Origin of the sequence: Paracoccus sp. PAR01, assembly GCF_014851995.1 — a bacterium.
In the GTDB taxonomy this organism is placed as follows: domain Bacteria; phylum Pseudomonadota; class Alphaproteobacteria; order Rhodobacterales; family Rhodobacteraceae; genus Paracoccus; species Paracoccus litorisediminis.
This window is the reverse complement of record NZ_JACVAW010000005.1, coordinates 228,907-284,862: the sequence shown is the minus strand read 5'-3', so window position 1 is coordinate 284,862 and position 55,956 is coordinate 228,907. Positions and strand designations below refer to the sequence as shown.

General features: G+C 64.4%; 45 protein-coding genes (1 of these 45 only partly in view). 18 read left to right on the top strand and 27 right to left on the bottom strand.

Features of this window, described 5'->3' with window-relative positions:
- Window positions 1-111: transposase domain-containing protein (locus IB235_RS11555; RefSeq protein WP_192336841.1), on the top strand; the 111-nt coding region annotated here is incomplete at its 5' end.
- 18 nt (window positions 112-129) lie between these two features.
- Here IB235_RS11555 and IB235_RS11550 read toward each other — a convergent pair.
- The 8 genes from IB235_RS11550 to IB235_RS11515 all read right to left on the bottom strand — a co-directional run bounded on the left by IB235_RS11550 (window position 130) and on the right by IB235_RS11515 (window position 9,073).
- Window positions 130-1,380 (bottom strand): BatD family protein, encoded by a 1,251-nt coding sequence (locus tag IB235_RS11550; protein WP_192336840.1) that lies wholly within the window; start codon window positions 1,378-1,380, stop codon window positions 130-132.
- Window positions 1,377-2,888, bottom strand: a complete 1,512-nt coding sequence (locus IB235_RS11545) for a VWA domain-containing protein (protein WP_192336839.1) — start codon at window positions 2,886-2,888, stop codon at window positions 1,377-1,379. Before IB235_RS11545 ends, IB235_RS11550 begins: the two co-directional genes overlap by 4 nt.
- Window positions 2,885-3,871 (bottom strand): VWA domain-containing protein, encoded by a 987-nt coding sequence (locus IB235_RS11540; protein WP_192336838.1) that lies wholly within the window; start codon window positions 3,869-3,871, stop codon window positions 2,885-2,887. The genes IB235_RS11545 and IB235_RS11540 overlap by 4 nt, the downstream gene beginning before the upstream one ends.
- Window positions 3,868-4,353, bottom strand: coding sequence for a DUF4381 domain-containing protein (locus IB235_RS11535; protein WP_192336837.1), 486 nt, complete (start codon window positions 4,351-4,353; stop codon window positions 3,868-3,870). The genes IB235_RS11540 and IB235_RS11535 overlap by 4 nt, the downstream gene beginning before the upstream one ends.
- Window positions 4,353-5,339: a DUF58 domain-containing protein gene (locus tag IB235_RS11530; RefSeq protein WP_192336836.1), complete on the bottom strand. Its 987-nt coding sequence runs from the start codon at window positions 5,337-5,339 to the stop codon at window positions 4,353-4,355. The genes IB235_RS11535 and IB235_RS11530 overlap by 1 nt, the downstream gene beginning before the upstream one ends.
- Window positions 5,340-5,345: 6 nt before the next feature.
- Window positions 5,346-6,335, bottom strand: coding sequence for an AAA family ATPase (locus IB235_RS11525; protein WP_370576879.1), 990 nt, complete (start codon window positions 6,333-6,335; stop codon window positions 5,346-5,348).
- Window positions 6,336-6,405: 70 nt separating this feature from the next.
- Window positions 6,406-7,395, bottom strand: a complete 990-nt coding sequence (locus IB235_RS11520) for an HAD family phosphatase (RefSeq protein WP_192336834.1) — start codon at window positions 7,393-7,395, stop codon at window positions 6,406-6,408.
- Window positions 7,396-7,486: 91 nt separating this feature from the next.
- The gene (locus tag IB235_RS11515) at window positions 7,487-9,073 is read right to left on the bottom strand and encodes an arylsulfatase (protein WP_192336833.1); all 1,587 of its coding nucleotides are present in this window, start codon (window positions 9,071-9,073) and stop codon (window positions 7,487-7,489) included.
- 367 nt (window positions 9,074-9,440) lie between these two features.
- Between IB235_RS11515 and IB235_RS11510 the strand changes: the two genes are divergently transcribed.
- On the top strand, window positions 9,441-9,923 hold the full coding sequence (locus tag IB235_RS11510) for a CYTH domain-containing protein (RefSeq protein WP_192336832.1): 483 nt from the start codon (window positions 9,441-9,443) through the stop codon (window positions 9,921-9,923).
- On the opposite strand, the gene IB235_RS11505 is transcribed toward IB235_RS11510, so the two are convergent.
- Window positions 9,920-10,681 carry an IclR family transcriptional regulator gene (locus IB235_RS11505; protein WP_192336831.1) on the bottom strand — a complete coding sequence of 254 codons (762 nt, stop codon included), beginning with the start codon at window positions 10,679-10,681 and terminating at the stop codon, window positions 9,920-9,922. The genes IB235_RS11510 and IB235_RS11505 overlap by 4 nt on opposite strands.
- A gap of 124 nt (window positions 10,682-10,805) precedes the next feature.
- Between IB235_RS11505 and IB235_RS11500 the strand changes: the two genes are divergently transcribed.
- The 5 genes from IB235_RS11500 to IB235_RS11480 all read left to right on the top strand — a co-directional run bounded on the left by IB235_RS11500 (window position 10,806) and on the right by IB235_RS11480 (window position 16,005).
- On the top strand, window positions 10,806-11,540 hold the full coding sequence (locus tag IB235_RS11500) for a 3-oxoacid CoA-transferase subunit A (RefSeq protein ID WP_192336830.1): 735 nt from the start codon (window positions 10,806-10,808) through the stop codon (window positions 11,538-11,540).
- Window positions 11,537-12,205, top strand: coding sequence for a 3-oxoacid CoA-transferase subunit B (locus tag IB235_RS11495; RefSeq protein WP_192336829.1), 669 nt, complete (start codon window positions 11,537-11,539; stop codon window positions 12,203-12,205). The genes IB235_RS11500 and IB235_RS11495 overlap by 4 nt, the downstream gene beginning before the upstream one ends.
- A 1-nt stretch (window position 12,206) precedes the next feature.
- Window positions 12,207-13,406: a 3-oxoadipyl-CoA thiolase gene (gene pcaF, locus IB235_RS11490; RefSeq protein WP_192336828.1), complete on the top strand. Its 1,200-nt coding sequence runs from the start codon at window positions 12,207-12,209 to the stop codon at window positions 13,404-13,406.
- Window positions 13,407-13,621: 215 nt separating this feature from the next.
- Window positions 13,622-15,085 (top strand): amino acid permease, encoded by a 1,464-nt coding sequence (locus tag IB235_RS11485; protein WP_155040105.1) that lies wholly within the window; start codon window positions 13,622-13,624, stop codon window positions 15,083-15,085.
- Complete coding sequence (locus IB235_RS11480; RefSeq protein ID WP_192336827.1) at window positions 15,082-16,005, top strand: asparaginase; 924 nt, start codon at window positions 15,082-15,084, stop codon at window positions 16,003-16,005. The genes IB235_RS11485 and IB235_RS11480 overlap by 4 nt, the downstream gene beginning before the upstream one ends.
- A gap of 113 nt (window positions 16,006-16,118) precedes the next feature.
- Here IB235_RS11480 and IB235_RS11475 read toward each other — a convergent pair whose 3' ends face one another.
- From IB235_RS11475 to IB235_RS11455, 5 genes are all read right to left on the bottom strand, one after another.
- Window positions 16,119-16,760 carry an RraA family protein gene (locus IB235_RS11475; protein ID WP_370576877.1) on the bottom strand — a complete coding sequence of 214 codons (642 nt, stop codon included), beginning with the start codon at window positions 16,758-16,760 and terminating at the stop codon, window positions 16,119-16,121.
- Between the two features lie 97 nt (window positions 16,761-16,857).
- On the bottom strand, window positions 16,858-22,599 hold the full coding sequence (locus IB235_RS11470) for a DUF3320 domain-containing protein (protein ID WP_192336825.1): 5,742 nt from the start codon (window positions 22,597-22,599) through the stop codon (window positions 16,858-16,860).
- Window positions 22,600-22,713: 114 nt separating this feature from the next.
- Window positions 22,714-23,901 carry an acetyl-CoA C-acyltransferase gene (locus tag IB235_RS11465; protein WP_192336824.1) on the bottom strand — a complete coding sequence of 396 codons (1,188 nt, stop codon included), beginning with the start codon at window positions 23,899-23,901 and terminating at the stop codon, window positions 22,714-22,716.
- Between the two features lie 28 nt (window positions 23,902-23,929).
- Window positions 23,930-24,697, bottom strand: coding sequence for a 3-hydroxyacyl-CoA dehydrogenase (locus tag IB235_RS11460; protein WP_192336823.1), 768 nt, complete (start codon window positions 24,695-24,697; stop codon window positions 23,930-23,932).
- A gap of 75 nt (window positions 24,698-24,772) precedes the next feature.
- On the bottom strand, window positions 24,773-25,942 hold the full coding sequence (locus IB235_RS11455) for an HPP family protein (protein ID WP_225612231.1): 1,170 nt from the start codon (window positions 25,940-25,942) through the stop codon (window positions 24,773-24,775).
- Between the two features lie 214 nt (window positions 25,943-26,156).
- Here IB235_RS11455 and mprF point away from each other — a divergent pair, with 214 nt between their 5' ends.
- Window positions 26,157-28,790, top strand: coding sequence for a bifunctional lysylphosphatidylglycerol flippase/synthetase MprF (gene mprF / locus IB235_RS11450; protein WP_192336822.1), 2,634 nt, complete (start codon window positions 26,157-26,159; stop codon window positions 28,788-28,790).
- A gap of 48 nt (window positions 28,791-28,838) precedes the next feature.
- Here the strand turns inward: mprF and efp are convergent, their stop codons facing one another.
- Window positions 28,839-29,405 carry an elongation factor P gene (efp, locus tag IB235_RS11445; protein ID WP_155040110.1) on the bottom strand — a complete coding sequence of 189 codons (567 nt, stop codon included), beginning with the start codon at window positions 29,403-29,405 and terminating at the stop codon, window positions 28,839-28,841.
- Window positions 29,406-29,543: 138 nt separating this feature from the next.
- Between efp and epmA the strand changes: the two genes are divergently transcribed.
- The gene (gene epmA, locus IB235_RS11440; RefSeq protein ID WP_192336821.1) at window positions 29,544-30,587 is read left to right on the top strand and encodes an EF-P lysine aminoacylase EpmA; all 1,044 of its coding nucleotides are present in this window, start codon (window positions 29,544-29,546) and stop codon (window positions 30,585-30,587) included.
- Between the two features lies 1 nt (window position 30,588).
- Here the strand turns inward: epmA and IB235_RS11435 are convergent, their stop codons facing one another.
- Window positions 30,589-31,788, bottom strand: coding sequence for a glycosyltransferase family 87 protein (locus IB235_RS11435; RefSeq protein ID WP_192336820.1), 1,200 nt, complete (start codon window positions 31,786-31,788; stop codon window positions 30,589-30,591).
- A 291-nt stretch (window positions 31,789-32,079) separates the two neighbouring features.
- Here IB235_RS11435 and IB235_RS11430 point away from each other — a divergent pair, with 291 nt between their 5' ends.
- The 3 genes from IB235_RS11430 (at window position 32,080) to IB235_RS11420 (ending at window position 36,310) form a co-directional block, all read left to right on the top strand.
- On the top strand, window positions 32,080-33,708 hold the full coding sequence (locus IB235_RS11430) for a Na/Pi cotransporter family protein (protein ID WP_192336819.1): 1,629 nt from the start codon (window positions 32,080-32,082) through the stop codon (window positions 33,706-33,708).
- A gap of 127 nt (window positions 33,709-33,835) precedes the next feature.
- Complete coding sequence (locus tag IB235_RS11425; RefSeq protein ID WP_155040114.1) at window positions 33,836-34,795, top strand: transporter; 960 nt, start codon at window positions 33,836-33,838, stop codon at window positions 34,793-34,795.
- Between the two features lie 282 nt (window positions 34,796-35,077).
- A complete protein-coding gene (locus tag IB235_RS11420) occupies window positions 35,078-36,310 on the top strand; it encodes a Hint domain-containing protein (protein ID WP_225612229.1) in 1,233 nt (410 codons plus the stop codon).
- A gap of 54 nt (window positions 36,311-36,364) precedes the next feature.
- Here the strand turns inward: IB235_RS11420 and speB are convergent, their stop codons facing one another.
- Complete coding sequence (gene speB / locus IB235_RS11415; protein WP_192336818.1) at window positions 36,365-37,315, bottom strand: agmatinase; 951 nt, start codon at window positions 37,313-37,315, stop codon at window positions 36,365-36,367.
- Between the two features lie 227 nt (window positions 37,316-37,542).
- Between speB and IB235_RS11410 the strand changes: the two genes are divergently transcribed.
- Complete coding sequence (locus IB235_RS11410) at window positions 37,543-39,003, top strand: aldehyde dehydrogenase family protein (RefSeq protein ID WP_225612227.1); 1,461 nt, start codon at window positions 37,543-37,545, stop codon at window positions 39,001-39,003.
- A gap of 69 nt (window positions 39,004-39,072) precedes the next feature.
- Entirely contained in the window at window positions 39,073-40,050 is a 978-nt protein-coding gene (locus IB235_RS11405; protein ID WP_192336817.1) for a LysR family transcriptional regulator, read from the top strand.
- A 20-nt stretch (window positions 40,051-40,070) separates the two neighbouring features.
- On the opposite strand, the gene IB235_RS11400 is transcribed toward IB235_RS11405, so the two are convergent.
- The 4 genes from IB235_RS11400 to menC all read right to left on the bottom strand — a co-directional run bounded on the left by IB235_RS11400 (window position 40,071) and on the right by menC (window position 45,566).
- A complete protein-coding gene (locus tag IB235_RS11400; protein ID WP_155040117.1) occupies window positions 40,071-42,041 on the bottom strand; it encodes a DEAD/DEAH box helicase in 1,971 nt (656 codons plus the stop codon).
- Between the two features lie 170 nt (window positions 42,042-42,211).
- Window positions 42,212-43,669: an APC family permease gene (locus IB235_RS11395; protein ID WP_192336816.1), complete on the bottom strand. Its 1,458-nt coding sequence runs from the start codon at window positions 43,667-43,669 to the stop codon at window positions 42,212-42,214.
- Between the two features lie 44 nt (window positions 43,670-43,713).
- Complete coding sequence (locus IB235_RS11390) at window positions 43,714-44,442, bottom strand: GNAT family N-acetyltransferase (RefSeq protein WP_192336815.1); 729 nt, start codon at window positions 44,440-44,442, stop codon at window positions 43,714-43,716.
- Window positions 44,439-45,566, bottom strand: a complete 1,128-nt coding sequence (menC, locus tag IB235_RS11385) for an o-succinylbenzoate synthase (protein WP_192336814.1) — start codon at window positions 45,564-45,566, stop codon at window positions 44,439-44,441. The genes IB235_RS11390 and menC overlap by 4 nt, the downstream gene beginning before the upstream one ends.
- A 137-nt stretch (window positions 45,567-45,703) precedes the next feature.
- Between menC and IB235_RS11380 the strand changes: the two genes are divergently transcribed.
- Window positions 45,704-45,940: a hypothetical protein gene (locus IB235_RS11380; protein WP_225612225.1), complete on the top strand. Its 237-nt coding sequence runs from the start codon at window positions 45,704-45,706 to the stop codon at window positions 45,938-45,940.
- Here IB235_RS11380 and ada read toward each other — a convergent pair.
- Window positions 45,937-47,004 (bottom strand): bifunctional DNA-binding transcriptional regulator/O6-methylguanine-DNA methyltransferase Ada, encoded by a 1,068-nt coding sequence (ada, locus tag IB235_RS11375; RefSeq protein ID WP_225612223.1) that lies wholly within the window; start codon window positions 47,002-47,004, stop codon window positions 45,937-45,939. The two genes, IB235_RS11380 and ada, sit on opposite strands and share 4 nt — an antisense overlap.
- Window positions 47,005-47,228: 224 nt before the next feature.
- Between ada and otsB the strand changes: the two genes are divergently transcribed.
- Genes otsB through IB235_RS11360 form a run of 3 tightly spaced genes read left to right on the top strand, consistent with a single transcriptional unit; the run spans window position 47,229 to window position 51,141 of the window.
- Entirely contained in the window at window positions 47,229-47,969 is a 741-nt protein-coding gene (gene otsB / locus IB235_RS11370; protein WP_192336813.1) for a trehalose-phosphatase, read from the top strand.
- An 8-nt stretch (window positions 47,970-47,977) separates the two neighbouring features.
- Window positions 47,978-49,762 carry a glycoside hydrolase family 15 protein gene (locus tag IB235_RS11365; RefSeq protein ID WP_192336812.1) on the top strand — a complete coding sequence of 595 codons (1,785 nt, stop codon included), beginning with the start codon at window positions 47,978-47,980 and terminating at the stop codon, window positions 49,760-49,762.
- Window positions 49,759-51,141: a trehalose-6-phosphate synthase gene (locus IB235_RS11360; RefSeq protein WP_192336811.1), complete on the top strand. Its 1,383-nt coding sequence runs from the start codon at window positions 49,759-49,761 to the stop codon at window positions 51,139-51,141. The genes IB235_RS11365 and IB235_RS11360 overlap by 4 nt, the downstream gene beginning before the upstream one ends.
- Here IB235_RS11360 and IB235_RS11355 read toward each other — a convergent pair.
- The 5 genes in view from IB235_RS11355 to cyoA are tightly spaced (at most 41 nt apart) and all read right to left on the bottom strand, a layout consistent with a single transcriptional unit that may run on beyond the window.
- The gene (locus IB235_RS11355) at window positions 51,116-51,814 is read right to left on the bottom strand and encodes an SURF1 family protein (RefSeq protein WP_192336810.1); all 699 of its coding nucleotides are present in this window, start codon (window positions 51,812-51,814) and stop codon (window positions 51,116-51,118) included. The two genes, IB235_RS11360 and IB235_RS11355, sit on opposite strands and share 26 nt — an antisense overlap.
- Before the next feature lie 41 nt (window positions 51,815-51,855).
- Window positions 51,856-52,230: a cytochrome o ubiquinol oxidase subunit IV gene (cyoD, locus tag IB235_RS11350; protein WP_192336809.1), complete on the bottom strand. Its 375-nt coding sequence runs from the start codon at window positions 52,228-52,230 to the stop codon at window positions 51,856-51,858.
- A complete protein-coding gene (gene cyoC / locus IB235_RS11345; RefSeq protein WP_155040125.1) occupies window positions 52,230-52,850 on the bottom strand; it encodes a cytochrome o ubiquinol oxidase subunit III in 621 nt (206 codons plus the stop codon). Before cyoC ends, cyoD begins: the two co-directional genes overlap by 1 nt.
- A gap of 4 nt (window positions 52,851-52,854) precedes the next feature.
- A complete protein-coding gene (gene cyoB / locus IB235_RS11340) occupies window positions 52,855-54,864 on the bottom strand; it encodes a cytochrome o ubiquinol oxidase subunit I (RefSeq protein WP_155040126.1) in 2,010 nt (669 codons plus the stop codon).
- 13 nt (window positions 54,865-54,877) lie between these two features.
- Window positions 54,878-55,956: the 3' portion of a ubiquinol oxidase subunit II gene (cyoA, locus tag IB235_RS11335; protein ID WP_246195184.1), read on the bottom strand. 61 nt of this gene lie beyond the right edge of the window; the window shows 1,079 of its 1,140 coding nt (coding positions 62-1,140); the start codon falls outside the window, past its right edge; it ends in the stop codon at window positions 54,878-54,880.

The following is a 55,956-nucleotide window of genomic DNA, read 5'->3' as shown; positions in this document are numbered from 1 at the left end:
GGCGTCAATCCCCACGCATGGCTGACAGCCACGCTCACCGCCATCGTCAAAGGCCACAGACAGAGCAAGATCCAAGACCTGCTCCCGTGGAATTACGCAGTCACCGTGTGATCGGGACACCGCTTACCCCTAACGGGCCTGCGACCCCGGATTGAGCTCAGGCAGGATCTGCCGATTACTGCGGCCCCAGACCGAGGGCGTGGCCCGAACGGCGTGGGCCAATGCCTCCCATGGTGAGGCGGGTGAGGCAGGCTGCGCGGCATAAAGCGTCGCACCGACCGCCGCGAAAAGCTCGGACAGGTCCTGCATCGGGACGCCCGCAGGCAGGCGCGCGCGCCAATCCTCCAGCCAGCGCGAAGTTTGCGGATAATCCCGGCGCGAAATGGCTGTCAGAAGCTGACTTCGCGCATAGGCTTCGCTGGCCAGACGCGCCTGACGATGGGTTTGCGCAGCGTCGCGGGCGCGTGGCCAAAGCCCGCGCAGCATCGCCGCAACCCCCAGCACGAGTGCCAGTGTCGTCAGGATCAGCCGCCAATCGCGCTGCTGCGCGGTCTGGGCGCTTTTCGGCGGCGGGCCGGCGACCGAGATGTCAAAGCCCGGCACGCTTGCGGTTTCGACCTTGCCGGTCCCAAGGTTGAACCAGTCAAGGCTGATCGGCGGCGCGCTACCCTGCCCCCCGCCCAAGGCCATCAGCGTCTCGCTTTCGACCCGCGTACCGGACAGCTCCTCGGCGCCGTCATCCTCGGTCACTTGCGGCGAGGCGGGATAGGCCCGGATCGCGGGCAGATCGAATTGCGGCATCAGGGTCGGCAGGACGATGGGCGATGTGCCCTCGATCTTGGCGGTGACGGTGCGGATGACGCTGGCCCCCGGTGTCAGCCCGGTCGAGGGGCCGGACAGGTCCTGCGTCAGGACCAGCGACTTGGCGGCGATGAAGGGATCAAGCCCCTCGGCGCCCTTGGGCACGGTGCCGGTCAGCGTCACCGGCTCGGTCTGCACCGTGGCGGTCAGCGGCGCCGGCCCGCCGGGATCGGCCCAGGTCAGTTCGATCTTCTGCGGCGGCAGGACGAATTGGCCGGGGACCATCGGGGTCAGCAGGTAGCGGTGCGAGATCCCGGACCAGTTCTGCCCATCGACCTGACGGCTGATCGCAGTCGAGCCACGCGGCGGCACGCGCACGCGCAGGTTCGGGGACTCGAATGTCGGCAATTCGGGCGGGTTCGGCATCCATGTCGGGACAAGGATATTCAGCCGCAGCGTTACCGACTGGCCGGGCACGGTCTGGGACTGGTCAAGCACCGTCTCGACAATCGGGGTCGGAGGGGCTTGTGCAAGCGCCGGACCGGCAAGCAGCAGCAGAGCAAGAAGCAGCCGCCTCATTTCTGGGCCGCCTCGATGGCGAAGCGCTGACGCAGGAAATCGGCGGTATTGGTGTCCACCGTATTCATCCATTGATCGGCGGTCAGCAGTTTGGCGCCCTGCTCGCCGCCCCTGATCTGTGTATCGGCACCGCGCGCATCCTTGTTGTCCAGCACCACGCCATCGGCCCCCTCGCCGGTCTTTTCGCCGGTATCGGACTGCACGCGCGCGGTTTCGACGAAATCCAGCATCTTCTTTGCCAACTCCAGATTCTGCGCCGCGCCGGGGAAATTCGGGTCGCGGTCCAGCGTGGTCTGGAAATCCGCGATGGCCTCGCGATAACCGCGGCTTTTGATATGGGCCATGGCGGACAGGAACGCGGCATCCGGCGTTTCGATCCCGGCAAGAGTTTCGACCACGGCGTCGTATTTCCCGTCACGATAAAGGGCATGGGCCTTGTGCATCGGCTCAAGGAACAGTGCGCCCGCCCGGTCGAAATGATGCTTGTCATAGGCAATCTGACCCTGCTGGTCCGGGGTCAGGAACCAGTCCGTGACCCCTTCGGCCCGGCCCGTTCCGGGTTGCAGGACCAGCGCCGCCAAGGCCGCCGCGCCCCAGCGCATGGTCCAGCCGCGCCGGAACCAGAACAACCCCAGCAACATCGCTGGCCATGCCAAAAGCCAGCCACGATCGTCCCAAGGCTGGTTGCCCTGTTCGGCCAATGCGCGGCGATAGGCGGCGTTCAACCGCCGGTCCAGCGTGGTGATATCCGCATCATCCACCGTCACCTGCTGGACGGGAATGGTCAGTTGATCGATCCCGGCGCTGCCTACGCCTTCGGGCAAAGCGGCCAGCGCCGCGACGCTGGCACCCTGAAAACCGTTCAGCGCCGCGACATCCGCGGCCTCGATATCGTCGGTCACGAACAGGATGCCGCCGGGTGCAGATTCCTTTGCCATGATGCTGCGGGCCAGTTCCAGCGCAGCGGCGGTGGCATTGCCCTTGCCGGGCATCACGTCGGGGCTGAGCCCCTCAAGATAGGGTTGCAGCACATGCGGGTCTTCGGTCATCGGCACGACCGAATGCGCGGTTCCGGCATAGGCGATCAGGGCCGAGCGTGCGCCCGCGCGCAAAGCCAGCAGATCCGCAATCTTCTGTTTGGACCGCTCCAGCCGCGAGGGGGCCAGATCATGTGCCTCCATCGAGGGCGTCACCTTCAGTGCGATGACCAGTGGCGCGGTCTGGGCGACGAAAGGATCGGGCACGCGCGACCAAGTCGGACCGGCAGCGCCCAGACAGGTCAGCGCCAGCACCAGTGCCACCCCATCGATGGGCAGGACACGTCGCGCGCTGGCCCGGCCAACGGTCAACGCCCGCGCCAGATGCGGCGCAATCGCGGTTTCCGGCGGCTTGTGGGGTGCAAGCCTGCGTCGCACCCACCACCATAGCAGCGCAATGACCGGCAACAGCACCAGCAGCCACGGCCGGATGAAATGAAACAGATCCAGAGACAGCGCCAGATCGCTCATGGCCGCACCCTGCGTCTGCGCGTCATCAGCGCCAGCCAACCGGTCATGGTCAGCCCGATCAGCGTGGCCAGCAGCAGCGGCAGCCATGCAAGGGCCTGCCTTGGCCGATAGGACAGCGCCTCGGTCTGGCGAGGGGCAAGCTCATCGATGCGCTTGTAGACATCGCGCAGACCCGCCCCGTCCTCGGCAAAGAAATACTGCCCGCCAGTGCGCGAGGCGATGTCCTGCAGGGTTTTCAGATCCACCTTGTCCTCACCGGTGGCCTTGGGATCGCCGACGCCGATCGTATAGATCTCGATCGAGCGGTCGCGGGCGATCTCGGCGGCGTTGACCGGGCTCATGCGGCTGACGGTATCGGTGCCGTCGGACAAAAGGATCAACAGGCGCTGCTTGATATCGCTGGCCTCGAAGGTGCGGATGGCAAGACCGATGGAATCGCCAAGCGCGGTATGGGGACCGGCCATGCCGACCTGGGTCTGGGCCAGCAGGTCGCGGATGGTTTGCAGATCCTCGGTCAGCGGGGCCTGCACATAGGCGCGCGAGCCAAAGACGATCAGCGCCATGCGGTCACCGTCGCGGCCCGCGATGAAGCCGTCCACAACCTCGCGGACGCCCTGCAGGCGCTGTTCGACCGCGCCGTCCGGCGTGTGGAAATCCCGCGCATCCATCGAGCCGGAAATGTCGATGGCCAGCACCACATCGCGCGCGGCGCGGGTCTGTTCGATCGGCGCGCCGACACGCTCGGGGCGGGCCATGGCAAGGATCACCAGCACCCAGACCAGTGCGGCCGCAATCATCTGCAGGACGGACCGCCGCATGACCACCGCACCCGAGGCCGCGTCACTGCCTGCCGCATCGACGATCCGGCGAAAGAATGGAAAGCGCAGGGCGGGGACCTGCTCCTTATGCGGCGGGATCAGCCACCAGACCAGCACGGGCAACGGCAGCGCCAGAAGCGCCCATGGAAAACCCAGCGAGATCATGGCGTGACCCCGCGATGCCTGCGTATCCAGGTCTCGGCCAGCCGGGTCAGCTGCGCATTGGGCGGGGTCGGACGATAGGGGGCGCTGGCAATCGCCCGGCCGGGGCCGTTCCGAAACGCCTCGCCGCCGATCTGGCGATCCAGAAAGCCCAGCCAATCCGCCCCGAAAAGCGAGGCCACCTGATCGCGTGGATAGGCGGCAAGCGCGGTGCGGCGCAGGATTTCCGCAATGCGGGCGGGATCATCGCCCGCGCCCGACAGCATCCGCAGCGCGGCGCGGCGATAGGCATTGGCGCGGTAGTGCCTGCGCCACCGCCACAACGCATAGGCCAGCGCCGCCAGCAACAGCGCCGCCAGCACCGCCCAGCCCCATGTCTGCGGCATCATCGAAATCGGCGCAAGCTCGGCTGGTTCGACAAGCTGCTCGATCAGCCCGATCAGGCTGTCATTGTCAGGCGTGGCGGGGGCGGTGTCCTGCTCCATCAGCGGCGCGTCCCGGCAAGGCCCATCAAGCGGCGCATCTGGGTCACGCTGTCCTCATCCGCGCTGAGCGGCAGGACCGGAACGCCAAAGCGCCGTTGCCAGTCAAGGATCTGCGCCAGCCGACCGCTGGCCAGATCGCTCAGCGCGCGATGGGTCTTCTGGTTGCCGGTGTCAATCTCGGCCTGCAGGGTCCCGTCCGAAACGACGATGCGATGGCCGCCCGGCAATTCCTGCGAAAACGGATCATTGACCAGCCCAAGGATCAGGTCATTGTGCCGCGAAATCCCGGCAATCAGCCTTTCGGTCAGGTCATCCACGATGTCGAAATCGCTGAAAACCAGCACCAGATGGTTGCGCGGCGCCATCCTTGCGACCGAGGCCAGAACCCGGTTCATCGGGATCGGATCAACCGTCGGCGCATCGGCGTGCAACAAGCTATTCGCATCGGCCAAGGCAGTCAGGAAAGCGGTCAGGGCATGGCGACTGCGGGCGGGGCGGATCTCGGCCAGATCGCGGTCGCCAAAGACGATGCCGCCGACCCGGTCGCCCTGATCAAAGATGCGGAATGCCGCCAGCGCCGCGCATTCCGCCGCCGTCACCGATTTCATGTTCAGTTGCGAGCCAAAGAACATCGACATGCGCTGATCGACCACGATCAGCGTCGGGCGGTCGCGTTCCTCGGTATAGACGCGGACATGGGGCGTACCGGTCCGGGCGGTGACCTTCCAGTCGATGCTGCGGATGTCGTCCGAGGGCAGGTAGTCGCGCAACTCCTCGAAATTCAGACCGCGCCCGCGCAGGCGCGAGGCATGGCGGCCATTCAGCACCGAGCCCGAGGGCTGGCGCGGCAGGAAGCTGATGCGTTTGGCTTGTGCCTCAAGTCGGCGCAGATGGTCCAGATCGACGCTGATCCGCGGGTCCAACCCGCTGGGCGGCGGATGTGGTTCGGTCGTTCCGGTGCGGATGCGTGCGGCCTGATCCTTCATCGCGCATCAGGTCAGGGCGACCTGCCTCACGATTTCAGCGGTGACCTGATCGGGGGTCACGCCCTCGCCCTGCGCCTCAAAGCTTAGGCCCAGACGATGGCGGAACACGTCGGGGATGATCGCGCGCACGTCCTCGGGGTCGACATAATCGCGGCCTTGCAGCCACGCATGGGTGCGCGAGCAGCGGTCCAGCGCCAGCGAGGCGCGGGGCGAGGCGCCGACCTCGATCCAGCGTTTCAGGTCATCGCCGAACTGCGCCGGAATCCGCGTCGCATTGACCAGATCGGCCATGTAGCGTTCGACCGCATCCGCGACATGGATCTCGGCGATCTCGCGCCGGGCCGAGAACACGGCGTCCTGCGCGATGGGTGTGGGCGCGGCGGGCGGGGCGGTGCCCTGCTGTTCGCTCAGGGCCTCGATTTCTTCGCCACGGACCAGCCGGATCACCTGAACCTCGTCCTCGACCGGGGGATAGGTGATGTTCACATGCATGAGAAAGCGGTCCATCTGCGCCTCGGGCAAGGGATAGGTCCCCTCTTGCTCGATCGGGTTCTGGGTCGCCATGACCATGAACAGCGGCTCCATCTTGTGGGTGGTGCCGGCGACGGTGACCTGACGTTCCTCCATCGCTTCCAGCAGCGCGGCCTGCACCTTGGCGGGGGCGCGGTTGATCTCATCCGCAAGGACGATATTGGCGAATATCGGGCCGGGATCGAAACGGAACTCGGTCTCATCCCCCGATTTGTACAGCACCTCGGTCCCGGTCACGTCCGAGGGCAGCAGGTCCGGCGTAAACTGAATGCGGCTGAATTTTGCTTCAAGATTCTTGGCCAAAGCCTTGATCGCACGGGTTTTAGCCAGTCCTGGAAGACCCTCGACCAGCAGGTTGCCGTTGGCCAAAAGACCGATCAGCAAACGGTCGATCACGTCGCGCTGGCCGATAATCGCCTGTCCCATGCGCTTGCGCAGATCTTCGACCGCCTTGCGCGCAGAAATATCCGTCTGGTCCATGAAATCCTGCTTATCGCTGAAAAGACCGCGCGCCGGTAAAGGCGCGCAGGGTCGGTCACTTCGGCACGGACCAGATCCGGGCCCAGTCGTTTTTCATGTCCACCAGATGCCAGCCGCGTTTTTCGGCCTCGTCCAAGCCACGACTGAGAACGCCGATATGTCCCTCGCGGTCATAGGCGAATTCGCGGTCGGCATCGGTGTGGTGGACGATCAGGCCAAAGGCCGGGCCATCGCCGCTGGTCGCATATTCCAGCATGGCGAAATCACCGTCGGAATTGCCCGCAACAAAGATCGGGCGCTGGCCGATATGGCGGCTGATGCCGACGGGCTTGCCCTCTTTGTCATCGATGAAGCTGACGCCGCCACGCTTCATCAGCACCATCTTGCCATCGACCTCTTCGTATTTGGTGTCGCCCTCGGTGCCGACGACCTGAGCGGGCGGGATGCCATAGGCCTCCTGCGCGAAGGAGCGCAGAAAATCCGCGCCGCCGCCCGAGACGATATAGGTCGTGAAGCCCTCATCCCGCAGGTAAGAGAGCAGTTCCAGCATCGGCTGATAGGTCATGTCGGCGTAATGCATGCCGGTGGTCGGATGGGTCGCGGTGGTCAACCACTCGTGCGCATCCTTCTGGAACTGGTCCACGGTCATCCCGGCATGAGAGATGTTGCCGACCTCGATCAGCCCTTCGACGCCCTTGGCGGTGGCGCCCTTGATGTCGCCCGATGCGGCGGCTTTCAGCACGTCCGAGGACAGGATCGAGGGATCGGCCTCGGCCTTTTTCTTCAAGACGTCCAGCGCGTAGATGCCTTGGAAATAGAACGGCTGCTCGGCCCAGAGCGTGCCGTCATTGTCGAAGGTGGCGACCCGGTCGGCCTCGGGGACATAGCTGTCCAAGGCGGGGTCGGTGACGCTTTCGACGAATTCGATGATCGCGGCTTTCGTCGCGCCCTCATTCCATGAGGGCAGCGGATCGGCCAGGACGGGGGATGCAAGGATCGCAAGGACGGCACCAAGGGCCGTGGCAGAGCCGGACCGGATGGACATGTTCGCTCCTTTGGTGGGAAACCCGTTCCCCGACGGCATGACGCGGGGAACGGTAAGAAGGGACCGCAGGGGCGGCCCCTCCGTCAGGCGATCACTGACCGCCCATGCTCTCGAGCGCCTTGTTGATATCGGCCTGAACCTGATCGATCGAGAAGCTGTCCGGCCGTTGCGCAGGCGGGAATTCCTTGAAGGTCTGCAGGAATTTACCCACTTCGGCGCTCGCCGGCCCCATCAGATAGGAATGGGTCATCAACCAATCCCAATAGGTGTTCGAGGTGATGTCGGCCCGTTCATAAGGGTCGGCACGCAGATCGAACAGTTTCGGCAAACGCAGCTTGGTGAAGGGCTCGGCCCAGACTTCCGCGGTGCCCTTGGCGCGCTGTTCGGCGAAGACGAACTTCCAGTTTTCGTAACGCAATCCAACCACTTCGCCGTCATCGTTGAAGTAGAAGAACTCGTTGCGCGCACCTTCAGGCTGTTCGCCGGTCAGGTAGGGCAACTGGTTGTAGCCATCCAGATGGTTTTTGTATTGCTTGCCGTTGATCGTGGTTCCGGCCAGCAGGCGATCCTTGATGTCGGTATCGCCAGCAGCGGCCATCAGCGTCGGCATCCAGTCGAGACCCGAGAAGATGTCCGTGGCGATCGAATCCGGCTTGATGTGACCGGGCCAGCGAATCATCGCAGGCACGCGGAAGGCACCTTCCCAGTTCGTGTTCTTCTCGCTGCGGAAGGGGGTGGTACCGGCATCGGGCCACGAGTTCTGGTGCGGACCGTTGTCGGTCGTGTAGACGACAATGGTGTTGTCGGCGATGCCCAGATCATCAACCGCCTTGAGCAGCGTGCCGATGACGTTGTCATGCTCGATCATGCCATCGGCATATTCGGTCAGGGCGGTCACGCCCGGAGGGCTGCGATGTTCGTCGCGCACATGGGTGCGGAAGTGCATCCGTGTGGTGTTCATCCAAGTGAAGAACGGCTTCTTGGCATCCACCTGACGCTTCATGAAGTCGATCGCGGCGGCCGAGGTTTCGTCGTCGATCGTCTCCATCCGCTTGCGGGTCAGCGGGCCGGTATCCTCGATCTTACCGTCGGCCGAGGACTTGATCACGCCGCGCGGACCCCATTTCTCACGGAAGGCCGGGTCCTGCGGATAGTTGCGATCCTCGGGCTCTTCCTCGGCGTTCAGGTGATAGAGGTTGCCGAAGAATTCGTCGAAACCATGCGCCGTTGGCAGGAACTCATCCCTGTCGCCCATGTGGTTCTTGCCGAATTGCCCGGTCGCATAGCCCTGATCCTTCAGTGCGGATGCAATGGTTGCATCCGAGGCCTGCAATCCGGCATTGGCACCGGGCATGCCCACCTTGGACAGGCCCGTACGGAACGTCGACTGACCGGTAATGAAGGTCGAACGACCCGCCGTGCAGCTTTGCTCGGCATAGTAGTCGGTAAAGATCATCCCCTCATTGGCGATGCGGTCGATATTGGGCGTCGTGTAGCCCATCAGGCCCTTGGTATAGGCCGAGATGTTGCCCTGCCCGATATCGTCGCCAAAGATGACAAGGATGTTGGGCTTGGCCCCCGCCTCGCCCGCCGCGGGCGCGGCTGGTGGCGTTTCCTGGGCCATAGCAAACCCTGCCACCATCACGGTCGCAAGGGTGCAGCCTAGCAGTCGAAGCATGGTCGTTTCTCCTTGTGAGCGAAACAGCTCGATCAGTCTAGTTTGGTATTTATCGAATATGCTCAAAGAGCGCGTTGATCACCGGAACAGGGGATTTGAAGGACGGGACGTCTTGCAATGCTGGGTCGGAAGAATCGTGATCCGCACCTTGCCAACCTTTCCTCCATGACGATTCCAAGTTGCCCGCAGTCTTCCGGGATGAGCGCAGGTTGTATCCGAATTAACAAACGGTCAAGTTTCTGCGCGCAAGTCATGAGGAAATTGATAAATTCCACTGCGTCGCAGCATTTTGGCCGCAACGTCGTGCGGCCTTGCACCTTGACGTGATCCGTGGTTTCCAGCGCCCGGAACCCCCAGCGAGCTGGTCATGCCCAAAGAGATCGAGCGGAAATTCCTGATCGCCAATGACGATTGGCGCAAGGCCGTGACCCATCGGGTGCAGATCCGCGACGGGCTGGTGGCGGCCTGCGAAGGTCGCAAGATCCGTGTCCGTTTCTATGACCAAAGGGCGACGATCACGGTCAAGGGTCGCCGCAACGGCCTGAGCCGCGACGAGTTCGAATACGATATTCCGCCCGCCGATGCCGAAGCGATGCTGCGCGACCATTGTGGCGGCGACGTGCTGGAAAAGACCCGCCACCACATCCACCATGCCGGACTGGATTGGGTCATCGACGAATATTTCGGGATTCTCGCGGGCGTGTTGATCGCCGAGGTCCAATTGCCCTTTGAGGATATGCCGATCCAGCCCCCCGACTGGCTGGGCCGCGAAGTCACCGGCGATGACCGCTATCGCAAGATCAACATGCTGATCGACCGGCGCAACGCGCTGGCGGCGGAATCGGCCTAGCCCAGCAGCCCGCGCAGATCGGCCTGCAGCCGCAGCAGATGTGGCAGGAAGCGGGCGCGCAGATCATCCACCGAGGCATGGCTGGCCGACAGCCCGACATTCACCGCCGCCACCACCCGTCCCCGCGCGTTCAGAAGCGGCACCGCAATCGAGCGCAACCCGATCTCGACCTCCTGATCAATGACCGCGTGGCCGTCGCGGCGGACGCGCTGCAATTCTTCGCGCAGGGCCTCGGCGCTGGTCAGCGTATGCGTGGTGCGCGCCGGAAACGGTGCCAGCGCAAGGATCGCGTCCAGCTCGGCATCGGGCAGCGCCGCCAGCATCACCCGCCCCATCGAGGTGCACCATGCCGGCAGGCGCGACCCCGGCATCAGCGCGATGGACATGACCCGGCGCTGCGCCGCGCGGGCGACATAGACGATTTCGGCCCCGTCCAGCACCGAAACGGATGAGCTTTCGCCGATCTCTTCGGACAGGCGATCCAGATTGGGCTGCACGATCTGCGGCAAGGGCATCGTCGCCAGACAGGCCGTGCCCAGCCGCAGGATGCGCGGGGTCAGGGTAAAGAACTTGCCGTCGTAATCGGCGTAGCCGTGATGCGCCAAGGTCAGCAGGCAGCGCCGCGCCGTCGCCCTGTCCAGCCCCGAGGCCACAGCAACCTCGGTGATGGACTGGCGCGGATGCTCGGCGGTGAAGGTCTCGATCACGCTCAGCCCCTTGGCCAGACCGCCCATGATGTCGCGTTCATTGATGCTCATGTTCGGCCCCATGTGCGATATGTCAACAAATGCAGCATATCGCACAAACCGCATAGACGGAAGAGCCATGATTTGTGTAATCCACCACCAGAAGCTTGCGGTTTTCGCCCGCAAAGGAGGATGCATGGACAAGACGCTTCCCGATCTGGCCGCCGCCGTGGGGGGGATCGAAGACGGCATGACAGTGATGATCGGCGGCTTTGGCGGCTCGGGCGCACCGATCGAGCTGATCCACGCGCTGATCGACCGCCATACCGCGACCGGCCACCCGAAAAACCTGACGGTGGTCAACAACAACGCGGGCAATGGTCACGTCGGGCTGGCCGCGCTGATCGAACAGGGCATGGTCGCCAAGCTGATCTGTTCCTTCCCGCGTTCCGCCGATCCGCGCGTCTTCACCGATCTGTATCTGGCCGGAAAGATCGAGCTGGAACTGGTCCCGCAGGGTACCTTGGCCGAGCGTATCCGCGCGGGCGGCGCAGGCATTCCGGCCTTCTACACCCCCACCAGCTACGGCACCGATCTGGCCAAGGGTAAGAAGGTCGAGGAATTCGAGGGGCGTCCTTACGTGCAGGAACGCTGGCTCAAGGCCGACTACGCGCTGGTCAAGGCCGACATGGGCGACCGCTTGGGGAACCTCACCTATCGCATGGCGGCGCGGAACTTCGGCCCGCTGATGTGCATGGCCGCGAAAACCGCCATTGTGCAGGTCAGCCAACTGGTCGAGCCGGGCACCATCGACCCGGAAACCGTCATCACCCCCGGCATCTTCGTCCAAGGCCTCGTCGAGGTCGCGAACCCCGCGCAGGAAGAAGACCTGAACCGCGCCAATGCCGTCTATCCGGAGCCTGTCCAATGACCAAACTGACCTCGACCCAGATCGCATGGCGCGCGGCGCAGGACATTGACGATGGCGCCTATGTCAACCTTGGCATCGGCTTCCCCGAGATGGTGGCGAAATTCCAGCCTCCGGGCCGTCAGGCGATCTTTCACACCGAAAACGGCATCCTCGGCTTTGGCGAGGCCCCTGCGCCGGGCACCGAGGACTGGGACCTGATCAACGCGGGGAAAAAAGCGGTGACGCTGAAGCCCGGCACGGCGTTTTTCCACCATGCCGACAGCTTTGCGATGGTGCGCGGCGGGCATTTGGATGTCGCGATCCTTGGTGCCTATGAGGTCGCGGAAAACGGCGATCTGGCGAATTGGTCCACCGGTCCCAAGGGCGTTCCCGCCGTCGGCGGCGCAATGGATCTGGTCCATGGCGCGAAACGCGTGGCCGTCATCACCGAGCATGTGACCAAGGACGGCAAGCCGAAGCTGGTGCAGAAATGCGCGCTGCCGCTGACCGGGGTGGGCTGCGTCACCCGCGTCTATACCTCGCTGGCGGTGGTGGACATTCAGGACGGTCATTTCGTACTGCGCGAAAAGCTGGCGGGCCTGTCCTTTGACGAATTGCAATCCCTGACGGGCGCGACCCTGCATCTGGACGGCGACGTGGCCGACCTGATCGTGCCGGAGCTTTGAGATGACCGAAGTCTTTATCTGCGACTATATCCGTACCCCCATCGGCCGGTTCGGCGGCGCGCTGTCCGCGGTCCGGGCCGATGATCTGGGCGCGATCCCGCTACGCGCGTTGATGGAGCGTAACCCATCGGTCAATTGGGCCGCCGTCGATGACGTGATCTATGGCTGCGCCAATCAGGCGGGCGAGGATAACCGCAACGTCGCCCGGATGTCGGCGCTGCTAGCGGGCCTGCCCATCGAGGTCTCGGGGACGACAATCAACCGGCTTTGCGGCTCGGGCATGGATGCAATCCTTGCCGCCGCCCGCGCGATCAAGGCAGGCGAGGCCGAGCTGATGATCGCGGGCGGGGTCGAGTCGATGTCGCGCGCGCCCTTTGTCATGCCCAAGGCCGAGACGGCGTTCAGCCGCCATGCGGAGATCCACGACACCACCATCGGCTGGCGTTTCGTCAACCCGCTGATGAAAAAGCAATATGGCGTCGATTCCATGCCCCAGACCGGGCAAAACGTCGCCGATGATTTTGGCATCTCGCGCGAGGATCAGGACGCGATGGCGCTGGCCTCGCAGGCCAAGGCTGCGGGCGCTCAGGCCAATGGACGGCTGGCGCAGGAAATCACCCCGGTGACCATCCCCCAGCGCAAGGGCGATCCTGTCGTGGTGGACCGCGACGAGCACCCCCGCGCCACCACCCTGGAGACGCTGGCCAAGCTAAAGCCCCTGTTCGAGGGCGGTTCGGTCACGGCGGGCAATGCCTCGGGCGTGAATGACGGGGCGGCGGCGCTGATCCTTGCCTCGGAAGCGGCGGTGCGGAAATACGGCCTGACCCCCATCGCCCGGATTCTGGGCGGGGCCACGGCGGGGGTTCCGCCACGCATCATGGGAATCGGTCCGGCCCCCGCATCGCAGAAGCTGATGGCGCGACTGGGGCTGACTCAGGCCGATTTCGACGTGATCGAGCTGAACGAGGCCTTTGCCGCCCAAGGTCTGGCGACTTTGCGCCAGCTTGGCATTGCCGATGACGACCCGCGCGTGAACCGCAATGGTGGCGCTATCGCGCTGGGACATCCTTTGGGTATGTCAGGCGCGCGCATCACGGGAACGGCAGCTCAGGAGTTGCAGATAACCGGCGGGAAACGCTCGCTTTCGACGATGTGCATTGGTGTAGGCCAAGGTATTGCCATCGCACTGGAGCGGGTCTGACGCACACGTCTGCGCAGGCGGTCTTCTGGCCCCCATACCTTTCGTGATCACAAGACACGCAGCCATCCTTGCACGGATCGCTGCGTGTTTTTTCTTGACGGCAAAGTGATCATGCCCCTAACACGCCGCAATCTGTCAGACAGCTTTTCAGATCCAAGGTGGTGCGGCCGGGACCAAGCGTGTCCCGCGCCGAAGGAGGAAGGAACAAGTTCAAGATGTCAGCATCCAGTGACAATCCAACGCCCTCGGAAGGGCATGTCTACCGCGAGGAGGAGGCCGGCTTTCACAAGGAGCTGAAGCCGAGGCAAATCCAGATGATCGCCATCGGCGGCGCCATCGGCACCGGCCTTTTCCTTGGTGCAGGCGGGCGTCTGGCCACGGCTGGCCCCTCTCTGGTCCTTGTCTATGCCCTGTGCGGCTTTTTCGCGTTCCTCGTGTTGCGCGCCTTGGGCGAGCTGATCATGCACCGGCCCAGTTCGGGGTCATTCGTGTCCTATGCCCGCGAGTTCTACGGCGAGAAGCTCGCCTTCGCCGCTGGCTGGATGTATTGGCTGAACTGGGCCATGACCTCGGTCGCGGATGTCACCGCCGTTGCGGTCTACATGAATTTCTTCAAGGCCTATGTGCCGTGGATGGCCGGGATCGACCAATGGGTCTTTGCCTTGGGCGCGCTGGTCATCGTGCTGGCGATGAACATGCTTTCGGTCAAGGTTTTCGGTGAGCTTGAGTTCTGGTTCAGCCTGATCAAGGTACTGTCGCTGGTCACCTTCCTTTGCGTCGGCATCTGGTTCGTGCTGACCGGCACGCCGGTCGCAGGCCATGTTCCGGGGCTGCATCTGATCTCGGAAGGCGGCGGAATGTTCCCGCATGGCATCCTGCCCGCGATGCTGGTGATCCAGGGCGTGGTCTTCGCCTATGCCTCGGTCGAGCTGATCGGCACTGCGGCGGGCGAGACTGAGGACCCGCGCGAGGTCATGCCCCGCGCCATCCGTACCGTCGTGCTGCGCCTTGTCGTGTTCTATGTCGGCTCGGTCCTGCTGCTGTCGCTGCTGCTGCCCTATACCGCCTATAAATCGGGCGAGAGCCCCTTCGTCACCTTCTTCGGCGCGATCGGCGTCGAGGGCGCGGACATCATCATGAACCTGGTGGTGCTGACGGCGGTGCTGTCCTCGCTGAACGCGGGCCTGTATTCGACCGGGCGTATCCTGCACTCGATGGCGGTTTCCGGCTCGGCCCCAGCAGTTCTGGGTCGCATGAACCGTCAGGGCGTGCCCTATATGGGCATCGCGGTGACCGCCGCCGTGACCGTGCTGGGCGTGGTCATGAACGGCCTTGTGCCCGATGCCGCCTTCGAGATCGCGATGAATGTCGCGGCGCTCGGCATCATCACGGCATGGGGCGTCATCGTGCTGTGCCAACTGAAGCTGTGGCATCTGTCGCGGCAGGGCAAGATCCAGCGCCCCGATTTCCGCATGTTCGGCGCGCCCTTCACCGGCATCCTGACCCTGGCCTTCCTGCTGGGCGTGGTGGTGCTGATGGCCTTTGATTATCCGATCGGGACCTGGACCGTCGCGTCGCTGCTGGTCATCGTCCCCGCTCTGATCATAGGTTGGCATATGTCGCGCGACCGCATCCATGCCATTTCCCGCGCACATGGAGAAACGGAGTTCCGGCTTTGACAAGCCCGCAAAAATTGCCACTCGTCGCGGTCATCGCGACGGGGGGAACCATTGCCAGCCGCAAGGGCGCCGAGGGCGCGGCCAGCCCTGCCCTGACCGGGCAGGATCTGCTGGACCTGCTGCCCCCCCTGCCCCTGCGTCTGCGCGCGGTCGAGCTGCTGGCCAAGGATTCCTCGACCCTCACCCTTGCCGACATGCAAGGCATCAGCGACGAGGTCGGCCTACAGCTGGCAGACCCCGACATTGCCGGCGTCGTCATCCTGCACGGGACCGACGCGATGGAGGAAACCGCGCTTCTGGTGCGGCTGCAGCACCATGCGCAAAAACCCGTTGTCTTTACCGGGGCACAATTCTCGGCCGACAGCACCGCACCCGACGGGCCCGCAAATCTTGCGCACGCCGTGCAATTGGCGCTGTCCGGCAATGGCGTTCGGTTGGCCTTTGGCGGACAGGTGCTGCCGGTCTGGGGGCTTTACAAGGCAGGCACCGACCGTGCTGACGCCTTTGCCCTGGCCGGAACGGCTGACCCCGAACTTCCGCCTCTGCCCGCACCGATTGGCGGGTTGCGCATCGACCTGATCGCCGTTCATCCGGGTGCTGACGCGGTACATCTGGACGCAAGCTTAGCTGCGGGTGCGCAGGGCATCGTCCTGGTGGCGCTGGGTTCCGGCAATGCCACACCCCAGATCGTGGCGGGCGTCACGCGCGCCCTTGCCGCAGCTGTGCCCGTCGTCACCTCAAGCCGTGTCCCGGAAGGAGTGCTTACCCCCAGCTATGGCGGCGGCGGTGGCGGTCACGATCTGCAAGCCGCAGGGGCGATCCATTCCCGGCTTCTGCGCCCCGGACAGGCCCGCATCCTGCTGGCCGCGCTGATCGCCAATGGCGCATCGTCGGACCAGATCGCGCAGGCTTTCGCCTGACCACAAGCAGCCGGGCCCTCCGCAGCTTCTTTCTTGCTTAAATATCCCGGGGGACGCCCGCCCGGCCCCGTCGAGGGGCCGGGCGGGCGGGGGCAGAGCCCCCGGCACCACCCCTACAATCCGAAGATCTGTCCGATCGGCTCATCTGAGGCCAAGCGCCGGTTCCATTCGGCCTCCAGCACCAGTTTTGCTTCAGCCCGGTCAATCAGCGCCGCAGCCTGCGCCGGGGTCAGCGCAGCCAAACCGTCATCATCGCCGATGATCAGGTCGCCAGAACTGACCGGGCAACCACCGATGGTCACCGAGACATTGACCTCGGTTCCTGCGGCCCCGATCGGTCCGCGCGGATTGATATGCCGGGCATAGACCGACAGGCCCGTCATTTCGGCCAGCGCGCCGGTATCGCGGACCGCACCATCACAGACGATCCCAGCCACGCCGATACGGTGCAGGTGACCGCCCAGCACATCCCCGATCATCGCCCATTCCGCAACACCGGCCGCGTCGATCACCAGAACCTCGCCCGCCGAGATCAGACCAATCGCCCGCAAAACCGGGCCAAAATCCGGCGCAGCACAGCGCGCGGTGACCGCCCGTCCAAACAAGGCGGGCTGCCGGCCAGCGGAGCAAAGCGGACGGATGGCGATGTCGATCTGACACTCGGCCGCCAGATCGACAATCACCGGGACCGGGATACGCCGCCAGCGCTCGATCAGATCCTGCGGAAATTCAGCACTCTCAGCCGCGATGCTCACCACCTGCTCCTCCGGTTTCTGGCAAATCGCGGGCAAGGTGGCCCGGATCGCGAGCAGCTTGAAGCCCCTTTCGCCACCTGCTGGCGAAAGGGCGCTTTCAACTTGCTTGCGCCGACGCAGGCGCCAGCCAATCGAGACAGCTTTGCAGATAAGCACGGGCATCCTGGGTCAGGCGCACCACGCCAAGGTGGCGGGACAGCTCCTGCACCGGGTCATCCGATGCCGCGATCCGGTCGGCATGAAAATCATGGACCGAGGCAATCTCGACCCGCGAGATCTCGCGCAGATTGCGCCCGGACAGCCCGCGATATGCCACCCGATCCTTGGTTGTACCCTTGACCCAGTAGAAGCGGGTGCCTTCCTCATCCGTGGCATCAAGCTGAAGATGCAACTCGGCAACACGGGACTGGATGCGGTTCCCCGTCCGCTGCCAGCCATGTTCCTGCGCGACGCGGCGGGCCAGTACCACCTCGGTCATCGGTCCTTCGCGAAGCAGCAACCCCTCGATCAATGCCGCCAATACCGGGGTATAGTCGGCGTCAAAGAAGCGGTCGGCATCTGGCTGCTGTCCGGCCAAAGCCGGACCGGCGGCGGCGAAGCTTTCCGGTTCGCTGGAGGGCTCGGGCAGGTCGAGTTCGGGAACTTCGGCGACGGGCTTCGACGCCTCAACCTCACGACGCGCGCGGTCTTGCTCCAGCAGCGCGGCAAGCCCGGTATGGATGCGCGTGGCAGTATCGGCCGGATTGCGGAACCAGTCGGTCGACCAGATCCGCAGGATCTTCCAGCCCAGCCCCTCCAGCACCGCCTGCCGCACGCGGTCGCGGTCGCGCGCGGTCGCGGCGCTATGATAGGCGGCACCGTCGCATTCGATCCCCGCCAGCCATGCCCCCGCGTGATCGGGATGCCTCACGCCCAGATCGATGCGGAAGCCTGAGACACCGATCTGGCTGTGCAATTCCCAACCCTTCAGCGCCAGCGCATCGCGCACTGCTGCCTCGAACGGCGAATCCACCCCGCCGAGTGAGCCCAGGTCCTGCCCCGCCAGCGCGACCGCGCCCCGCTGGGCATAGTCCAGAAACGCCCTGAGGTCGCGCACGCCGCGCGCCTTGGTCCGGGTCAGATCGATCTGATCGGCAGTGACCGAGCTGAAGACATGCAGTTCGGCCCGCGCCCGCGTCACCGCGACGTTCAGACGCCGCTCGCCACCGTCATTGTTCAGCGCACCGAAGCTCATCGACAGTTTCCCTGCCGGGTCCGGCCCGAAGGTCACGGAAAACAGCATCACATCGCGCTCATCACCTTGGATATTTTCAAGGTTCTTGACGATCAGCGGTTCCTCACGGTCATCGGCAAAGAACCATTCCAGCGCCGGATCGGCCTGCCGTTCGGCATCGAGCAGATCAAGGATCAGGCCCTGCTGCTGACTGTTGAAGGTGATGACACCCAGCGTCGGACGCTCAGATTCCGGCAGCGCCAGCCATTCCTTGAGCCGCGCACGGATCATGGCGACGATGGCGCGGGCCTCTTCGGGATTGGTGCGGCCTTGCCCCCGGCCATAGATGCCATCGATCCGATGCAGGCGCAGCGCCTGACCCGAAGCCTCGGGCGAGGGGAATGTCACCAAACCGCCGCCGTAATAATTGTGGTTCGAGAAGGCGATCAGCGCCTCGTCCCGGCTGCGGTAATGCCAGTTCAGGCGATGCGTCGGAATCCCCGCCGCGCCGACCTCATCAAGGATCGAAGGCATGTCCTTTTCATATTCCGGGGTTTCGCCCGCATCGTCACCCTCATCGCTGCGGCCAAAGAAGTTCGTCGGCGGAAGCTGTTTCGGATCGCCGACGATGATCGCCTGCCTGCCCCGCGCGATGGCGCCGATCGCATCCCATGTCGAGATCTGCGAGGCCTCGTCAAAGATCACCAGATCGAATTGCGCCTGTCCCGCTGGTAGATATTGCGCCACAGAAAGCGGCGACATCAGCACGCAGGGGGCGAGTTTCGGGAAGGTCGTCGGCATTTCCGCGATCAGGCTGCGGATGGCCGCTGTCGGGCGCTGCAGACCCAACTGGTGGCGCAGGGTACCCAGTTCGGAACGTCGCGGCACGCTGTCGCGGCTGGGCAGGTCATTTCCCAGACGGCGCATGACCTCGGCCGAGGCCAGATCGGTCATGGCCTGATCCAGCTCGCGGAAGCGGCGGATCAGCGCGTCATGTTCCCAATGTGCAAAGCCGCGCAACTCGGGCGCGGCATCCAGCGCCAGCCGCAGCCACCATGCCATATAAGCGCGCTCAAAAGCCTGACCGGGATCGCCCGATATCTGGCCATTTTCCAGCGCCTGCACCAAGGGCGACAACCCGGCGGCCTCGGCCCGCTGGCGCGAGGACAGCCATTTCATCCAATCCGGGAAACGCCCGCGAACCGCCTCGATCCCGTCCAGAAGGCTGCGCAACGCCGCGTCGTCATCGGGCAGTTGCCCGCCCGCCGCCGAGAATCCGGCCCTCGCAACAGCAACGCCGTTTAGCGCGGCGGCCAGCCTGCGCAGATGGGGGGCGACCTCGCCGCCATCGGCGGCACCCAGCCGTTGACGCAGCAGGGTCCGGGCCGTGTCATCCAACCCGGCCGCCGTCAGCTTGCGCTCAAGTTCCAGATAGGCGGCGGCCTCGTCCAGCGCACGGGTCAGGCTGGCGGGATCGGAACCCTCGCCCGCAAATCCCGAAAGCCGCGACAGCGGGGATGTCTTGATCCGGGCCAGCAGCGGCTGCAAGCGACGCAAGGCGGCGATGTCGCGGGCCGGATCGGCCATACCGACCGAGGCATAGGTCTGCAGCAGCTTGCGCAGCTTGGACTGGGCCATGGCGCTGAGCGGCCAGAACTTGGTCTGCGCCTCGCGCCAATGCATTTCCAGCGCCTCAAGCGGCATGGTCACGATGGTCTCGTCCGGATAGGTCGCCGAGAGCGCGCGACGCTCGGCCCGGCAGGCATCAAGCATCCCTGCGAATTCGCGCGCCTCATCGCGCAAGCCGGGCAGATCGTCGAGGGCTGCGATTTCAACCGCCGGGCGGTCAAGCCGGGCAGCGGGCAGGATGTCGAGCGCGGCATTCGCCCCCGGCATCCCGATCGCGCGGGCCAATTCGCCGCGCGCGTCCTGCAATTCGGTCAAGGCCGCACGCAGCGCCTGCGCCCCGGCAAGGAAACCGTCCTGCCAGCCATAGGACCAGTCCCCAGCGCCCAGCAGCGCCAGCGGGCCGGTCGGATCAAGGTCGGCCACCACCGCACGACGCTGGCCCAGTTCCTGCGCCAGCTGGCACAGCCGCTCCCAGCTGTCGGCGTCGTGGCAGTCCTTGTTGGCAAAAGCCAGCGTGAAGGGCTGATCGCCGCCAACAGCCCGGCCAATCGCCTGAAAGACGCTGAAACCCTGCGTACCGGGCGCGTGCAGCGCCGCGACATAGGCATTCAACTGGTCGCGGCTCAGGCGCAGATCCTCGGTCACGCGGACCCATTCGCGGCCAACGCTGCCGCTGGCCCGGTCCCATGACCGGCCAAGCTGGCCCAGCACTACCTTGCGGTCGGCCTTGTTGGAATGCAGTTCTAGCACCGCCGTGCCCAGTCCCTGCCGCTCCAACCGGCGCTGCACCACGTCCAGTGCAGCGGCCTTTTCGGCCACGAACAGCACGGTGCGGCCCCGGCCCAACTGGTCGGCAATGATATTGGTGATGGTCTGGCTTTTGCCGGTCCCCGGCGGACCGATCAGGACGAAATCCCGCCCCTCGGCCGCCGCGACTACCGCCGCCAGTTGCGAACTGTCGGCAGGCATCGGCGCCAGCAGGTCGGCGGGCGCATGGGTGTGGTCAATCCGGGACGGTTCGGGCATCGGTGACAGCGCGCCGGCAAAACTCTCGGCCGGGCTGTCCAGCAGATGGCGGACCAGCGGGCTTTCGCGCAGGTTGTCCGCCCGGTCGACCAGATCCTTCCACATTAGGTATTTCGCGAAGGAGAAGGTCGAGATCGCGCATTCCTCGACCAGTTCGAACCCGGCCACGTCGCGAACGCGGTGGCGCACGATCTCAAAAATACGGTTCAGGTCCAGCCCGCTTTCGTCGCGGGGCAGGTCACCCTCCAGTTCGGGGATGCGCAGTTCGAAATCGCGCTTGAGCATTTCAAGCAGCGTGGCGTTGATGCGCACCTCGTCCTCGATCTGGCCAAGGCGGAATTCCGACTGGGCCGAGCGACGATCCAGCCGCACCGGCATCAGAAGCAGGGGCGCGCGGTAATGGCGCGGGTCGCTGTCGGCGCGTTTCCAGCGCAGGAAACCGGCGGCAAGGAACAGGGTATTCGTGCCGCCTTCCTGCACGTCGCTGCGGGATTTTCGGTAAAGCTCGGTCAGGCGGGCGAACATGTCGTCGCCACCCAAGGGCACGGCGATCTGGCCCTTGTCCAGCGCGTCCTGCGCCAATTCGGCCTCGATCCGGCGCGCCTCATCGGCGGGCAGGTCGCGGCCAGCAACAGCCTTTTCGTCCTTCAAGGCCAGCAGGCGGAATTGCTTGCCACCCGACAGGCCATCCTCGAGCCCGGCAAGATCGGGACAAAGCAGCGGCACGCTGAGCTTGGTTTCGCGGAAGTTCAGCAGCTTGTTGCCCAGCGACAGATCCAGAAGCTTGCGCTGCCAGCGTTCGATCCGACCAAGCGCGGTGCCGGGAAGCTCGTCCAGATCGCCGGGCAACAGTCCCAGATCCAGCGGGCGCGGCAGTGCCGCGGGGGCGGCAGCATCAGGCGTGGCGTCGGCATCGGACGCATCGCGGTGGCTGGCCAGCGGGCGGATGCGGGCGGCACGGGCGCGGTTGATGTCGATGGCTTGCAGGAATTCGGTCTCATGCGCCTCGGACAGGCGGTCGCGACCCGCCATCGCGGCTTCCTCAAAGCCTGCGCTGGGGCGACGCGTCAGCAGCGTCGTTTCCAGCGGCACGAACTCGCGCAGGCTGGCGGCCTTGCGCACCGCGATCACGTCGGGTTCCAGCATATGGCCGAAATCGCGCGGCACCAGCCAGACGCCCACCCATGCATGCCCCTGCGAGAACAGCACCGCGGTGTTCAGCCCGGCAGCCTCAAACGCGGCGGCCAGCAGCAGTGAGCTGTCAAGACAGGTCGCCAGCCCCTCGGAGGCAATGCGCTCGGGGTCGCGGACCTTCTGGCCGTTCTGCTCAAAGGACGCGGGCGGCACGGCATAGGTCAGCCCCAACCCGGTCGCCGCCGACCAGATTGCCCCGGCGATCATCCAGACACGCTGGGGGTCGTTCGACTGATAGCCCTCCATCGCGCCGGAATGGCCCGCGGCCTCTAGCAGGCGCGAGGCGTCCTTCAGCAACCGCGCCACCTGCGGATGATTGGGCGAGACAAAGGCGGCCAGGATGTTCTCCATCTCGGCCAGCCCGCCCCATTCGTCGCGGGCCAGACATTCGATCGGCTCGCGCAGTTCGGCGACGGTTTCGCCGTCATGGGTCAGGGTGAAGTCCAGATGGCCCAGCTCGGCCTCGTCCAGACCGCCCAGAATGGCCGGGTCCAGCGGCGTGTCCAGATCGGTCAGCGCGATCTCGGCCCCCGGTGCGATACGGTCAAGCTGCCAGATACGGTCGCGCAACACGCCGGGGCTGGCGCTAAGCCGCAGGCTCACATCACTGGCAGCGACCAGCCCTTGATTGGCGATCCGCAGGCTGCGCAGCACTGAAACGCCATTCTGCGAGGAAGCGAAATTGATCTTTTTGCGCAGCACCACGGTCAGGGACAGGGCAGGCTTCGCCGGTTCGTTGGAAATGTCCGAAATCTCGAGCGCGTGGTCTTGTTGCATCAATTCTGTCTGATAGTCGATTGAATCCTTTCACCATGAATAGGGGTTCGGCGGCGGATGCACAAACGAATGTTCCCGCCATGTTCCAGTTTGCGCGAAGCCGCGCCGTTCCCGTCAGCGCAGTCGCTCGACCGCGATGGCCGTCGCCTCGCCGCCGCCGATGCAAAGCGAGGCGATGCCGCGATCCAGATCATGGCTTTCCAACGCCGCCAGCAGCGTCACCATGACCCGCGCCCCCGAAGCCCCGATCGGATGCCCCAGCGCGCAGGCCCCGCCATGGATGTTCACCGCCTCATGGGCCAGGCCCAGATCCTGCATCGCGGCCATGGCGACGACGGCAAAGGCCTCATTGATCTCGAACAGGTCGATCTGGCCCAGATCCAACCCAGTGCGTTCCGCCAGCTTGCGGATCGCGCCAATGGGGGCGGTCGGGAACAGGTTCGGGCGGTCGGCATGGGTGGCATGGCCAAGGATGCGGGCGCGCGGCGTCAATCCACGGCGCTCAGCCTCGGATGCCCGCATCAGAACCAGCGCCGCCGCCCCGTCCGAGATCGAGGACGAATTCGCCGCCGTCACCGTGCCCCCTTCGCGAAAGGCGGGCCGCAGCGTCGGGATCTTGTCGGGCCGGGCCTTGCCGGGCTGTTCGTCGATGCTGACCAGCACCTCGCCGCTGCGGGCGGCGATGCGGACCGGCGCGATCTCAGCCTGAAAACGCCCTTCGGCAATCGCCTGTTGCGCCCGGCTGAGCGAGGTCAGCGCATAGGCGTCCTGAGCCTCACGCGTGAACTGATAGGCCTCGGCGCAGTCTTCCGCAAAGGTGCCCATCAGGCGGCCTTTGTCATAGGCATCCTCAAGCCCGTCCAGAAACATGTGATCCAGCACCTGCCCATGACCCATCCGGTAGCCCGCGCGGGCCTTGGGCAGCAGGTAGGGGGCGTTCGACATGCTCTCCATCCCGCCCGCGACGACGACATCCGCGGAACCCGCTAGGATCAGGTCATGGCCCAGCATCGCGGCCTTCATCCCCGAGCCGCACATCTTGTTCACGGTCGTCGCCCCCGCGCCCATCGGCAGTCCGGCAGCCAGCGCCGCCTGCCGCGCCGGGGCCTGTCCCTGACCGGCGGGCAGGACGCAGCCCATGATGATCTCCTCGACGGCGTTGGGCGACACACCCGCGCCGGACAGTGCCGCCGCGATGGCGGTCGCGCCAAGGCTGGCGGCATCGACCGGGGCCAGATCGCCCTGAAATCCGCCCATCGGGGTGCGGGCCGCGCCGACGATGACGATCGGGTCCTTGTCCATGTCGCTTCCTCCTTATTTCGGGGCCATCTTATTTCGGGGCCATGCGCAATGCGCCGTCCAGACGGATGACCTCGCCGTTCAGCATCTGGTTCTCGACGATATGGCGCACCAGCGCGGCATATTCGGCGGGTTGGCCAAGGCGCGACGGAAAGGGCACGGTTCCGCCAAGGCTGTCCTGCACATCCTGCGGCAGACCGGCCATCATCGGCGTGGCAAAGATGCCGGGTGCAATGGTCATGACGCGGATGCCGTGGCGGGCCAGTTCACGCGCGGCAGGCAGGGTCATCGCCGCCACTCCGCCCTTGGACGCTGCATAGGCCGCCTGCCCGATCTGCCCGTCAAAGGCCGCAACCGAGGCGGTATTGACGATCACCCCGCGCTCTCCGCCTTCCAGAGGCGTATTGCGGGACATGGCGTCGGCTGCCAGCCGCAGCATGTTGAACGTGCCGATCAGGTTGATGCCGATGGCGCGGGCGAAACTGTCCAGATCATGCGGCCCCTCGCGTCCGACGATCCTTTCACCCGGAGCGATGCCTGCGCAATTCACCGCCACGTCGATCCGCCCGAAAGCCTCCAGCGCCGCCGCAATCGCCGCTGCACCGTCACTGGCGCTGGTCACGTCGGTGCGCACAAAGCGCGCGGCCCTGCCCAACTCTTCCGAAAGAGTCAGGCCCGCAACGCTGTTGATGTCCAGCAGCACCACCTTGGCCCCGGCCTCGACCGCCATCCGCGCTACGGCTGCACCAAGGCCCGAACTGGCACCAGTGATCAGGAACACCCGCTCTTCGATCCGCATCATCCCTCCCCTGACATTGCGTTTCGGGGCAAGACTAGCGGCAGGCGGTCCGCAGGCAATGAAATTCGCGGGGGTTCAGGCGACCCGCGCGTTTTGCCGGGCAAGCCCCGCCAGCAGGTCGGTCTGGGTGACGATGCCCCGGATGCGGCCACGGCTGAGAATCGGAACCGCATCGCAGCCGCCCCCCGCCAACAGCGGCAGCAGCGCCGAGACACCGCTGTCGGGCCGGCCATTCGGGACATTGCGACGCATCACCTGACCGGCAAGAACCGGAGCCGTGCGGTCCCGACGGACCAGCCGTGCCATCGACCTCCCGAAGCTCTGCCCGGATCCGAAGGCGTCCTGCCCCGCAAGACGGATCAGGTCTATCTGATAGATGATGCCAAGGAACTTGTCGCCCGCTTCGACCACGGGCATCGCGGTGAAGCCATGCGTGCGAAACAGCTCTGCGACCTCGCCCAAGGGCGTCTCGGGGCCGACAGTGACCAGCGCATGCGACATGATCGATTCCGCCGTCAGCGGGCCGAAATGGTGGCTGGCCGCCTGAAGTTCAGCCGCGCCGATCAGGCGAGACAGGTCCTCGACACCGACGTTCTGGGACTGGCGGGTGCGGCGCAGGATTTCTTCAAGGTCTTCCTTGCTCAGTCCCAGCCGTTCGGGCGCGGCATGTTCGTCGGTGCCATGCGGGCTTGGGTCCTCGAAATGGCGGAACGGATAGCGGCGGCCCGTGGCGCGGGCATAGAGCATCGCGACCACGATCAGGATCAGTGTTCCCGCCGCAACCGGGGCAAGGACAAAGCCGAAGCCCAGCTTGGCGATGGCCTCGGGGTTCTGCGCGGCGGTCATCGCCACCGCCCCGGCCGGGGGATGGATGGCGCGCAACGGGACCATCAGGACGATGGCCAGCCCGACGGCCAGCGCGATACGCCATGCGGGATCGGGGATCAGCATGCAGCACAACACGCCCACCGTCGCCGCGCTGGCGTTGCCGACCAGCGCCGACCAAGGCTGCGCCAGCGGGCTGTTCGGCACGGCAAAGACCAGCACCGAGGTCGCGCCAAAGGGCGCGATCAGGTACAGCCCCAACCGCGTATCGACCAAGGGCGACATCAGGAACAGTCCGGCCACCGCCAGCCCGATCAGCGCGCCAAGCCCGGCGCGCATCGCCTCGACCGGTGCGCCCGGACCGATGGCGGGACCAAGCCCGCGCAGCAAGCGTTCCATCTGGGCGGAGTTCTTCTGCATTCCCTGTCCTTTGGGTGCGACCCGTTGGCCTGCGTCGAATTGGCGCAGTAATAGGCGCATTGCCGAAAAAATCGCAACCCATGCCGAATAACCGGGCGGCACGTAAATCAGGCGGCATCTTCCCCGCAGCGCTCGGCTGCACTATGGAACTGAGAAAACCGGAGGCCCGCATCGGCGCACCCGGCCACGCTGTTGAAAGGTGAGCGCTTCGCATATGTCCTCCGGGCCGAGCCAGACCGAGGTTGATCTCGAACGCCCTGCCCTGTGGCGGCAGTTTCTTCCCTATATCGTCGCGATCCTGCTGTTCGGTGCCGGGCTTTATGCGCTGAACCGGCTGCTGGCCGAGGTGAACATCCATCAGGTCGCCGAGCAGGTGCAGGCGACACCATGGAACGTCACCTGCATCGCGCTGATGACGACAATGGCCGGATACCTGTTCCTTGCCGGATACGACTGGTCGGCACTGCGCCATATCGGCAAGCCCCTGCCCCTGCCCGTCGCCATGACCGGCGGGCTGATGGCCTATGCCTTTGGCAATACCATCGGGCTTTCGGCGCTTTCTGGCGGGGCGGTGCGCTGGCGGGTCTATTCCGGGCTTGGCCTTGACGGCTACGACATCGCGGCGATCTCAACCTTCACGGCGGCATCCTTCGGGATCGGGGCCTCGCTGATCGGGTTTGCGGCGCTGGCCATGCATCCCGGCGCGCTGGGGCCGCTGCTGCCCCTGCCCGAGACCACCATCCGCCTGCTGGCCATTGCCGCGATCCTTGGTGTGGCGCTGCCCTTGCTATGGGCCGGGATCACCCGGCGAGAGCTACGCATTGGCCGTTTCAGCCTGCATGCGCCGGGCGTGCCGATCCTCAGCTCACAACTGCTGATCTGTATTGGCGACATCTTCTTTTCGGCGATGACGCTTTACGTGCTGCTGCCCGATGCCGGTATGGGCTTTGCCAAGTTCACCGCCGTCTTTGCCGCCGCGACCATGGCGGGCGTCCTCAGCCATGTGCCCGGCGGGGTCGGGGTCTTTGAAAGCGTCATCATCGCGGCCATGCCACGCGACGTGCCCATCGACAACGTCGCGGCGGCGCTGCTGCTGTTCCGGCTGATCTATTACTTCGTGCCCTTCGCCATCGCGCTGGTAATGCTGGCACTGTACGAGGGCTGGCGGCTTTTGGGCAGCCGCGCGCCACGCACCGCCTTTGGCCGGTCGCTGTCCACGATAGAACCGGCATTGCGCGCGGTCTCGCCGCTTGCGCCGCTGCTGCTGGCGGTCATGGTCTTTGGCTCGGGCCTGTGGATGAGCGTCTCGGCGCTGCTGCCACCGATCACCGAGGCGGCCGAGCTGGCCGAGTCATTCTTTCCGCTGGCCTTTGTCGAGGGCTCGATCCTGCTGACCAGCGCGCTTGGCGCAGGGCTGATCGTGCTGTCTCTGGGCGTCGTGCGGCGCAGTCTGGGGGCGTTCTGGCTAACGGTCATCGCCATGCTGACGGGCGCGGGTTTCGCCATCATCGAGGGGGTCGAGCCGGGTCAGGCCACCGCACTGATCCTTGGCGTGGCGATCCTGATGCCGTTCCGGCGGGCTTTTCACCGCCGCTCGTTGCTGACCCATTCCGCGCTGACACCGGGCTGGATCGCGCTGATGATGGCGGCCATCGCGGGCTTTGGCTTCGTGCTGTTCTTTGCCCATAAGGAAACGCCCTATACCAACGAATTGTGGTGGCAATTCGCGACCGACGAACGCGCGCCCCGCGCGCTGCGGGCGGCATTGCTGGCCGGGCTGATGGTCGGGCTGGGGGCGCTGTTCCTGCTGCTGCGCACCCCACGCTTCCGCCCCGAGACGCCGGACGAGGCGACGCTGGCCATTGCCGGGCGCATCGCCATGGCCGGGGTCAATCCCGATGCGGGTTTCGTGCTGACCGGCGACAAGGCGGTGATGCTGTCGGACAATCAGCAGGCCTTCCTGATGTTCGGGGTCGCGGGATCCTCATGGATCGCCTTTGGCCCGCCCATCGGCGACGAAGAAGCCTGCGAGGAGGTCGCCTACAGCTTTGTCGACGCCGCCCGCCGTGCCGGGGCACGCCCGATCTTCTATGAGGTCGGCCCGAATGACGTGCCCTTGATGCTGGATCTGGGCATGACGTTGCACAAGATGGGCGAAGAGGCGGTGGTCGACCTGAAGCGCTTCACGCTTGAAGGGTCGGACCGCAAGCGGCTGCGTACCACCTATGCCCGTGCCGGGCGCGACGGGCTGACGCTGGACATCACCCTGCCACCGCATGACCCGGAACTGATCGAGGAATTGCGCGGCATTTCCGACGAATGGCTGGATGCCAAGAAATCGCGTGAAAAGGGCTTCTCGGTCGGGCGCTTCGATCCCGACTGGCTGGGTCGCTGGGCCCTGGCACTGGTCCGTCAGGAAGGCCGGATTGTCGCCTTTGGCAATATCATGACCACAGACCGGCACGAGGTCGCCTCGATCGATTTGATGCGGCATCGCATAAATGCACCAAGCGGCACGATGGAGTTCATGTTCACCGCGCTGATGTTGGCGCTGAAAGAACGCAACTACCCGGCATTCTCACTGGGAATGGCGCCGCTGGCCGGTCTGGACCCGAACCGCTCACGCCGGGTCTGGGACCGTTTCGGGGCGCTGATCTTCCGCCACGGCGGCAGCTTCTACAAGTTCGAGGGGCTGCGCGCCTTCAAGGACAAGTTCGACCCGGACTGGACGCCGCATTATCTGGCGACACCGACCTCGATGCCGCCGCTGCTGCCTTTGGCCGATGCGGCGCGGCTGATCGCCCGCCAACCCGGCGCGGGCAGCGCCATCCACGATCCGCAGACATGAAAAAAGGGACGCCGAGGCGTCCCTTTTCCCATTCGATCCGCTGTCAGATCAGGCTTTCGCCCGCTCGACATAGGTCAGGTCGGCGGTATTGATGATGACCTTGGTGCCGACGCCGATATGCGGGGGAACCATGATCCGCACGCCGTTATGGGCCAGAGCGGGCTTGTAGCTGGACGAGGCGGTCTGGCCTTTGACGACCGGCTCGGTCTCGGCGACTTCGACGGTCACGCGCTGCGGCAGTTCGATCGCGATGACAACGCCGTTATGGACCTGCAGGAAGACGCGGATGCCGTCTTCAAGGAAAACCTTGTCGTCGCCGATCACGTCGGGCGAGACCACGACCTGCTCATAGCTGACCGGCTCCATGAAATGGTAGCCTTCGGTGTCTTCGTACAGATAGTCGTATTCACGCTCATCGACATGGGCGCGCTCAACCTGCTCGGTGGTCTTCCAGCGTTCCGACACCTTGTTGCCGTCGGCGATGCGGCGCAGGTCGACCTGCGTGGTCGGCGTTCCCTTGCCGGGGTGGAAGTTGGTCGCCGTCAGGACGACATGCAGACGGCCGTCGATTTCGACGACATTGCCTTTGCGAAGGCTTGAAGCGATGACTTTCAAGGGTGGTTCCTTGCGTGCTTTTCAGATACCGGGAAAGCCGACCATGGCAGGCCGGCAAATATGCTGGTCCCCATAGCGGTTTCTGCGGCGTATTGCCAGCCGCAAGCACGCATTCCCTGCGCTGAAGGAGGCTTCGCGATGAAAACCCCCGAAACCAGCCCGTGGTGGGATCGTGCCCGCCATGCCGAACGCCGCCCGCTGTTGCTGGCGCGCAATCGCACGCAGGCCGCGATCCGCGACTGGCTGGGCGCACAGGATTTCATCGAGGTCGACCCGGCAGCGCTGGCGATCAGCCCCGGCAATGAGGCGCATCTGCACGGCTTCGCCACTGACCTGATCGGCAATGACGGTGGGTCGCAGCGGATGTATCTGCATACCAGCCCCGAATTCGCGATGAAGAAGCTGCTGGCCGCCGGCGAGGAACGCATCTTTGCCTTCAGCCATGTCTGGCGCAACCGCGAGCGCACCGCGCTGCATCATCCCGAATTCACTATGCTGGAATGGTATCGCGCGGGCGGCGACTACCGCGAGTTGTTCAACGACTGCGCGCATTACCTGCGCCTCGCCGCCGAGGCCGCGGGGGCCGAAATGCTGCAACATCGCGGCATCACTTGCGATCCCTTCGCTACCCCCGAGGTGATGAGCGTGGCCGAGGCCTTTGACCGGTTCGCCGGGATCGACCTGCTGGCGACCTGCGACGGCGCGGAAACCGATGCCGAAGCGCTGCGCGCGCAGGCGCGTGCTCAAGGCATCCGCGTCGGCGATGCTGACGGCTGGTCCGACATGCTGTCGGGCATTCTGGTCGAAAAGGTCGAGCCGCATCTGGGCCATGGCCGCCCGCTGATCCTTGACCGCTACCCCGCCGCCGAGGCAGCCCTTGCCGTTCCGGCCAAGGACGACCCGCGCGAGGCCGAGCGGTTCGAGCTTTACGCCTGCGGTGTCGAATTGGCGAATGGCTTTGGCGAGTTGACCGACCCCGTCGAGCAACGCCGCCGCTTTCAGATGGAAATGCAGGAAAAGCAGCGGGTTTACGGCGAAACCTACCCGCTGGATGAGGATTTCCTTACCGCACTTGTCCAGATGCCGCCCGCTTCCGGCTGCGCACTTGGCTTTGACCGGCTGGTCATGCTGGCAACCGGCGCGCCGCGCATCGACGAGGTGCTGTGGACGCCGGTCGCCTGACTCAGGCGGAGCGGGACAGGCCCCGCTTCCAGACCGGCGCGCGGCACAGCGTCAGGTAAAGCGTCAGCAGCAGCAGCAAAGCCACCTCGCGCGAGCGGGCGAATTGCGGCAGATCGACGGCCTCCCAGATGCGTTGGGGAAAGAACAGGATACAGGCAAGAACCGCCAAGGTGCCCAGCAGCGCCGCATTGCCTCGGGCGGCACGCACCAGCGGATAGGCCAGAATCGTGGCCGGGGCGATGTCATAGTCATGGGCATAGACGAACAGGAAGGTCAGGCAGAAGATCGCGCCGATCAGCCAGCAATTTTCATAGGCGCGGCGCTGCAGGTAAAGAACCACCACCCCCAGCACGGCCAGTGGGGCCAGCGTCGGGGTTTCGACCCCGAAATTCGCAAGCCCGCTGCGAATGCCGAACAGATGCTTGAAACCGGCGACATTATAGACCGTGTCCTGATATTCCCGCAGCCCCTTGAGCCAGCTGAACCAACTGCCCTGCAGCCCCGAAGTCAGCATCGGCCATGCCGAAAGCAGCACCGTCCCCCCGGCAGCCGAGGCCAGCAACACCCAACGGCGGTCCAGCAGGAACCAGAAGCCGACCAGAATCGCCAGCTGCGGCTTGAACGCCCCCAGCGCTAGGAAAAGCCCGGCCAGAACATCCCTTTTGCGCTCGGCGAAATACCAGCTGAACAGCAGGAAAGCCCCCGAAATCAATGTGGTCTGGCCCATCCAGGCGACATGCGCCGCAAAGGGATTGCCCAGGATCACCGCGCCCGCGATCAGCACGTTCCCCAGCCGGAATTCGTCGCTATCGTCGGATTGCTCGGAGCCCAACCAGACAAAGCCGATCATGCAGATCAGCGCCAGCGTGTTGAAAATCCCTGACATCAGCTTGGCCTGCGCGACGCTGCCCGCTGAAAAGGCCATGCTCAGATAGGACGAGTTCGGCGGATAGGCATAGTTTCCATCGGCAGTGCCCATGATGCCGCGCATGGCTTCCTTGAACAGATCGGCGGAATAGGGCGAGGCGCCTTTTTCCCAGATGTCTCCGGCGACATATAAATATGGCATGTCAAAGGCAAATTCGCCGGAGCGGCCGATCCCGACGATCCCGAAAATGACAAAGAAGACCGCGCCCAGCAGCAGCAATGCCAGCGCATATTTGGGAAAAGTCGCCTTTTCCGCACCAGATACCCAACTCATAATCGTTCCCCGGCAACCAAAGGCATAAATTCTGGTCCGCCTTCACTGCTTCAGGAGGAGCGGAATTTAGTCCGCCGTCAACTGTCGGAAGGGACAGGTCCGCCCGTTTTGACGCCATCGGACGCACATTGTGCCTATCGGACAACGGCTGACGGCATTGGAATCACGTTCTGCGGAATTGGCTTGGTCTGTCAGGTCCCCGGTGATTTGCTGAAGGGACGTAAACGGCTTCTTATCCATTTTGCCCTATATCGGCCCGAGGGTTTCGAAAGAGGTGACGGAAAGGACTCGATGAGTTCACTGGTGATCTTTGCCCAGATCGCGGGCGCGGTGGCGCTGCTGCTGTTCGGTATCGGCCTTGTGCGGGACGGCGCGACCGAGGCTTTTGGCGTGCGCATGCGTATGGCGCTGGGATTGGGCACCCGCACCGGGCCACGCGCCTTTCTGTCGGGGCTGGTAGCGACGCTGGGGCTGCAGTCCTCGACTGCGACGGCGCTGATGACGGCGAATTTCGTCGACCGGTCGATGATGAACGAAAGAATGGCCCAGATCGTGCTGCTGGGCGCGAATGTCGGCACGGCGCTGACTGCCGTAGTGGTCTCGGCCGGGCTGGAAGCCGCGGCACCGGCGCTGATCCTGCTGGGCTATGTCCTGTGGCGTCGCGGCGCGACCGTCTGGTCGGGTAGCGGTCGGGCACTGATCGGCTTGGGCCTGATGCTGGTGTCGCTGACCATGCTGGAGCATGGGACCGAGTTCCTGCGTTCATCGGAACAACTGGCGGCCTTTTTGCCTATGCTGGACAGTGCTTGGCCGGTGGCGCTGCTGTTCGCGGCCCTTCTGGCGGTGCTGTGTTCGTCGTCTCTGGCAGCGGTGCTGCTCATCTCATCGCTGAACCTGCCGGTGGGGCTAACCGTGGTCATGGTGCTGGGCGCGAACCTTGGTGGTGCGATTCCGGCGGTTCTGGCCACCACGACGCTGGGCCATAGCGCCCGACGGGTAACGCTGGGCAATCTGGCGGTTCGTGCGATGGGCTGCCTTGCCGTGATGCCGCTTGCCGGATTTGCCGGACAGGCGCTGACCCAATTTCCGATGCCGCGCACCGGGCTGGCGGTCGAAGCCCATCTGGCCTTCAATATTGCCCTTGCCCTGCTGATCTGGCCGCTCACCGGCCCCATCGCACGGCTGGTCCGCACTTTCCTGCCCGATGAAGAGCGTGAGCAGTCACAGGGTCCCGCATGGCTGGACGAAACCGCGCTGCAGACACCATTGCTGGCCCTGACCGGCGCGCGGCGCGAGGTGATGGCAATCGGCGACGCCGTCGACCAGATGCTGACCCTGACACGCAAGGCCTTCCACGACATCGACACCGCGCCGCTGGCCCAGGTGGATGAGCTGGAGCGCCGCGTCGATCGCCGCCAGCAAGAGGTCAAGACCTATCTCTCGCGCCTTGGAGGCTCGGCGACCGAGGACGAAAAGCGCCAGTCGATCACCATTCTCGACTATGTCATCAACCTTGAACATGTGGGCGACATCATCGATCGCGGCCTCGCCCCCGAGGTTCGCAAGAAGGTCGGGCTTGGTCTGCGCTTCTCGGATGAGGGTTATCAGGAAATCGACCGCATGTTCCTGATGACGCAGGACAATATGCGGATGGCGCAAAGCGTGTTCCTGTCGCGCGACCGCGACATGGCACGGCGGCTGGTCGAACTGAAGGTCGAGATCCGCAAGCTGGAACGGCAATCGGCGCAACGCCACCTGATCCGCCTGCGCGAGGGTCAGGCGAACACGCGCGAGACCTCGTCACTGCATCTGGATATTCTGCGCGACCTCAAACGGATCAATGCGCATGTGATCTCGGTCGCGCATCCTATCCTGGATGAGGAAGGGCTGCTGGTCGAAAGCCGCTTGCGCCAGCGATAGCGCCGCTGCGCAAGACAGATGCAAGAACGCGACACCCTCTGCCGGGAATTTCACCGGAAATTGACAGGTAGTCCATTCGCCCAAATACTTCCTGCATCCGATCTTCTCAGCCTTGGAAAGAACGACCATGCGCAGGATCACGCGGAATTCACGTTGCATCACTCCGGCTTTGGTGCTGGCTGCGATCGCCGGCCCGGCAGCGGCCGTCGAGAATGGCGCGGGCATGTATATCCTAGGCTCGCGGACCAGCGGTGCGGGGATGGTTGCGCCAGCGGGAACCTATACCCAGCAAAGCTATTACGCCTATTCCGGCGACATCAGCGGCGAGATCCCGAATGGCGGGCGGCTGGAGGTCGGCGTCGATGGGTCGGCATTTATCGGGCTGTCGTCAGTGCTGTGGTCGTTGGAAAGCGAACCCGTGCTCGGCGGACAACCCTATGTCAGTTTCACCCTGCCCTATGGCTACAAGAAGTCCGAAGTCGATGCCACGCTGAACGCACCCGGCGGCGACGTCCTGACCGGCTCGAAATCCTCAGACAGCTTCCTATTCGGCGACCCCGTGCTGGGTGCTGGTCTGGGCTGGGGACAGGGGCCGTTCTATGCCTCGCTGAACATGCTGATCAACGTTCCGGTCGGAGATTACGAAAAGGGTCGCAGCACCAACGTCGCCTTCAATCACTGGGCCTATGACTTTACCGGCGGGCTGACCTGGATGAATGCTGATACCGGCTGGCAGGCCAACTTCGCCGCCGGTGTCACCTTCAACGACATGAACGACGACACCAATTACGAATCCGGGGACGAGCTTCACCTTGAAGCCGCGATCGGCAAGACCCTGAACCCGAACCTGACACTGAGTTTGCAGGGCTATTATTACAAGCAGATCAGCGGCGATAGCGGCTCGGGCGCGCTGCTTGGCGAGTTCAAGGGCGAAGTCACCGGCCTGGGTCCGGCGGTTGCATGGAACAGCGACTGGAACGGCACCCCCCTCGCCTTCGAGGCACGTTGGTTTCACGAATTCGACGCGACAAACCGACTTGAGGGTGACGCGGTCCTGTTCAACCTGATGATCCCGCTGGGCGGTTGACCCGCTACCGAAAAGCCGTTCTCGGAATAATAAATCAACAAATCCCGAACCCTGTCCAAAAGGCCAGGTTCGGGATTTTTCATTTACTCTTCGCCCGCCCCATTTCAAAGCCATAATGGTTAAAATTCATCCGGAAGTTGACTAACTTCGACAGGTAAATCCTATCCATTTGTTTAACTTGCCGGAATTTCATCCAGCGGTTCAGATGGCCTTGGGGGAGCGTGAATTTCCTCAAGTCGAAATTACGGCAATATTCAGCCGTTTCTGTTTTGGATGTTAACGATGCCATATGTTACCGAGATTCCCGCGGGATTGATTTCCGTGGCCGATGGAAACCTTTCCTTCAACGGGCCTGCCGACCTTTCCGACATGATCGACCGTTCCGCGGATGTGGGACAATACAAGATCGATGCGGATGGCGCGAGCAGCCTGTCCAGCGGGGACAATTTCACCTTCATCGCTCCTGACCCAAGCAGTAATCTGGAATGCACCTATCTTGGGGCGGGCACGCTTAACTTCGCCCCCTATGCGGTCAACCTTAACCGGCTGGATCTCCAGGTCACCGTTTCTCCGATTAACGGTTATCTGGTCGAGACCGACGGTAAATACTACTTCGTCACCGATGGCCCGCTTGACAACGACCATGTCACGGCGACCATCGAGGGTACGGTCGGCCCCTCGCAGGGGAATCCTCAGCCGGTTTCGGTCGGGCCAGTTCCGCTATCGCAACTGGCTGACTCTCTGGCCAATGATATTGACGGGCTTGCGCAGGGTTGGGCCGATCGACTGGCTGCAGACGTGCGGCAACTCGACGACCAGTTCGTGGGCTATGGACGCGCCTCGGATTCGACGCTGACGCATGACCAGACCGTCGATCGTGAACTCACCGATGCCGAGGTGGTCTGCTTCGTCGCCGGCACCCTGATCGAGACTGATCGCGGCCCGGTTCCGGTTGAGGAACTGGTCGCCGGGGATACGGTCTGGACCAAGGATGACGGTTTCCAGCCCATCCGCTGGATTGGCAGCGTCAAGCTGTCGGGCGCGATGCTGGCGAACAAGCCGAACCTGCGCCCGATCCGCATCCGCGCCGGGGCGCTGGGGGCAAATACGCCCAGCAGCGACCTGCTGGTGTCACCGCAGCACCGTGTCCTTGTCCGCTCGCGGATCGCGGTGAAGATGTTCGATACGATGGAAGTGCTGATCCCCGCCAAGCAATTGCTGCAAATCGACGGGATCGATTATGACCACGCCACCACCGAGGTCGAATATTTCCATTTCCTTTTCGACCGGCACCAGATCGTCGTCTCGAATGGGGCCGAGACGGAAAGCCTGTTCACCGGACCGCAGGCGCTGCGCGCCCTGACTGCCGAGGCGCGGGACGAAGTCCTAAGCTTGTTCCCCGAACTGGCCGAGCGGGACTATCAGCCCGAGGCGATCCGCCCACTGCCTTCGGGTCGCAAATCGCGCAAGCTGGTGCAGCGTCATGCCAGCAAGCACCGCGATCTGGTCTGCTGATACATAAGCCGAGGGACGGTAGGGCAAGGGGCGGCATGACCGCCCCTTGTCAATTCAGCGACGCTTCACGCCCGGAAGTGCGCACAGCATCTCGAACAGGTAGTTCGCGGCGATGACGGCGGTATTGCCAGCCGGATCATAGGGCGGCGAGACCTCGACCAGATCGCAGCCGATCAGGTTCAGCCCGGCGCAGCCGCGGATGATCTCAAGCCCCTGGATCGTGGTCAGACCACCGACCTCGACCGTGCCGGTGCCGGGCGCAAAGGCCGGGTCAAGGCTGTCGATGTCATAGGACAGATAGACCGGAGCGTCGCCGATCTCAGCGCGGATTTTGTCCATCAGCGGGGTCAGGGATTTGTGCCAGCATGCTTCCGCCGGGGTGACGGTCCAGCCTTTGTCGCGGCCCCAGTCGAAATCCTCGGCCGTGTAGCCCGAGCCGCGCAGACCGATCTGATAGACCTTGTCGTTCAGCAGGCAATCGTCTTCCCACGCGCGGCGGAACGGGCAGCCGTGGGCTTCTTTCTCGCCGAACATATGTTCGTTGGTGTCCGAATGCGCATCGACATGGATCAGCGCGACCGGGCCGTGCTTTTCGCGCATCGCGCGCAGGATCGGCCAGGTCAGGGTGTGGTCGCCGCCCAGCGTCAGCGGGATCACGTCATGCTTCAGGACTTCGCGATAGTGGTTGGTGATGATATCGACCGATTTTTTCAGATCGAAGGTGTTGATCGCCACATCGCCAATATCGGCCACTTGCAGGCTGTCGAAGGGCGCAGCGCCAGTCGCCATGTTATAGGGGCGGATCATCCGGCTTTCGTCGCGGATCTGGCGCGGGCCAAGGCGCGTGCCGGGGCGGTTCGAGGCGCCGATATCCATCGGGATGCCGATGAAGCAGGCATCCAGCCCCGCCGCCGTGTCCTGCGTGGGAAGGCGCATCATCGTGGCCGGTCCCCCGAAGCGCGGCATGGTGTTGCCGCCAAGCGGTTGGTTAAATCCGTCGGACATCGGGTCTTGCTCCTGTAGTATGGCAATTTTCAGGCAGACTAGGGCAGTCCGTCACTTCGCTAAAATCACGGCGTTGCGAACCTGACTTCGACCTGAACCGACGTTATCGCGGGTCAGCGCTGGCGGGAAAGCTTCGGATTCCCCCGAAGCAAGGGCCGTTCAATCGTGATGTTTCCCAATGCAAAGACAGGGCATCACGCCGCTCGATATTCTCAAGGAGCCGTAACATGACCCAGATCGCCCCCAGCACCGCCCTTCTTGGGCGCGAGATGTGCGTCTTCATCGACGGGGCATGGCGCGCCGGTCACGGCGACCAGATCGTTTCCGTCGATCCCTCGACCGGCCAGCGCATCGCGGAATTTCAGGGCGCGCGACCCGAGGATGTGGCGGTTGCCGCCGAGGCCGCGACCCGTGCCTTTGGCACGTGGCGGCGGCTGCCCTCGACCCAGCGCGCGGTGTTCCTGCGCGGCTTTGCCGAAGGTCTGCGCCGCCGCAAGGATGATCTGATTCAGTTGCAGATGCTGAACAACGGCAAGCCCCGGATCGAGGCGGAAATCGACGTGGACGACGCCGCCGCGACCTTTGACTATTACGCCGATCTGGCCGAGACGCTGGATGCACGGCAGGATGGCGCGGTCGAACTGCCCGACCCGACCCTGCGCGGTCGCACCCGCTTTGAGCCGGTCGGCCCGGTGGCGCTAATCGTGCCGTGGAACTTCCCGATGGTCACGACCGCATGGAAGCTGGCGCCCGCGCTGGCGGTCGGTTGCACTGCCGTGCTCAAGCCCTCGGAATTCACCACGCCTGCCGAACTTGTCTATGGCGATATCGCGCTGGAAATCGGCCTGCCCGCTGGCGTGCTGAACATCCTGCCCGGCGCGGGTGCGGTCGGTGGCGCAATGACTACCGAGCCGCGTTTCCGCAAGATCAGCTTCACCGGCTCGAACGCGACGGGCCGCCGGGTGATGGCGGCGGCGGCGGAACGCTCGGTTCCGGTCTCGCTGGAGCTGGGTGGCAAGTCGCCCATCGTCATCCTTGACGATGCCGATGTCGCGCAGGCGGTCGAGATTGCGGCGCTGGGGATCTTCTTCAATGCCGGGCAAATGTGCTCGGCCACCTCGCGGATGATCCTGTCGGACCGCATCGCCGATGACGTCATCGCCGGGCTGCGACGCCATGTCGCGGGCATGGTGGTCGCGGGCCATCAGGATCCGCGCGCCGAGATGGGGCCGCTGACCACCGCCGCGCAGCGCGACAAGGTGCTGGAATACCTGCTGCGCGCCCGCCATGACGGGCTGGACTGCCTGACCGGCGGTGCCTCGACCGGGCCGCAATCGGGTTCCTTCGTCGAGCCGACCGTCTATCTGGACGTGCCGACCGATCACGCCATCTGGCGCGAGGAAATCTTTGGCCCGGTTCTGGCGATCCGCCGCGTTTCCTCGGACGATGAGGCGCTGGCCCTGGCCAATGACAACGACTTCGGCCTTGCCGCGACCGTCGTCGGCGGCGCCCGCGCCGAGGACATGGCCAGCCAAATCGATGCCGGCCACGTCTGGGTAAACTCGCCGCAGATCATCTTCCCGAACACGGCATGGGGCGGGTTCAAGGCCAGCGGCATTGGCCGTGAACTGGGGCCGTGGGGGCTGGCCGCCTATAGCGGCGTCAAGCATGTGACGTCGCGCGCCTGACAGCGCAGGGGTTGCGTCGCGTCATCATGCGGGCCAGATCAGGGAAAACATCCCTGACGAGGCACCCGCGTGACCCAAAGGCGCGAAACGCAATCCCGCTCGACCCCTGCCGCCTTGTCGCGGCGGGGCAAGGCACGCACGCCCATTCCGGTCGAAAGCGCCGACATTCGCCTGATCCGCATCTTTCTGCGCGTGGTCGAGGCGGGCGGGCTGTCGGCGGCGCAATCAGAACTGAACCTGGCACTGTCGAGTATTTCCGAGAAAATCTCGGCGCTTGAGGCACGCTATGGGCTGAAGCTGTGCAAACGCGGACGCGGCGGCTTTGCCCTGACCCCCGCGGGTGAGGATTTCTACAAGGAAGCGCAGCGGTTGCTGGGGACACTGGACCAGTTCTCCAGCCGCGTCTCGGCGCTTGGCGCGCAGATGCCGCGCAGCCTGTCGATCGGGCTGGTGGACAATACCATCTCGGACCCGCTTTGCCCGATCTCGCGGGCAGTGGCGCTGTTTGCCGAACTCGCGCCGCATGTGCATCTGGAAATTATCACCCTGTCGCCGGGCGAATTGCTGCGCGAGGTCATCGGGCAAAAGGTCGATCTGGCCGTTGGCAGCTTTCCCCGCGCCGCCATGGGGCTGGATTACCTGAGCCTGCATGACGAAAGGCACAATATCTATTGTGCCACAGACCACCCGCTTTTCGATCTGCCAGACAATCAGATCGGCATCGACACCATTCGCGAACACCGGATCATCGCGCGCAGCTACTGGGCATCGCGCGACATCCGCGTCTTTGCCATTGCCGCGCCCCATGCCACGGTTTCGAACATGGAGGCCGAGGCGCATCTGATCCTGTCGGGTACCTATCTGGGCTATCTGCCCGACCATTACGCCGCGCAGTTCGGCGACCAGTTGCGCAAGATCCGGCCCGATCTGTTCTCCTACGTGGCGAAATTTCAGGTGGCGACGCGGCAGGACTGGCAGTCGCGCCACGCCACCCGCGCCTTTATCGAGGCCTTGCAGCAGGCCAGTAACGAATTGCGCCGCCCCTAGGGGCGGCGCAACCGTATCGATCAGCCTTTGCGCTTGGGCGCGAAGCCCTTGCTGGGACCATCTGCCTTGCGCTTGGGCGCGGGCTTGGCCCAACCCGCTTTCGCACCGGCGGGCTTTGCCCCCGCAGGCTTGGCAAACTTGGCCTTTTCGCGCGGAGCGAAACCTTCGGTGGGGCGCTTCGCGGCCTTTTCACCGGTGCTCCAACGCGCCTTGCGGGTCACGGCGCCGTCATCCTGACGGGGACGGTCATCGCGGCGCTCAAAGCTGCGCTCGGGGCGCGGCTCATAGCTGCGTTCAGCGCGCGGTTCGCGGCGCTCTTCACGATAGCCTTCGCCCTCGAATTTCTTCTTGGGGTAGCCCTTCTTGACGGCAGGCTCGCGACGCGGCGAGGCGGCGGCGCGCTCAAAGTTCGGCATGCCCTGCTGACGGATCATCATCAGCCCGTCTTCCAGCTCGGTCGCCTCGCCGAACTTGTCGGCAGCACCGGCGGCAATCTGGACGAAGCTTTCATGCTCGCGGACCTTGATCGCACCGATCACGTCCTTGGTCACCTGACCGGCTTCGCAGATCTTCGGCAGCAGCCAGCGCGCCTCGGCCCGGCCGGAATAACCGACGGTCAGGCTGAACCACACCGATTCACCGAAATCGCGCGGCTCACGCGGCGCGGACGGAGCAGGTTTCTCCTGCATCACCGTCAGCTCCTCGGGAGCGGGACGACCTTCGCGCCACATCCGCACAAAGGCCGCAGCGACTTGCTCGGCGCCGAAGCGGTTGAGCAGTTCGGCGGTCAGCGCGCTGTCCTCGCCCGCGGGCTCGGTCAGGGCGGGGTCGGCCATCAGGCGTTCATCATCCTTGGCGCGAACTTCGTCGGCGCTGGGGGCACCGGACCATTCGGCCTCAAGCTTCGCCATCTTCAGCAGGCGCTGTGCCTTTTTGTAATCCGAAGAGGTGACGATCAGCGCCGAGACACCCTTGGAACCCGCACGACCCGTCCGGCCCGAACGGTGCAGCAGGGTTTCCGAATTGGTCGGCAGATCGGCATGGATCACCAGTTCCAGCCCCGGCAGGTCGATGCCGCGCGCGGCCACGTCGGTCGCGATGCAGACCTGGGCGCGACCGTCGCGCAGCGCCTGCAGCGCATGGCTGCGCTCGGCCTGGCTCAGTTCGCCCGACAGCGCCACAACCTTGAAGCCGCGATTGCCCATGCGGGCCAGCAGGTGGTTCACATTGGCGCGGGTCTTGCAGAAGATGATCGAGGTCCGCGATTCATGCAGACGCAGCAGGTTGAAGATCGCCGGTTCGCGGTCGCGGGGCAGCACGCTATAGGCGCGGTATTCGATGTCGCCATGCTGGCGGGCCTCGCCCTGTGCGACGATGCGCAGCGCGTCCTTCTGGAAGTCACGGGCCAGCTTTTCGATCGCCGGCGGCACCGTGGCCGAGAACATCAGCGTGCGGCGCTCGGCCGGGGCGGCTTCGAGAATGAATTCCAGATCTTCGCGGAAGCCCAGATCCAGCATCTCGTCGGCCTCGTCCAGCACGGCGGCGCGCAGCTGGGACAGGTTCAGGCCACCGCGATCGATATGGTCGCGCAGACGGCCGGGGGTGCCGACGACGATATGCGGGCCACGCTCCAGCGCGCGGCGCTCATTGCGGTAATCCATGCCGCCGACGCAGGTGGCGATCTGAACGCCCGCCTCGCCATACAGCCATGCCAGTTCGCGGGCGACCTGCAGCGCCAGTTCGCGGGTCGGCGCGATGGCCAGACCCAGCGGGGCATCGACCGGCGTAACGCGGTCTTCGCCCTGCAGGATATCGGGGGCAACGGCCAGACCAAAGGCCACGGTCTTGCCCGAGCCGGTCTGCGCCGAGACCAGCATGTCGCGGCCTTCGGCCTCGGAAGCCAGCACGGCCTCTTGCACAGCGGTCAGGCTGGCATAGCCTTTGGCCGCCAGAGCCGCGGCCAGCGGCGCGGCAATATTCAGTTCTGTCATGTTTTCGCCAGAAAGGGGGGTGCCAAACACCCGATGAGCGGCACCGATCCCTTTGCGGCAGGAGAGCCAAGGCTCCGCCGCTCCGGACGCGCAGCGCCAGAAGGGGGCCATTTAGACGCGAAGGCCCGACAAGTAAAGCACGAAATGCACGTCGGGCCTGCGCAGGCTAGTTATTCCGCAGCGACACCCTCCAGTGCCGAGTTCCGCGAGGAATAGAACAGATAGAATGCCGCCGCCAGAACCAGCCAGATCGCGGTCAGCCGGAACACGATGCCGGGCAGGTTCGAGATCAGGTAGAGGCAGCTGAGGATGCTGAGGATCGGTAACGCCGGGAACAGCGGCACCTTGAAGCCGCGCTCGGCATCGGGACGGCGATAGCGCAGGATGATCACCCCAAGCGACACCACGGTAAAGGCGGTCAGCGTGCCCATGCTGGTCAGGTCCCACAGCACGTCAGAAGGCAGGAAGGCAGCAATCGCCGCGATCACGCAGGACACGATGACCGTGTTCGCGGTCGGCGTCTGGGTCTGCGGATTGAGGCGGCTGAATACCTTGGGCAGCATGCCGTCGCGCGACATGGCGTAAAGGATGCGGGTCTGGCTGTAGATCACCACCAGCGTGACCGAAAACACCGAGATCACCGCCCCCGCCGACAGGATCACCGCCGGAATCGGCGAGCCGGTGACATTGTGCAGGATCACGGCCAGACCGGCTTCTTGCCCGTCAAATGCGCCCTGAGGCTGCGATCCCAGCGCGGCCAAGGCCACCAGCAGGTAGAAAAGGATCACGATGATCAGGGCCAGCACGATCGCGCGCGGCAGGTTGCGGCGCGGGTCCTTGACCTCGTCCCCGGCGGTCGACACCGCGTCCAGCCCGATGAAGGTAAAGAAGATCGACCCCGCCGCCGCGCTGACGCCAGCAAAGCCATGCGGCGCGAAGGGGGCAAGGTTCTGGCCGTCAAAGGCGCTGAAGGCGATCAGGATGAACATCACCAGCACCGCCAGTTTCAGCACCACCATGATAGCATTCACCCGCGCCGATTCCCGCGTGCCAGCCGTCAGCAGGAAGCAGCACAGGAACACCAGCACCGCCGCCGGCAGGTTGATCAGCCCGTCGCCGCCGAATTGCAGCGCATATCCGTCCGCGACCAGCGGCGCATGCAGCAGTGCACGTGGCAGTTCCAGCCCCGTCGTCACCATCAGCAGATTGTGCAGATATTCGCTCCACCCTACGGCCACCGCCCCGGCCGAAACGCCATATTCCAGCATCAGGCAGGCCGCGACCATGAAGGCCACACCCTCGCCCAAAGTGGCATAGGCGTAGGAATAGCTGGAGCCCGAGACCGGGATCATCGAGCTCATCTCGGCATAGCACAGCGCGGTCAGCCCCGCCGCAAGCCCGGCGATCAGGAAGGAAATCAGCACCGCCGGACCCGCCGTCGGCACCTGCTCGGACAGGACAAAGAAAATCCCGGTGCCGATGGTCGCGCCGACGCCCAGCATGGTCAGCTGGAACAGCGAGATATGCCGCCGCAACTGGACGCCGCCTGCATTTATGGCCTGCTCGTGGAAAAGGCGGACCGGTTTCTTGCGCAGGATGCGCTGCACAAGCGGTGTCGTATTCGTCATGTGTCTTTTGTATTCCCTGTCTTCCGGGGCCGCCGCCCCGCTTCTCAGCCCGTTTCGTCGGTGGAAACGGGGGCAGACAACAGGTAGGCCGGCTCGCGGCTGTCGAATCCGGCGACCCTTTGGCCGAGGGCAAAGGCCCGGGTCAAGTCCTCGCGTAGCCGCAGACGGGCCGACATTGCGGAATTTTTGTCCATTTGCATCATCGCGTCGATATCCTTGGGGATGGCGATGCGTTGGGCGGTGGGGTCGGGATCGGGGCGATGACCTGCGGCGCGGGCGGTTACCGGGGCGCTGTTCAGATCCCAGTCCAGCAGCAAGCGGTCCGAGGGCAGGCCGGCGTTGATGCCCTCCATCGCGCCGTAATAATCGTTCAAATAGGTCGCGGACGTCGCCCCCAGCGCGCCGATATTCAGCCCGGCATTGACCGCGCGCAGCGGATCAAAGGTCCAGCGCACCCGGGTGATGCCGCGTGCCAGACACCAGTCGCGCTGGAACCATTTCAGCCGCAGGCCCAGCTTCAACCCGCGCGCCTGCGGCAGCACCGCCAGGCGGTGCGAATGCTGCACCCCCGGCGTGGCGCTGGGAAAGGCGAACAGGAAGGCCAGCATCTGCGGCCCGTCAAAGGCACCGGCGACCAGCCCGCCCTCATGCTGGATCGCCAGCATCAGGTCGGCATTGTCGGCCGGATCATCCGCCCCCCAGACCGCGCGTTGCAGGTCCTCGGACGCGCGCAGTTCGGCCAATGAGGCCAGTTCGCGCAGGACCACACTCACCGGAAGTCCTCGCGCGCGCCGGTGACCTGATCGAGGAAGCTGCGATCCAGCGTCACCCCCAAACCCGGCCCATGCCGCGGTACCGCCATCAGGCCGTTATCGGACTCAAGCTGCTGTTCGGTGATATCTTTTGCAAAATAACGGCTTGCGGATGATGTATCACCCGGTTTCGAGAAATTAGGCAGGCTGGCCAGATGGATGTTCTGCGCCCGGCCAATGCCCGATTCCAGCATGCCGCCGCACCAGACCGGCACGTCGAAAGCCGCGCACAGGTCATGGATGGCACGGGCCTCGGCAAAGCCGCCGACCCGGCCGACCTTGATGTTGATGACCCGCGCGGCCTCGGCGACCAGCGCCTTGCGCGCATCCGTGGCCGAGCGGATGCTCTCGTCCAGACAGATCGCCGTGACCAGCCGGGCCTGCACTTTCGCATGGTCGTGGATGTCGTCGAAAGCCAGCGGCTGCTCGATATAATCCAGCCCGAAACGGTCCATTTGAACCAGCAAAGGCAGGTCCGGCAGGCGGTAATCGGTATTGGCATCGACGGTCAGCTTGATGTCGGGGAAGCGTGTCCGCACCGCCTCCAGCAGCTTCAGGTCATGGCCGCGCTTGATCTTCAGCTTGACCCGGCGATAGCCCGAGGCGACGGCGGTCTCGACCCGCTCAAGCGTCGTCGGGATGTCGGCGATGCCAAGGCTGACGCCGACCTCGACCGCATCGCGCACCCCACCCAGCAGCGCCGAAAGCGGCTGGTCCAAGGCCTTCGCCCACAGGTCCCAAAAGGCCATCTCGACCATGGCCTTGGCCATGCGATGGCCGCGCCAGGGGGCCAGTTCAGCCGCAATCTCGGCGGGGTTCGAGAAGCGCCGCCCGATCAGCCCCGGCAGCACCGCCTGCCGCAGGAAATCCAGCGCCGCGCTTTGGGTTTCCTCAAGATAGTCGGGCAGCACGTCCATGACGCCCTCGGCGTAGCCCTCCAGCCCCTCGCCGCGCAGCGTCAGCAGCGGGAACACCTTCTCGGTCATCGTCCCGGTCGAAATCACGAAAGGCGTCAGCAAAGGCAGCCGCACAAGCCGCAATTCCGCCGAGTCAATGCGAAGGCCAAGGGGGGATATGTCAGTCATGATCGTCTCGCTGGAAAGGCGCGCGCAACCTGATGGGAAAGCGCGACATTCGCAAGCCGGTGATTGTGCCTGCCGTCAGATCACCAGCATTTCGAGGATCAAAAAAAGCCTCGCGGCGATCACCCCAGAAGTTCGGAATGAAACGCCCCCTTCATTCGGATTCCAGTCTGCGCTACAGACGGATCATGCTGGTAGATCCGAACAACCCGTTCTTCGACCGCCTGTGGGTCAGGCTTCTTTGCGTTCTGGCGCCATTGGGCTGGGCCGCGGTCGAGTTTTCCAATGCCGAGAACTTCTGGGGCGGCTGCTTTGCCGCCGCAGGCCTCTATCTGGCTTATGCGCTGTTCTGGGTCAGGGGACGGGACCGGAGCTAACGCTCCCCGGCCTCGCGGTCCAGCAATTCGCGCTTGCGCGCAATGCCCCAGCGATAGCCCGACAGCGCCCCATCCGTGCGCACGACCCGGTGACAGGGGATGGCGACCGCGATGGTATTGGCCGCACAGGCCCCCGCGACCGCGCGCATGGATTTCGGCTGGCCCAAGCGCCGGGCAAGTTCGGCATAGCTGACGGTTTCGCCGACGGGCAGATCGCGCAGGGCCTGCCAGACTCGCTGCTGAAAGGCCGTGCCGCGGATATCCAGCGGCAGGTCCAGCCCTAGCGCCGGACGCTCGACAAAGCCGATGACCTGCGCCACCAGCTTTTCATATTCCGCATCCGCACCGACCAGCCGGGCGCGGGGAAAACGGTCCTGCAATTCGCGCAGAAGCGGTTCGGGCTCATCGCCCAGCGAGATCGCGCAGACCCCCTTGTCGGTGCTGGCGACAAGGATCGCCCCCAGCACACATTGGGCAAGGGCAAAGCGGATCTCGGCCTGCGCCCCACCCTGCCGATAGGCCTTGGGCGCCATGCCGATGATCGCGTCCGAGGTCGCATAGAAACGGCTGCCAGATCCAAATCCCGCCTGATAGATCGCTGCCGTGACGCTGCCTTCACTGGCCAGCGCGTCGCGCAGGCGACCCGCCCGGTGCGCCTTGGCATAGCCCTGCGGCGTCAGGCCGGTCCGGGCCTTGAACTCGCGGTGGAAATGAAAGCGGCTCAGACCGATGCGGCGGGCAAGCTCCTCGGTCGAGGGCGGGGTCTCGGCCGCCTCGATGATGCGGCAGGCCTCGGCAATCAGGGCGTCATTGGCCTGTGCCGGTGATTGCCCGCGCGGATGGCAGCGCAGGCAGGGCCGGAAACCCGCAGCATCCGCCTCATCGGGGGTGGCAAAGAAGGCAATGTTTTCGGGACGGGCGCGGCGCGAGGGGCAGGACGGCCGGCAATAGACCCCCGTGGTGCGCACGGCATAGACGAACTGGCCATCCGCGCGCGGATTGCGGGCCAGAACCTCGCTCCAGCGCGGGTCGAGGGCTGCGTTTTGATCCTGTTGCATGAACATGATATAGCACCTTCCTGGTCGTGTCGGGCATATCATGCGCGCGCTTCACGCGGAATGCGCCCCGGTTCTTGCTGTCAAATCGCAAGCCATGATGCGCACGTCGGCCCCGCAAGCAGGTGGAACCCTGCCTGCGCCCACGACCTTTAGACCGGGGCGGCATTGCCCGACCCAACCGAACCGCTAGGACCGCGAGCCCTTCGCGCCACTGGAAAAGGACGGAGCCTTTGAAGGACATCACCAAGGAATTCGGATCGCTCGATCTGGATGAACATGCTTTTTTCTTTGATTTCGACGGCACACTGGCCGAAATCGCCCCTCGGCCTCAGGATGTGATCCTTGCCCCCGAATTGCGCCGCGACCTGTTGCGGCTGAGCATCCGGACCAAGGGCGCAGTTGCCGTCATCACCGGGCGCAACCGGGCCGAGATCACCCCGCATCTGGACGCGGCAATCCCCGTCGCCGGGCTGCATGGGATGGATTTCCCCGGAGCAGCGCCCGCGCCCGATGATGCGTGCCGCTTGGCTGCAATCCGACCCCTGTTGCCGGGATTGGCCGAACTGGTGGCAAGACATCCCGGCACCTTGCTTGAGGACAAGGGGCCGGGTCTGGCGCTGCATTGGCGCGGCGCGCCCCAGTTCGAAGCCGCGATGGTCGCCGCGGCTCAAGCCGCCCTGAATGCGCTTGGGCAGGGCTGGGCGCTGCAACCCGGTAAGTCCGTGGCCGAGATCCGCCCCATTGGCGACGACAAGGGCTCGGCCCTGTGCCGTTTCATGGAACTGCCGCCATTTCGCGGCAGGCGTCCCGTCGCCTTTGGGGACGATCTGAACGACCTGCCGATGCTGCAGGCCGCGCGCGAGGCGGGCGGCATCGCCGTGGCGATGGGGGAACGCGACCTGCCCGCCGATATCCGGCTAGAGGGGCCAGTGGCGCTGATGGAGTGGTTGGAAGAAAGGCTGGGCGCATGAGGAAACCGATGCAAACGCTTGAACTTGGGATCATCGGCAATGCCTCCAGCGCGGCGCTGCTCAACCAACATGGCGACATGATCTGGATGTGCCTGCCCCGCTTCGACAGCGATCCGGTATTTTGCGGGTTGCTCGAACCCAAGGCGGGCGAGGATGAAGGCATCTGGCAGATCCGCTGCGACGACCTGACCGAGACCCGGCAAAGCTACCTGCGCAACAGCGCAATCCTTGTGACCGAACAGACCGACGCCAAGGGCAACCGGCTGCGGATCACCGACTTCATGCCGCGCTTTCGCGAGCGCGGGCGGATGTTCCGGGGCCGGACCGTGGTGCGCATCGTCGAGCCGCTGGCAGGCACACCGCGCATCACCATGCGCCTGCGCCCGCGCCATGGCTACGGCGCGCATGCCGCCCAAATCCGGCGCGGCTCGAACCACCTGCGCTATGAGTTGGGCGATCAGAACCTGCGCCTGACCACCTCGGCCCCGGTCGAATTCGTGGTGAATGAGACCCCCTTCCTGCTGGATCGCCCCCGCGTCTTTCTGCTGGGCCCGGATGAGCCCCTGAGCGATGCGCCTGAGGTGATCGCCTCGACCTTCCTTGAACGAACACAGGAATACTGGGCCGATTGGGTGCGGGCGCTGTCGATCCCGCCCGACTATCAGGATGCCGTCATCCGCGCGGCGATCACGCTGAAGCTGTGCGAATATGAGGAAACCGGCGGCATCGTCGCCGCGCTGACCAGCTCGATCCCCGAATATCAGGGCACGGGTCGGAACTGGGATTATCGCTTCTGCTGGCTGCGCGACAGCTTCTTCACGGTCAAGGCGCTGAACAGTCTGGGCGTGACCCGGACGATGGAGGACTATCTGGACTATGTCCTGAACCTCGCCACCGGGTCGCATGACGGATACATGCAGCCGCTGTTCGGGCTGGGCCATGAGCGCGTGATCCTTGAGGAAAGTTGCGACGCGCTGGCGGGCTATCGCGGCAATGCGCCGGTCAGGCGCGGCAATGCGGCCTATGTTCAAGTCCAGAATGACGGCTATGGCTCGGTCATTCTGGCGGTCAGCCAGTGTTTCTTCGACCAGAGGCTGCCACGGTTGGGTGGCACGGATCTGTTCCATCGGCTTGAGGTTCTGGGCCATCAGGCGGTCGCGCGCTGGAATACCCCCGACGCGGGCCTGTGGGAATTCCGCACCCGCGAAAGCATCCATACCCATTCGGCGCTGATGTGCTGGGGGGCCTGCGACCGGCTGGCACGGATCGCCGCGCATCTGGACCTGTCTGATCGCGCCGCCCATTGGGGGGCCGAGGCCGCCCGCATCCGCGAGGCGATCGAAGCTTATGGCTGGAGCGAGGCCCGCCAAAGCTATGTCATGGCCTTCGGCAGCGAGGATCTGGATGCCAGCCTGCTGCTGATGACCGAAATCGGCTTCACCACCGGACAAGACCCGCGCTACCGCGCCACCGTCGCCGCGATCGAGGCCGAGTTGCGGCAGGGACACCACCTGTTCCGCTACAAGACCCCCGACGATTTCGGCGCGCCCGAAACCGCCTTTACCGCCTGCACCTTCTGGCTGATCGACGCCTTGTGTCGCCTGGGTCGTCATGACGAGGCGCGCGAGATCTTTGCCGAGGTGCTGGCGCAAAGGAACGCGCTGGGTCTGCTGTCCGAAGGGGTCCATGTCGCCAGCCGCACGCTGTGGGGGAACTTCCCGCAGACCTATTCCATGGTCGGGCTGATCAATGCCGCGACCAAGCTGTCGCGGACATGGGAGGAGGTCGTTTGAGCCGTCTGATCGTCGTCTCGAACCGCCTGCCCGCGCTTGGCAAAGGCGTGGCGGCAGGCGGGCTGGCCGTGGCGCTGGATGCGGCGCTGAAGGACAAGGGCGGGCTGTGGCTGGGCTGGTCGGGCAAGACTTCGGACGCGCCCGGCCCGGCGCAGGTCCACACCGAAGGCGCGGTGACCTATGCCGCGCTGGACCTGACCGCCAAGGATGTGTCGGGCTATTACGACGGCATCTCAAACTCCGTGCTGTGGCCCCTGTGTCATTACCGGGCGGATCTGCTGGAATATAACCGCGCCGATATGGACCGCTACATGGCGGTGAACGGCAAGTTCGCCGATGCGCTGGTTCCGATGCTGCGACCCGACGACCTAGTCTGGGTACATGACTATCACCTGATCCCGCTGGCCGAGGCCCTGCGCGAAAGGGGGGTCCAGAACCGGATCGGCTATTTCCACCATATCCCTTGGCCCGCACATGACCTGTTTCGCGCCCTGCCCCGCGCGCGCTGTTTCCTGCAGGCGATGCTGGCCTATGACGTGGTCGGCCTTCAGACCCGCGCCGATGCCCGCAACCTGCGCGAGGCGCTGGACGCCCGCCGCCACGACCTTGAGGAAACCATCGCGCCACGCGGCACGCGGATCGGGGCCTATCCGATCTCGATCGACACGGCGGCTTTTGTCGCCCGCGCGCGACGGGCGCGCGACCTGCCCCGCATCCGGGAACTGCACCAGCGTTTCGGGCCGCGCGACATGGTCATCGGGGTGGACCGGCTGGATTACTCCAAGGGCCTGCCCGAACGCTTGCGCGCCTTTGAACAACTGCTGGAAAACCATGCCGGGCTGCATAACCGCGTCAGTTTCCTGCAGATCACCCCGGCCTCGCGCAGCGGGATCGAGGGTTACGACCGCATCCAGCAAGAGGTCGCCGAACGCGCGGGTCGGTTGAATGCCAGCTATGGCACGCTGGACTGGGTTCCTGTGCGCTATATCAACCGCGCCTTCAGCCACAGCCTGTTGGCGGGGCTTTACCGCCTGTCCAAGGTCGGGCTGGTCACGCCGCTGCGCGACGGCATGAACCTTGTCGCCAAGGAATATGTCGCGGCGCAAGACCCCGAGGACCCCGGCGTGCTGGTCCTGTCGCAATTCGCGGGTGCCGCGGCCGAGATGCAGGGCGCGCTGATCGTCAATCCGCATGATGTCGAGGAGGTCGCCACCGCTCTTGCCCGCGCCCTGACCATGCCGGTCGAGGAACGCCGCGACCGGCATGCCGCGATGATGCGCAGGCTGACGGCCTTTCCGGTGGCGGTCTGGGCGAAATCCTATCTGGCCGATCTGGAGGCGGCGCAGCGCCGGGTCAATCCTGCGACCGATCCCGGCTGAGAACGTAAAAGGCCCCAGCAGCCAGTCCCGCCGCCATTGCAAACCATGTCAGCGCATAGCTGAGATGGTTGTTGCGGAAGCTGACCACGGTCAGCCCGCCAATCGGCAGGGCCTGCGCAGCCGGGCCCCTGTCGGCGTCGATGAAATAGGGCGCGTGATCGGTCAGCCCGAAATGCTGCGACAGCGCCTCAACATCGCGAGAATACCAGCGCCCCCCTGCCGGGTCGTTGTCGCGCAGGAATGCTCCGCCGGGTTGCGTCAGGCGCAGAAGACCGCTGACCTGCTGCTGCCCTTCCGGGCGGGCGCGGGCGCTGGCCTCACGCCGGTCATCGGGGACGAAACCGCGATTGATCCAGACCGCCCAGCCTTCGGGTGTGACCAGCGGGGTCATGACCCAGAAGCCCGAGCCCTGTCCGGTAACGGCCTTGACCAGAACCTCGTCCTGAAATTCGTAAGCACCCGCCAGCGCGACGCGGCGATATTCGTCCGCCTCGGGCGAGATCGCCGCCCATTCGGCGGCAGCGGGGGCGGGAACGGCGGGGGCAGCGACACGCGCCTCGACCCGCTCGATCAGATCCGTCTTCCAGGACAGACGCTGGACCTGCCAGACGCCCAGTCCCAAAAGAACGATGACGCCCACCACCGAGGCGAGCGCCATCAGCGCCCAGGCCATTCCTGACCTGGGCCGGCGCGGCCCGTGAGCCGCGCCCGACATCACGGCATGACCTGCAGTTCGTGGTTCATCTGCGGCATCATGTTCGTGTTCAGGTGGAACATGACCCACAGCGAACCCGCGATCATGATGACCACGATCACGATGGTGAAGATCGCGGACAGCAGCGTCCAGCCTTCTTCGGCCGAGCTGTTCATGTGCAGGAAGTAGATCATGTGGACCAGCACCTGCGCCACGGCGCAAAGCACGACCAGACCCACCGTCATCACGCGGCTGTCGAAACCACCGCCCATGACGACGCCAAAGGGGATGACGGTCAGGATCACCGCCAGCACGAAGCCGGTCATGTAGCTTTTGAAGCTGCCATGATCGTGATGCGCGCCGTGATCGTCATGATGGTTATGCGAATGTGCCATCAGATCACCCCCATGAGATAGACGACCGTGAAGACCCCGATCCAGATCAGGTCAAGGAAGTGCCAGAACAGGCTGAGGCACATCAGGCGGCGCTGGTTTGCCGCCGTCAGGCCGAACTTCATGACCTGAACCATCAGCGTGATCAGCCAGATCGAGCCGAAGGTCACGTGCAGACCGTGCGTGCCGACCAGCGTGAAGAAGGCCGACAGGAAGGCCGAGCGCTGCGGACCCGCGCCCTCATGGATGAGATGCGCGAATTCGTAAAGCTCGATGGCCAGGAAGCACAGGCCAAAGAACAGCGTGATCAGCAACCATTTGAGCGTGCCCGCCTTGTCGCCCTTGGCCATGCGAAGCATCGCAAAGCCATAGGTGATCGACGAGAACAGCAGCATGGCGGTGTTGATCGCCACCAGTTCAAGGTCGAACAGGTCCTTGGGGCCGGGACCGGCCGCAAGGTTTCCGTGAAGCACCCCATAGGTCGCGAAGAGGACTGCAAACATCAGGCAGTCGCTCATCAGGTAGACCCAGAACCCGATATTGGTCGAGGCTCCTTCGGGGTGGTGATGGGGCTCGGTTTCCCAATAGGCGGCCGGGCCCTTCAGTTCGGTGATGGTGCTCATCGCATCATGCTCCCTGTGCCAGCTGAGCGTCGCGGGCCGCTTCGACCTCGCGCACCTCTTCGGCGGGGACGTAGTAATCCCGGTCGTAGTTGAAGGTGTGATAGATCGAGTAGCCGACCACGCCCAGGAAGGACAGGATGGCAAGCCACCAGATATACCAGATCATGGCCATGCCGCAGACCGTGCAAAGCGCGGCCAGGATCACACCGGTTCCGGTGTAGCGCGGCATGTGGATCGGCAGGTATTCCGCCTTGGGGCGCGCCGCGCCGGCAGCCTTCATCTCGGCCCAGGCATCCAGATCGTGAACGACCGGGTTGAAGGCAAAGTTGTAGGACGGCGGCGGCGACGAGGTCGCCCATTCCAGCGTGCGGCCGTTCCAGGGATCGCCCGTCACGTCACGGTATTCCGGCTCATTGCGCTTCCAGATCGAGATGCCGAACTGGACGAACATCGCACCGATGCCAGCCGCGATCAGCAGCGCGCCAAAGGCCGCGATGATGAACCAGATCTGCAGACTCGGATCGTCGAAGACGCGCATCCGGCGGGTCACGCCCATCAGGCCGAGGATGTAAAGCGGCATGAATGCCACCCAGAAGCCCACGACCCAGCACCAGAAGCTGACTTTGCCCCAGAACACGTTCAGCTTGAAGCCGAAGGCCTTTGGCCACCAGAAGTTGATCGCCGCAAACAGGCCGAACAGCACGCCGCCGATGATCACGTTATGGAAGTGCGCGATCAGGAACAGCGAGTTGTGCAGCACGAAGTCCGCCGGGGGAACGGCCAGCAAAACGCCGGTCATGCCGCCGATGACGAAAGTCAGCATGAAGGCGATGGTCCACATCATCGGCAGCTCCATGCGGACGCGGCCATGATACATGGTGAACAGCCAGTTGAAGATCTTGGCCCCGGTCGGGATCGAGATGATCATCGTGGTGATCCCGAAGAACGAGTTCACCGAGGCGCCCGAACCCATCGTGAAGAAGTGGTGCAGCCACACCAGATAGGACAGGACCGTGATGCAGACGGTCGCATAGACCATCGAAGTATAGCCGAACAGCCGCTTGCCCGAGAAGGTCGAGGTGACCTCCGAGAAGACGCCGAACAGCGGCAGGATGAGGATGTAAACCTCGGGGTGACCCCAGATCCAGATGAGGTTGATATACATCATCGGGCTGCCACCAAGGTCATTGGTGAAGAAGTTCGTGCCGATATAGCGGTCCAGCGTCAGCAGGATCAGCGTCATCGTCAGAACCGGGAACGAGGCCACGATCAGGATGTTCGTGCAGAACGAGGTCCAGGTGAAGACAGGCATCTTCATCATGGTCATGCCAGGCGCGCGCATCTTCAGGATCGTCACCATCAGGTTGATCCCCGACAGCGTTGTCCCGACACCCGCGACCTGCAGGCCCCAGATGTAATAATCGACGCCGACCCACGGGCTGTAAGCGATGCCCGACAGCGGCGGGAATGCCAGCCAGCCGGTTTGCGCAAACTCACCCACGAACAGCGAAGCCATGACGATGATCGCACCGCCCGCCGTCATCCAGAACGAGAAGTTGTTCAGGAACGGGAAGGACACGTCGCGCGCCCCGATCTGCAGCGGCACGACATAGTTCATCAGACCGGTGACGAAGGGCATCGCCACAAAGAAGATCATGATGACGCCATGCGCCGTAAAGATCTGGTCGTAGTGGTGGGCGTTCAGATAGCCTTCCGAGCCGTTGAAGGCGATGGCCTGCTGAAGCCGCATCATGATCGCGTCGGCAAAACCGCGCACGAACATGATCAGGCCAAGGATCATGTACATGATCCCGATCTTTTTGTGGTCCACCGAGGTGAACCATTCTTTCCAGAGATAACCCCAGAGCTTGTATTTGGTCAGCAGCGCGACCGTGGCCGCGCCGCCGAGCACCACGGCGACAAAGGTCGCCGCGACGATCGGCTCCTTCGGGATGGCGTCCCAATTGAGACGCCCCAGAAGGAAGGTGGTTTCGACATTTGTAGGAATGGCCATCTGGGACTCCGGCTCAGAGTTGCTTGTCGACGGCGTCGGGTCGCCGCGCGTCCTGGATGAGCCGGGGCATGCTCAGCCCCAGACCAAGGCGGTTGTCGGGGCGGGGCAAGGCAATGCCGCGCATCGGCGTCTGGTCGACGCGGACGACCGGCTGCGACTGGCGCAGGTCCGAGAACATGCGTGCCGAATCCGCGGGGGTGCAGAAGCTGGTGACCATGAAGGGCTCTTGCCCCAGAACCGGGCGGGCAAGGCCGCGACGGATTTCCTTGTCATGGGTCAGCTGGGCCATGTTGATGGTCCCGGCCAGGCCGGTGCCACCCTTGGCGTCCAGCGCCATCATCTCGGCCATGCAGATCTTGCCTTCTTCGACGCACATGTTGACCACGCGGTCGAACAGTTCCGGATCGGTCTGCGCGAAGGTCATCGGCTTCACGTTCTCGGTCGGTGCTTCGAGCTCAAGATATTTCGCACGGTCCAGCGTACCGCCAGCGGCACGGGCTTCGTCGACCCATTGGTCGAATTCGGCCTGATCAAGCGCATGCGCCTTGAAGCGCATCCCCGAGAAGCCGTGGCCCGAATAATGCGAGGCAAGCCCCTGATATTCGCCGCCATGGTTGAAGACGCCGTGCAGCGTGGTCTCCATGCCGGGCATTGCATAAAGCATGCCAGCCATGGCCGGGATGTAGAAGGCGTTCATCACCGAGGACGAGGTCAGGCTGAACTCGATCTCGCGGTTGACCGGGACAGCCAGCTCGTTGATCGAGGCGACGCCTTGTTCCGGGTAGATGAACAGCCATTTCCAGTCCAGCGCGACGACCTCGACGCGGAACGGGTCCTGCTCCGGGACCGGTTCGCTTGCGCTTAGACGGTCCAGCGGACGGTAGGGGTCCAGAAGATGCGTGCCGACCCAGGTCAGCGCGCCAAGGCAGATGATGATGATCAGCGGCGCAGCCCAGATCACCAGCTCGAACTTGGTCGAGTGGTCCCAATCGGGGCGATAGGGCGCGTTTTTATTCGAGGCGCGGTAGCGCCAGGCGAACAGCACAATCAGCACCATCACCGGAATGATGATGATGAGCATCAGGCCGGTCG

Bases quoted from the DNA above. Each gene is read 5' to 3' on its own strand.
- IB235_RS11550 (WP_192336840.1), bottom strand. From the start codon at position 1,380: ATGAGGCGGCTGCTTCTTGCTCTGCTGCTGCTTGCCGGTCCGGCGCTT.
- IB235_RS11545 (WP_192336839.1), bottom strand. From the start codon at position 2,888: ATGAGCGATCTGGCGCTGTCTCTGGATCTGTTTCATTTCATCCGGCCG.
- IB235_RS11540 (WP_192336838.1), bottom strand. From the start codon at position 3,871: ATGATCTCGCTGGGTTTTCCATGGGCGCTTCTGGCGCTGCCGTTGCCC.
- IB235_RS11535 (WP_192336837.1), bottom strand. From the start codon at position 4,353: ATGGAGCAGGACACCGCCCCCGCCACGCCTGACAATGACAGCCTGATC.
- IB235_RS11530 (WP_192336836.1), bottom strand. From the start codon at position 5,339: ATGAAGGATCAGGCCGCACGCATCCGCACCGGAACGACCGAACCACAT.
- IB235_RS11520 (WP_192336834.1), bottom strand. From the start codon at position 7,395: ATGTCCATCCGGTCCGGCTCTGCCACGGCCCTTGGTGCCGTCCTTGCG.
- IB235_RS11515 (WP_192336833.1), bottom strand. From the start codon at position 9,073: ATGCTTCGACTGCTAGGCTGCACCCTTGCGACCGTGATGGTGGCAGGG.
- IB235_RS11510 (WP_192336832.1), top strand. From the start codon at position 9,441: ATGCCCAAAGAGATCGAGCGGAAATTCCTGATCGCCAATGACGATTGG.
- IB235_RS11505 (WP_192336831.1), bottom strand. From the start codon at position 10,681: ATGAGCATCAATGAACGCGACATCATGGGCGGTCTGGCCAAGGGGCTG.
- IB235_RS11500 (WP_192336830.1), top strand. From the start codon at position 10,806: ATGGACAAGACGCTTCCCGATCTGGCCGCCGCCGTGGGGGGGATCGAA.
- IB235_RS11495 (WP_192336829.1), top strand. From the start codon at position 11,537: ATGACCAAACTGACCTCGACCCAGATCGCATGGCGCGCGGCGCAGGAC.
- pcaF (WP_192336828.1), top strand. From the start codon at position 12,207: ATGACCGAAGTCTTTATCTGCGACTATATCCGTACCCCCATCGGCCGG.
- IB235_RS11485 (WP_155040105.1), top strand. From the start codon at position 13,622: ATGTCAGCATCCAGTGACAATCCAACGCCCTCGGAAGGGCATGTCTAC.
- IB235_RS11470 (WP_192336825.1), bottom strand. From the start codon at position 22,599: ATGCAACAAGACCACGCGCTCGAGATTTCGGACATTTCCAACGAACCG.
- IB235_RS11465 (WP_192336824.1), bottom strand. From the start codon at position 23,901: ATGGACAAGGACCCGATCGTCATCGTCGGCGCGGCCCGCACCCCGATG.
- IB235_RS11460 (WP_192336823.1), bottom strand. From the start codon at position 24,697: ATGCGGATCGAAGAGCGGGTGTTCCTGATCACTGGTGCCAGTTCGGGC.
- IB235_RS11455 (WP_225612231.1), bottom strand. From the start codon at position 25,942: ATGCAGAAGAACTCCGCCCAGATGGAACGCTTGCTGCGCGGGCTTGGT.
- mprF (WP_192336822.1), top strand. From the start codon at position 26,157: ATGTCCTCCGGGCCGAGCCAGACCGAGGTTGATCTCGAACGCCCTGCC.
- epmA (WP_192336821.1), top strand. From the start codon at position 29,544: ATGAAAACCCCCGAAACCAGCCCGTGGTGGGATCGTGCCCGCCATGCC.
- IB235_RS11435 (WP_192336820.1), bottom strand. From the start codon at position 31,788: ATGAGTTGGGTATCTGGTGCGGAAAAGGCGACTTTTCCCAAATATGCG.
- IB235_RS11430 (WP_192336819.1), top strand. From the start codon at position 32,080: ATGAGTTCACTGGTGATCTTTGCCCAGATCGCGGGCGCGGTGGCGCTG.
- IB235_RS11425 (WP_155040114.1), top strand. From the start codon at position 33,836: ATGCGCAGGATCACGCGGAATTCACGTTGCATCACTCCGGCTTTGGTG.
- IB235_RS11420 (WP_225612229.1), top strand. From the start codon at position 35,078: ATGCCATATGTTACCGAGATTCCCGCGGGATTGATTTCCGTGGCCGAT.
- speB (WP_192336818.1), bottom strand. From the start codon at position 37,315: ATGTCCGACGGATTTAACCAACCGCTTGGCGGCAACACCATGCCGCGC.
- IB235_RS11410 (WP_225612227.1), top strand. From the start codon at position 37,543: ATGACCCAGATCGCCCCCAGCACCGCCCTTCTTGGGCGCGAGATGTGC.
- IB235_RS11400 (WP_155040117.1), bottom strand. From the start codon at position 42,041: ATGACAGAACTGAATATTGCCGCGCCGCTGGCCGCGGCTCTGGCGGCC.
- IB235_RS11395 (WP_192336816.1), bottom strand. From the start codon at position 43,669: ATGACGAATACGACACCGCTTGTGCAGCGCATCCTGCGCAAGAAACCG.
- menC (WP_192336814.1), bottom strand. From the start codon at position 45,566: ATGACTGACATATCCCCCCTTGGCCTTCGCATTGACTCGGCGGAATTG.
- IB235_RS11380 (WP_225612225.1), top strand. From the start codon at position 45,704: ATGAAACGCCCCCTTCATTCGGATTCCAGTCTGCGCTACAGACGGATC.
- ada (WP_225612223.1), bottom strand. From the start codon at position 47,004: ATGTTCATGCAACAGGATCAAAACGCAGCCCTCGACCCGCGCTGGAGC.
- IB235_RS11365 (WP_192336812.1), top strand. From the start codon at position 47,978: ATGCAAACGCTTGAACTTGGGATCATCGGCAATGCCTCCAGCGCGGCG.
- IB235_RS11355 (WP_192336810.1), bottom strand. From the start codon at position 51,814: ATGGCCTGGGCGCTGATGGCGCTCGCCTCGGTGGTGGGCGTCATCGTT.
- cyoD (WP_192336809.1), bottom strand. From the start codon at position 52,230: ATGGCACATTCGCATAACCATCATGACGATCACGGCGCGCATCACGAT.
- cyoC (WP_155040125.1), bottom strand. From the start codon at position 52,850: ATGAGCACCATCACCGAACTGAAGGGCCCGGCCGCCTATTGGGAAACC.
- cyoB (WP_155040126.1), bottom strand. From the start codon at position 54,864: ATGGCCATTCCTACAAATGTCGAAACCACCTTCCTTCTGGGGCGTCTC.